The 57671-nt window shown below is 32.0% G+C and carries 59 protein-coding genes, 2 pseudogenes and 1 riboswitch (1 of these 62 running past the window's edge); of the genes and pseudogenes, 18 read left to right on the top strand and 43 right to left on the bottom strand.

Translation table 11 applies throughout. The features are described from left to right. Positions 1–82, bottom strand: the start of a protein-coding gene (locus ACFVR2_RS23450) for a PQQ-dependent sugar dehydrogenase (protein ID WP_387367661.1). It extends 1259 nt beyond the left edge of the window; only the first 82 of its 1341 coding nucleotides appear in the window; its start codon is at positions 80–82; its stop codon lies off the left edge, out of view. Between the two features lie 269 nt (positions 83–351). Between ACFVR2_RS23450 and ACFVR2_RS23445 the strand changes: the two genes are divergently transcribed. Both ACFVR2_RS23445 and ACFVR2_RS23440 read left to right on the top strand, forming a co-directional pair. Continuing rightward, positions 352–678 carry a YnfA family protein gene (locus tag ACFVR2_RS23445; RefSeq protein WP_097978681.1) on the top strand — a complete coding sequence of 109 codons (327 nt, stop codon included), beginning with the start codon at positions 352–354 and terminating at the stop codon, positions 676–678. Between the two features lie 107 nt (positions 679–785). Continuing rightward, on the top strand, positions 786–1121 hold the full coding sequence (locus ACFVR2_RS23440) for a hotdog domain-containing protein (RefSeq protein ID WP_387367658.1): 336 nt from the start codon (positions 786–788) through the stop codon (positions 1119–1121). Positions 1122–2083: 962 nt separating this feature from the next. Here ACFVR2_RS23440 and ACFVR2_RS23435 read toward each other — a convergent pair. The 5 genes from ACFVR2_RS23435 to exaC form a co-directional block, all read right to left on the bottom strand. Then, the gene (locus tag ACFVR2_RS23435) at positions 2084–3478 is read right to left on the bottom strand and encodes a hypothetical protein (RefSeq protein WP_387367558.1); all 1395 of its coding nucleotides are present in this window, start codon (positions 3476–3478) and stop codon (positions 2084–2086) included. Positions 3479–3976: 498 nt separating this feature from the next. Continuing rightward, positions 3977–4219 carry a processed acidic surface protein gene (locus ACFVR2_RS23430; RefSeq protein ID WP_387367555.1) on the bottom strand — a complete coding sequence of 81 codons (243 nt, stop codon included), beginning with the start codon at positions 4217–4219 and terminating at the stop codon, positions 3977–3979. A gap of 40 nt (positions 4220–4259) precedes the next feature. After that, positions 4260–4433: a hypothetical protein gene (locus ACFVR2_RS23425; protein ID WP_387367552.1), complete on the bottom strand. Its 174-nt coding sequence runs from the start codon at positions 4431–4433 to the stop codon at positions 4260–4262. Positions 4434–4884: 451 nt separating this feature from the next. Further along, positions 4885–5157 (bottom strand): hypothetical protein, encoded by a 273-nt coding sequence (locus tag ACFVR2_RS23420; RefSeq protein WP_387367549.1) that lies wholly within the window; start codon positions 5155–5157, stop codon positions 4885–4887. Between the two features lie 147 nt (positions 5158–5304). After that, positions 5305–6822, bottom strand: coding sequence for an acetaldehyde dehydrogenase ExaC (exaC, locus tag ACFVR2_RS23415; RefSeq protein ID WP_387367546.1), 1518 nt, complete (start codon positions 6820–6822; stop codon positions 5305–5307). 166 nt (positions 6823–6988) lie between these two features. Here exaC and ACFVR2_RS23410 point away from each other — a divergent pair, with 166 nt between their 5' ends. Continuing rightward, complete coding sequence (locus ACFVR2_RS23410; protein ID WP_097978678.1) at positions 6989–7807, top strand: YitT family protein; 819 nt, start codon at positions 6989–6991, stop codon at positions 7805–7807. Positions 7808–7915: 108 nt separating this feature from the next. Here ACFVR2_RS23410 and abc-f read toward each other — a convergent pair whose 3' ends face one another. The 6 genes from abc-f to ACFVR2_RS23380 form a co-directional block, all read right to left on the bottom strand. After that, on the bottom strand, positions 7916–9748 hold the full coding sequence (gene abc-f / locus ACFVR2_RS23405; protein WP_387367543.1) for a ribosomal protection-like ABC-F family protein: 1833 nt from the start codon (positions 9746–9748) through the stop codon (positions 7916–7918). A 421-nt stretch (positions 9749–10169) separates the two neighbouring features. After that, positions 10170–10664 carry an acyl-CoA thioesterase gene (locus ACFVR2_RS23400; RefSeq protein ID WP_387367540.1) on the bottom strand — a complete coding sequence of 165 codons (495 nt, stop codon included), beginning with the start codon at positions 10662–10664 and terminating at the stop codon, positions 10170–10172. Positions 10665–10680: 16 nt separating this feature from the next. Continuing rightward, positions 10681–12969, bottom strand: coding sequence for a 5-methyltetrahydropteroyltriglutamate--homocysteine S-methyltransferase (metE, locus tag ACFVR2_RS23395; protein ID WP_387367537.1), 2289 nt, complete (start codon positions 12967–12969; stop codon positions 10681–10683). Between the two features lie 148 nt (positions 12970–13117). Then, positions 13118–13315, bottom strand: a riboswitch (cobalamin riboswitch). Between the two features lie 267 nt (positions 13316–13582). Further along, a complete protein-coding gene (locus ACFVR2_RS23390) occupies positions 13583–14971 on the bottom strand; it encodes an amino acid permease (protein ID WP_387367534.1) in 1389 nt (462 codons plus the stop codon). 128 nt (positions 14972–15099) lie between these two features. Next, positions 15100–16455 carry a branched-chain amino acid transport system II carrier protein gene (gene brnQ / locus ACFVR2_RS23385; protein WP_387367531.1) on the bottom strand — a complete coding sequence of 452 codons (1356 nt, stop codon included), beginning with the start codon at positions 16453–16455 and terminating at the stop codon, positions 15100–15102. Positions 16456–17151: 696 nt separating this feature from the next. Continuing rightward, positions 17152–17913 carry a TSUP family transporter gene (locus tag ACFVR2_RS23380; protein WP_387367528.1) on the bottom strand — a complete coding sequence of 254 codons (762 nt, stop codon included), beginning with the start codon at positions 17911–17913 and terminating at the stop codon, positions 17152–17154. A 110-nt stretch (positions 17914–18023) separates the two neighbouring features. On the opposite strand from ACFVR2_RS23380, the gene ACFVR2_RS23375 reads away from it, so the two are divergent. Next, a complete protein-coding gene (locus ACFVR2_RS23375) occupies positions 18024–18806 on the top strand; it encodes a TrmB family transcriptional regulator (RefSeq protein ID WP_387367525.1) in 783 nt (260 codons plus the stop codon). A gap of 99 nt (positions 18807–18905) precedes the next feature. Here ACFVR2_RS23375 and ACFVR2_RS23370 read toward each other — a convergent pair whose 3' ends face one another. From ACFVR2_RS23370 to ACFVR2_RS23345, 6 genes are all read right to left on the bottom strand, one after another. Next, complete coding sequence (locus ACFVR2_RS23370; RefSeq protein ID WP_387367522.1) at positions 18906–20279, bottom strand: MATE family efflux transporter; 1374 nt, start codon at positions 20277–20279, stop codon at positions 18906–18908. A gap of 135 nt (positions 20280–20414) precedes the next feature. Continuing rightward, complete coding sequence (locus ACFVR2_RS23365) at positions 20415–20843, bottom strand: MarR family winged helix-turn-helix transcriptional regulator (RefSeq protein WP_387367519.1); 429 nt, start codon at positions 20841–20843, stop codon at positions 20415–20417. 516 nt (positions 20844–21359) lie between these two features. Next, positions 21360–22706 (bottom strand): GntP family permease, encoded by a 1347-nt coding sequence (locus ACFVR2_RS23360; protein WP_387367516.1) that lies wholly within the window; start codon positions 22704–22706, stop codon positions 21360–21362. Positions 22707–22725: 19 nt separating this feature from the next. Next, positions 22726–24270: a gluconokinase gene (gene gntK, locus ACFVR2_RS23355; RefSeq protein WP_387367513.1), complete on the bottom strand. Its 1545-nt coding sequence runs from the start codon at positions 24268–24270 to the stop codon at positions 22726–22728. Continuing rightward, positions 24270–24995 carry a GntR family transcriptional regulator gene (locus ACFVR2_RS23350; protein ID WP_387367510.1) on the bottom strand — a complete coding sequence of 242 codons (726 nt, stop codon included), beginning with the start codon at positions 24993–24995 and terminating at the stop codon, positions 24270–24272. Before ACFVR2_RS23350 ends, gntK begins: the two co-directional genes overlap by 1 nt. Before the next feature lie 461 nt (positions 24996–25456). After that, positions 25457–27124, bottom strand: coding sequence for a S53 family peptidase (locus ACFVR2_RS23345; protein WP_387367507.1), 1668 nt, complete (start codon positions 27122–27124; stop codon positions 25457–25459). 759 nt (positions 27125–27883) lie between these two features. On the opposite strand from ACFVR2_RS23345, the gene ACFVR2_RS23340 reads away from it, so the two are divergent. Next, on the top strand, positions 27884–28138 hold the full coding sequence (locus tag ACFVR2_RS23340; protein WP_387367504.1) for a hypothetical protein: 255 nt from the start codon (positions 27884–27886) through the stop codon (positions 28136–28138). A gap of 82 nt (positions 28139–28220) precedes the next feature. Here the strand turns inward: ACFVR2_RS23340 and ACFVR2_RS23335 are convergent, their stop codons facing one another. Next, the gene (locus ACFVR2_RS23335; protein WP_387367501.1) at positions 28221–30974 is read right to left on the bottom strand and encodes a dynamin family protein; all 2754 of its coding nucleotides are present in this window, start codon (positions 30972–30974) and stop codon (positions 28221–28223) included. Between the two features lie 204 nt (positions 30975–31178). Here ACFVR2_RS23335 and ACFVR2_RS23330 point away from each other — a divergent pair, with 204 nt between their 5' ends. Beyond that, positions 31179–31646, top strand: a complete 468-nt coding sequence (locus tag ACFVR2_RS23330; protein ID WP_387367498.1) for a hypothetical protein — start codon at positions 31179–31181, stop codon at positions 31644–31646. Between the two features lie 60 nt (positions 31647–31706). Here the strand turns inward: ACFVR2_RS23330 and ACFVR2_RS23325 are convergent, their stop codons facing one another. Continuing rightward, complete coding sequence (locus ACFVR2_RS23325; protein ID WP_114342097.1) at positions 31707–31850, bottom strand: imidazoleglycerol-phosphate dehydratase; 144 nt, start codon at positions 31848–31850, stop codon at positions 31707–31709. A 102-nt stretch (positions 31851–31952) separates the two neighbouring features. Here ACFVR2_RS23325 and ACFVR2_RS23320 point away from each other — a divergent pair, with 102 nt between their 5' ends. Both ACFVR2_RS23320 and ACFVR2_RS23315 read left to right on the top strand, forming a co-directional pair. Further along, the gene (locus ACFVR2_RS23320; RefSeq protein ID WP_286131686.1) at positions 31953–32087 is read left to right on the top strand and encodes a hypothetical protein; all 135 of its coding nucleotides are present in this window, start codon (positions 31953–31955) and stop codon (positions 32085–32087) included. Between the two features lie 89 nt (positions 32088–32176). After that, positions 32177–32359 carry a hypothetical protein gene (locus tag ACFVR2_RS23315; RefSeq protein WP_387367495.1) on the top strand — a complete coding sequence of 61 codons (183 nt, stop codon included), beginning with the start codon at positions 32177–32179 and terminating at the stop codon, positions 32357–32359. 47 nt (positions 32360–32406) lie between these two features. On the opposite strand, the gene ACFVR2_RS23310 is transcribed toward ACFVR2_RS23315, so the two are convergent. The 14 genes from ACFVR2_RS23310 to ACFVR2_RS23245 all read right to left on the bottom strand — a co-directional run bounded on the left by ACFVR2_RS23310 (position 32407) and on the right by ACFVR2_RS23245 (position 42652). Beyond that, positions 32407–32982: a GNAT family N-acetyltransferase gene (locus tag ACFVR2_RS23310; protein ID WP_387367492.1), complete on the bottom strand. Its 576-nt coding sequence runs from the start codon at positions 32980–32982 to the stop codon at positions 32407–32409. Positions 32983–33191: 209 nt separating this feature from the next. Beyond that, complete coding sequence (locus tag ACFVR2_RS23305) at positions 33192–33743, bottom strand: GNAT family N-acetyltransferase (RefSeq protein ID WP_387367489.1); 552 nt, start codon at positions 33741–33743, stop codon at positions 33192–33194. A gap of 124 nt (positions 33744–33867) precedes the next feature. Further along, positions 33868–34338: a DinB family protein gene (locus tag ACFVR2_RS23300; protein WP_387367486.1), complete on the bottom strand. Its 471-nt coding sequence runs from the start codon at positions 34336–34338 to the stop codon at positions 33868–33870. Positions 34339–34634: 296 nt separating this feature from the next. Then, positions 34635–34826 carry a hypothetical protein gene (locus tag ACFVR2_RS23295; RefSeq protein WP_387367483.1) on the bottom strand — a complete coding sequence of 64 codons (192 nt, stop codon included), beginning with the start codon at positions 34824–34826 and terminating at the stop codon, positions 34635–34637. A gap of 314 nt (positions 34827–35140) precedes the next feature. Next, positions 35141–35971, bottom strand: coding sequence for a histidinol-phosphatase HisJ (gene hisJ / locus ACFVR2_RS23290; protein ID WP_387367480.1), 831 nt, complete (start codon positions 35969–35971; stop codon positions 35141–35143). Continuing rightward, complete coding sequence (gene hisIE, locus ACFVR2_RS23285; RefSeq protein ID WP_387367477.1) at positions 35968–36615, bottom strand: bifunctional phosphoribosyl-AMP cyclohydrolase/phosphoribosyl-ATP diphosphatase HisIE; 648 nt, start codon at positions 36613–36615, stop codon at positions 35968–35970. Before hisIE ends, hisJ begins: the two co-directional genes overlap by 4 nt. Positions 36616–36626: 11 nt before the next feature. Then, complete coding sequence (hisF, locus tag ACFVR2_RS23280; protein ID WP_387367474.1) at positions 36627–37385, bottom strand: imidazole glycerol phosphate synthase subunit HisF; 759 nt, start codon at positions 37383–37385, stop codon at positions 36627–36629. Then, positions 37355–38086, bottom strand: coding sequence for a 1-(5-phosphoribosyl)-5-[(5-phosphoribosylamino)methylideneamino]imidazole-4-carboxamide isomerase (gene hisA / locus ACFVR2_RS23275; protein ID WP_387367471.1), 732 nt, complete (start codon positions 38084–38086; stop codon positions 37355–37357). Before hisA ends, hisF begins: the two co-directional genes overlap by 31 nt. After that, positions 38064–38687, bottom strand: a complete 624-nt coding sequence (gene hisH / locus ACFVR2_RS23270; protein ID WP_387367468.1) for an imidazole glycerol phosphate synthase subunit HisH — start codon at positions 38685–38687, stop codon at positions 38064–38066. Before hisH ends, hisA begins: the two co-directional genes overlap by 23 nt. Next, positions 38688–39266, bottom strand: coding sequence for an imidazoleglycerol-phosphate dehydratase HisB (gene hisB / locus ACFVR2_RS23265; RefSeq protein ID WP_387367465.1), 579 nt, complete (start codon positions 39264–39266; stop codon positions 38688–38690). It lies immediately after the preceding gene. Further along, entirely contained in the window at positions 39263–40549 is a 1287-nt protein-coding gene (gene hisD, locus ACFVR2_RS23260) for a histidinol dehydrogenase (protein WP_387367655.1), read from the bottom strand. Before hisD ends, hisB begins: the two co-directional genes overlap by 4 nt. After that, positions 40530–41177: an ATP phosphoribosyltransferase gene (hisG, locus tag ACFVR2_RS23255; protein WP_387367462.1), complete on the bottom strand. Its 648-nt coding sequence runs from the start codon at positions 41175–41177 to the stop codon at positions 40530–40532. The genes hisD and hisG overlap by 20 nt, the downstream gene beginning before the upstream one ends. Then, positions 41174–42091 carry an ATP phosphoribosyltransferase regulatory subunit gene (locus tag ACFVR2_RS23250; protein WP_387367459.1) on the bottom strand — a complete coding sequence of 306 codons (918 nt, stop codon included), beginning with the start codon at positions 42089–42091 and terminating at the stop codon, positions 41174–41176. The genes hisG and ACFVR2_RS23250 overlap by 4 nt, the downstream gene beginning before the upstream one ends. 384 nt (positions 42092–42475) lie before the next feature. Next, positions 42476–42652, bottom strand: coding sequence for a hypothetical protein (locus ACFVR2_RS23245; protein WP_387367456.1), 177 nt, complete (start codon positions 42650–42652; stop codon positions 42476–42478). Between the two features lie 1107 nt (positions 42653–43759). On the opposite strand from ACFVR2_RS23245, the gene ACFVR2_RS23240 reads away from it, so the two are divergent. The 6 genes and pseudogenes from ACFVR2_RS23240 to ACFVR2_RS25125 all read left to right on the top strand — a co-directional run. Continuing rightward, positions 43760–44143: a hypothetical protein gene (locus tag ACFVR2_RS23240; RefSeq protein ID WP_387367453.1), complete on the top strand. Its 384-nt coding sequence runs from the start codon at positions 43760–43762 to the stop codon at positions 44141–44143. A 168-nt stretch (positions 44144–44311) separates the two neighbouring features. Then, positions 44312–44617, top strand: coding sequence for a hypothetical protein (locus ACFVR2_RS23235; RefSeq protein ID WP_387367451.1), 306 nt, complete (start codon positions 44312–44314; stop codon positions 44615–44617). 106 nt (positions 44618–44723) lie between these two features. Then, a pseudogene (locus ACFVR2_RS23230) lies at positions 44724–45638 on the top strand (tetratricopeptide repeat protein). Positions 45639–45987: 349 nt separating this feature from the next. Then, a complete protein-coding gene (locus ACFVR2_RS23225; protein WP_387367449.1) occupies positions 45988–46599 on the top strand; it encodes a hypothetical protein in 612 nt (203 codons plus the stop codon). A gap of 255 nt (positions 46600–46854) precedes the next feature. Further along, the gene (locus tag ACFVR2_RS23220) at positions 46855–47091 is read left to right on the top strand and encodes a hypothetical protein (protein ID WP_387367652.1); all 237 of its coding nucleotides are present in this window, start codon (positions 46855–46857) and stop codon (positions 47089–47091) included. A gap of 138 nt (positions 47092–47229) precedes the next feature. Then, positions 47230–47475: pseudogene (locus ACFVR2_RS25125) on the top strand (DUF7716 domain-containing protein); the annotation flags it as partial. Positions 47476–47504: 29 nt separating this feature from the next. On the opposite strand, the gene ACFVR2_RS23215 reads toward ACFVR2_RS25125, so the two are convergent. From ACFVR2_RS23215 to ACFVR2_RS23205, 3 genes are all read right to left on the bottom strand, one after another. Further along, positions 47505–47861 carry a hypothetical protein gene (locus tag ACFVR2_RS23215; RefSeq protein WP_387367447.1) on the bottom strand — a complete coding sequence of 119 codons (357 nt, stop codon included), beginning with the start codon at positions 47859–47861 and terminating at the stop codon, positions 47505–47507. Between the two features lie 322 nt (positions 47862–48183). Then, positions 48184–48333: a hypothetical protein gene (locus tag ACFVR2_RS23210; RefSeq protein ID WP_387367444.1), complete on the bottom strand. Its 150-nt coding sequence runs from the start codon at positions 48331–48333 to the stop codon at positions 48184–48186. Between the two features lie 76 nt (positions 48334–48409). After that, entirely contained in the window at positions 48410–49354 is a 945-nt protein-coding gene (locus ACFVR2_RS23205; protein ID WP_387367441.1) for a ketopantoate reductase family protein, read from the bottom strand. 283 nt (positions 49355–49637) lie between these two features. Here ACFVR2_RS23205 and ACFVR2_RS23200 point away from each other — a divergent pair, with 283 nt between their 5' ends. Beyond that, positions 49638–50195, top strand: a complete 558-nt coding sequence (locus ACFVR2_RS23200) for a TetR/AcrR family transcriptional regulator (protein ID WP_387367438.1) — start codon at positions 49638–49640, stop codon at positions 50193–50195. Between the two features lie 146 nt (positions 50196–50341). Here ACFVR2_RS23200 and ACFVR2_RS23195 read toward each other — a convergent pair whose 3' ends face one another. Both ACFVR2_RS23195 and ACFVR2_RS23190 read right to left on the bottom strand, forming a co-directional pair. Continuing rightward, positions 50342–50611 carry a hypothetical protein gene (locus ACFVR2_RS23195; protein ID WP_387367435.1) on the bottom strand — a complete coding sequence of 90 codons (270 nt, stop codon included), beginning with the start codon at positions 50609–50611 and terminating at the stop codon, positions 50342–50344. Between the two features lie 49 nt (positions 50612–50660). Next, a complete protein-coding gene (locus tag ACFVR2_RS23190) occupies positions 50661–50876 on the bottom strand; it encodes a hypothetical protein (protein WP_387367433.1) in 216 nt (71 codons plus the stop codon). A gap of 338 nt (positions 50877–51214) precedes the next feature. Between ACFVR2_RS23190 and ACFVR2_RS23185 the strand changes: the two genes are divergently transcribed. Next, the gene (locus ACFVR2_RS23185) at positions 51215–52231 is read left to right on the top strand and encodes an aldo/keto reductase (RefSeq protein ID WP_387367430.1); all 1017 of its coding nucleotides are present in this window, start codon (positions 51215–51217) and stop codon (positions 52229–52231) included. A gap of 26 nt (positions 52232–52257) precedes the next feature. After that, a complete protein-coding gene (locus ACFVR2_RS23180; protein WP_387367427.1) occupies positions 52258–52686 on the top strand; it encodes an SRPBCC family protein in 429 nt (142 codons plus the stop codon). 299 nt (positions 52687–52985) lie between these two features. On the opposite strand, the gene ACFVR2_RS23175 is transcribed toward ACFVR2_RS23180, so the two are convergent. Together ACFVR2_RS23175 and ACFVR2_RS23170 are read right to left on the bottom strand one after the other, a co-directional pair. Beyond that, a complete protein-coding gene (locus tag ACFVR2_RS23175; protein ID WP_387367424.1) occupies positions 52986–53282 on the bottom strand; it encodes an antibiotic biosynthesis monooxygenase family protein in 297 nt (98 codons plus the stop codon). 144 nt (positions 53283–53426) lie between these two features. Then, positions 53427–53996 (bottom strand): hypothetical protein, encoded by a 570-nt coding sequence (locus tag ACFVR2_RS23170; RefSeq protein ID WP_387367421.1) that lies wholly within the window; start codon positions 53994–53996, stop codon positions 53427–53429. A gap of 131 nt (positions 53997–54127) precedes the next feature. On the opposite strand from ACFVR2_RS23170, the gene ACFVR2_RS23165 reads away from it, so the two are divergent. Beyond that, the gene (locus ACFVR2_RS23165) at positions 54128–55552 is read left to right on the top strand and encodes a DNA recombination protein RmuC (RefSeq protein WP_387367649.1); all 1425 of its coding nucleotides are present in this window, start codon (positions 54128–54130) and stop codon (positions 55550–55552) included. A gap of 889 nt (positions 55553–56441) precedes the next feature. Here the strand turns inward: ACFVR2_RS23165 and ACFVR2_RS23160 are convergent. Both ACFVR2_RS23160 and ACFVR2_RS23155 read right to left on the bottom strand, forming a co-directional pair. After that, on the bottom strand, positions 56442–56960 hold the full coding sequence (locus ACFVR2_RS23160; protein ID WP_387367418.1) for a hypothetical protein: 519 nt from the start codon (positions 56958–56960) through the stop codon (positions 56442–56444). A gap of 355 nt (positions 56961–57315) precedes the next feature. After that, positions 57316–57438, bottom strand: coding sequence for a hypothetical protein (locus ACFVR2_RS23155; protein WP_387367415.1), 123 nt, complete (start codon positions 57436–57438; stop codon positions 57316–57318). Positions 57439–57671 lie beyond the last annotated feature (233 nt).

The following is a 57671-nucleotide window of genomic DNA, read 5'->3' as shown; positions in this document are numbered from 1 at the left end:
TTCCTATGTAAAAGATCTCCCCTACCTGTGTTGCAATAAATAATCTTTCAACTGAATCACCTGGAAGAATAGTTGTTTTCATAACGGTTGGTAAATTAATCTTACTAACAACGGGACGCAAATTAACTTTTAACAACTATTAATACAACTCCTTCATATTATTTTCTTCTATAAAATTATGATGGGAATAGCTCTATTAGTACCCAAATTCATTTCTAAGAGAACGATGAAAAACTTTTAATGATTCAAATAGAATGATAGTTTCTTTTAGTCTTTATTGTTAAAATAAGGGACATATACTTGTACATATTTTTCACTAATTTGTTTTTTTAATTGAAAGGAAGTAGTAACTTGATAACTGCAATATTTATTTTTTTATTAGCTGGTTTAGCTGAAATTGGCGGAGGATACCTTATTTGGTTATGGCTAAGAGAAGGACAATCTGCTTATTTAGGATTAATCGGAGGCATTATTTTGGCAGTTTATGGTGTCATTGCAACGTTCCAAATTTTCCCATCATTTGGTAGAGTTTATGCTGCCTATGGAGGCGTATTTATCGTTCTCTCAATCTTATGGGGCTGGGGTGTTGATAAAAAATCACCTGATTTATATGATTGGATCGGTGCAGCAATCTGTTTAATTGGTGTGTCTGTTATTTTATGGGCGCCTCGTAATTAATACCCTTTTGTAAGGTTATCAATCAACAAATCGGCTATTTAGCCGATTTTTTATTTAGTAATTTTGAAGGATAGTACAATAAGAAATTGAACTAATTAACTAAGAGAATTAATGCTTTTATTACGAAGGTTTCTGGTGATACAGGCGCACACCATATCACGCCTGATGAACATGGAAGACTTGTCATTCAAGGTTTATTGACTGCAACTTTACCAACTAAAATAGGTGGAGATCACAACGTACTAGCACGAACAGTAAATTTCGAATTTTTAAGACCAGTTTATTCAGGAGATACAATAACCTGTGAAGTAACGATCGAGAAATTTGAAAAAAAAGAGAATAGAATATCGATCATGTCATCCTTCTTATGTACAAATCAGAATAAAAAACAAGTATTAAGTAACCTTAGATCTATTTGCTATAAGTTCATCAGCAAATTGTAATAATTGTTCCAAATTTTCTTTATTTATTTTCTTTGCTGCAATCTCCCCTGTTAATTTTTTCTCCAAGGTTACTCCCCCTATTTCACACAATCATAGTAACTCTAGTATTTCATACTTTTTACTACATTAAAAGAAGCATAAAAAGAAATCTAACTTTAAGGAATACTAACGATAAGGAGTTGTATAAAACTTTATCACTCCTCAGTTGAACAATACGACGCAAAACTGATAAGTTATGACGTTTTTTTATTTCTAATTATTTAATAGCATGATGAGCTTCTCCAAATTAAACAAAAAGAAGACTACCTTTAGGCAGCCTTAAATATATTTGTTATCGAGGATCAAAGAAAACTTTTTCCTCTAATAACTACTCTTTATCATTTAGTATTACTTTTCCAATGTTAGTTGTGTCTATCAATTAGAATACATTTCTTAAAAATATCATTTTTTTTGTATTTTTTGGGTATAGAAATAACTAAATAACAAGTTAACCAAAAATACAAAGTAGAAAAAATTGTAATTTGCCAGATATTTAAATGAAGATTGTATTTTATAATTTCATAAAATACTATCATCAATAAAAATATCCATCCCACTAATAAACGTTTTTTAACATTAAAAATTTACCCATCCATTCTTCCCTTTATAGTCAATAGTGTCAAACAAGATGCAGATATATCACATAATAAATGAGGGCACACTGCCCTCATTTATTTTTTCTCAATATAATAATAACAATGAGTGTTACAATTATCGAAAGGCTAAATGGAACTATACCAAATAATTCAAAGTAATTTTTAGGATTTTTTATCAACATTGAAATTTTTTCGAATCCTGTAATTAACCAAAATATATAAAAAGATAATGTTATTACAATAAGAAAAGTACGTTTAATAGTTCTAGGTACTTTAACCCAAATTTCTAATAACTTTGCCATTATAAATTCCCTTCAAACTTATAATTTATATTCCAAAAAATAAAACAATCCATCTAGCAGTTGATGCTGCTACATCTGGTGCTACTCCACCTTGTATTAGTATTGTAGTAATTGCTTTTTCTTCCGCATTTGTTACTTTATCAATATAATCTGCAATTTTATAAAAGGACTTTGAAACTTTTTTTGCATTTTTTGTTCCAATTTTTTTAGCTAATTTACCTTCTAACCAAGTTGCTGAATACCGTAAAGCCTTGGTTGCAAGTTTTTTTGCCATAGCAGTAACCACATTACGAGATTCTGCTTCTATTGGTGCATTATTATTAATCATATTGACTTCAGATGAAGTTAATAAACCTACAGGAGTAACATTACTTAAATCTTGTGATAGATTTTCTAAACTTATTGCATCTATAGGAATAGTTGATGTTGCAATATCAGAAATTGGACTTTCAACATTTTTATAAATAGCAATAATACCAACTTTTAAATTACGTGACTCTCGATTATCACCATTTGCTCCATTTGTTGCATTATAAGCATTTGTGTAAACTGAAGTTGGATCCATATCAATCTCAGAGCCAGTCTCATCTAAATGAAGTAAATAATTTCCTTTTTCAATTTCTTCAGATATTGGCCAAATTCCCTTTTCTTTTGAAGTCCACGTTGTTACATTACCAACATCTATATATTGGTAATTATCACCATTATATATAGCAACTTTATATCCAATTACATCTAATACAGAATTCCATTTAACATCAATATATCCCGTATCATTACCATCATTATAACTATAAGCTTTTACCTCTGGTTGTTCTAATTTAATTGATGCAGTGGTTGCATAGGAAATTGGACGTGCACCATCTTCATGAACTGCTGTAACTCGTACATAGTATTCGTTACTATCTGAATAATTTAACCCAACATTTTTTTCATACGCTTTTTTAAATAATGAGGATGGATCTATTGAGAACTCTGTTCCTTTTCCATCTCTTCTAAAATCAACTTGACCAACTTCAATTTGTCCCTCTGTTGGAAACATTCCCTTATCTTTGGTAGTCCATGATGTTTGGTCTGCCGGAACATTCCAGTAGCTATGTATAGAGCCATTAAATAAAATGACTTGATATTTTGTTACACCATCAACAGGTTCCCACGAAACATTAAAATAACCTTTACCTGTTTCATTTCCATTTGAAAATGCTTCGACAGTTGGTATCGACATTTGAGGATACTTTTCGTTTACTGCTCTACCTTGAATAATAGGTGGTGCAGGTAATATTTGCTTCTGCTCTGCTACACTCGTATTCTCTTGACTTGTTTCCGCAAACGTTTTTGTTGAAAACGTAAGTCCACTAAATGAACTCGCCAATAAAGTCACAGAAAGGAGATAGGTAAATACTCTTTTAATCTTATGCAATAAAATGACCTCTTTTCATTTCAATATACTTAAAATATAACAAGAAATAAGTTGGTTAATTATTCCAATTATATATATATAGAGGTCAAATTTGATTCAAAAACATATTATTTTAATCGAATTTATACTTTATTTATTATTTAAATGATATTAAATAAACCTTTAGAGTAAAGTAATTGCTTTTTTCCTTTTAGTTTTATTTTTTTCTAGCTGTTCTAATGACCATTCTAATGACAATAGCTGTAACTGTAATTAATAATACTACTGTTCCCAAACTTGAAAAATAATCTCTACCATTAATTAGCTCCTTATATTAATAGACGTAAAACATCAGCTAAGAATAATCCAAGGGAGATACCAGGTATAAGAGCTAGAATCATAATAAGCAACTTGGTCTTAAATTGAACTGAACGATTAAATAGAGTAAATAGATAATAGGCAATAAACCAAATAGGTAATCTCAATCCTGTAATTGCAAACTCGTTACTAACAAATTCTTTAGCGTATTCTTCTATCATGGCTAACAAAATAAACACTAATGAATTTTAACTCTGAAATACTTTCAAATTCATCAATTGACCACCCCATATAATCCATTAAATATTTATCTAATTCTTGTTGTGTCATATTAACACTTGTTAAATAGGCATCAAGATCTTTCTGCGGGGGTGCAGCTTGTGCTGTAATTCCTGTAACTAAAAGTGATGTTGCAATAATTGTAGTTGCTACCATTTTTTTCATGTTTGTTTCTCCTCGTAGATTAATTTTAATTAATTATCATTTATATAAATTTCCGTTGATCCATTATGACTAACATAAGGGCATTCATAGTGCTTATATTTTCATCTGATCTATCTTTTAAAAGCATTTGTTTTCTTTCTACTGCTGTACCTTCCAACAACTTTTGTTTACGTTTAACGATCGTTTGTAAGGCTAGCATATTTTGAAATCTCATAAATAAAATCACTCCTTATTTTTCTGATATAATATTTAAAATACACTTTTATTTTAGACGCTTTCACAACATGCTGGTGTTTTATCTTTAAAAAGTTGCTTGGAAATTTTGGGTATGGATTTGGGCAAAAAAAAGAAGAACGTGGTAGTAACGTTCTTCTTTTTTAGGAAATATGGGAAACTCAACTATAAAGATTCCATTTTGACAATAGATTGGGACTATAAAAGGGAACTTAACTAGATATTAACTCAATTCCCATTTTTTGGGTGTTCCTATTTTGAAATCACTAATTCCTATATTGATTTTTTCAGAAAATGTTAAGTATATTATCTTAATCATTGAAGAATACTATTAATGGGTAAGATGCTTTAGCCAACTCGACAATGACCAAAGTCTTCAGTACGCGAACATCCTACAGTTGACACCTTTAGTATAATTCAAAATCACTCTATTAATTTTGATATAAAGACTGTAATGCCAAATGTTCTAAATCTTTTTTTACATATATATCATATTGAGTATTCTCATTAAATCTCCTACCACTAAAATTCATCGGTAATTTCGTCTTATACTCAATTCCATTCTTCTTCAATTTACCAATAATCATAAAATAGTTTTGATAACCATACGTAGTATAAATTAGCTTCCACTTCTGGTTTAAATATAATTGAATGAAACCATACAGTACAATCATGATAATTACATAGATTACTAGAAATAACATATTTAGTCCCTCCAATTTATACTTTTTATTAAACATATTAAATGGCTACTAGTTTTTATGTATGGTTTTTAGAAAATTATTATTTTAATGTATTCTTTCTATTTAAATCAAAACACTCCAGTAAATGAATACTGGAGTGTAAAAGTTTTAAAAGAATCCTAGTTTGCTCGGAGAATAACTAACTAGCAGATTCTTTGTATTTTGATAGTGGTCCAACATCATTTTATGCGTTTCACGACCTACTCCTGAATTTTTATACCCACCAAAAGCTGCATGTGCAGGATAAGCGTGATAACAATTTACCCAAACTCGACCTGCTTCGATATTGCGTCCGAATCGATAAGCAGTATCCATATCACGAGTCCATACCCCCGCTCCTAATCCATATAATGTATCATTAGCGATTTCCAGTGCCTCTTCTTTTGTTTTAAATGTAGTAACCGAAACAACAGGACCAAAAATTTCTTCCTGGAATACTCTCATTTTATTGTTCCCTTTAAAAATTGTAGGGTTTACATAAAAACCATCTTTCAATTCTCCATCAAGAACATTACGACTGCCACCAACTAAAACTTCTGCACCTTCATTCTTTCCAATTTCAAAATAAGATAAAATCTTATTCAATTGCTCGTGGGAAGCTTGAGAACCGATCATTGTTTGAGGATCCAATGGATTTCCTTGTTTAATCGCTTTAACACGATTTACTGCTCGATCCATAAATTCCTCATAGATTGATTCATGAATAAGCGCTCTTGAAGGACATGTACATACTTCTCCTTGATTTAAAGCAAACATCGTAAAGCCTTCAAGTGCTTTATCGAAAAACTCTTCATTGTCTACTACATCTTCAAAGAATATATTAGGAGATTTACCACCTAATTCTAATGTAACAGGAATTAAATTCTTTGAAGCATATTCCATAATTAGTCGCCCAGTTGAAGTTTCACCAGTAAATGCAATTTTCGCAATTCGATCGCTTGAAGCTAATGGTTTACCTGCTTCAAGTCCAAATCCGTTTACAACGTTAACAACTCCAGGTGGCAATAAATCTTGAATTAGTTCCATTAAAACTAACACAGAAGTTGGCGTTTGCTCAGCCGGTTTTAGAACAACACAATTTCCTGCAGCAAGGGCTGGAGCTAGCTTCCATACAGCCATTAAAATCGGGAAGTTCCATGGAATAATCTGACCGACAACCCCTAATGGCTCTTTATAATGATAGGCAACTGTATCACCATCAAGTTCACCGAGTGATCCTTCTTGCGATCTGATACATCCGGCAAAGTAACGGAAATGGTCAATTGCTAATGGAATATCCGCAGCTAATGTTTCACGAACAGGTTTACCATTTTCCCAAGTTTCAGCGACAGCAAGATATTCTTTATTTTCTTCCATACGATCAGCAATCTTATGTAAAATATTTGCCCTCTCAGTTACTGACATTCTTCCCCATTTACCTTTTGCACTGTGTGCTGCATCAAGTGCTTTTTCGATATCTTCTGAAGTCGATCTTGCAACCTCACAAAAGACTTGTCCAGTTACAGGCGATACATTTCCAAAATACTGTTCTCTTACTGGTCTTACCCATTCCCCACCAATAAAATTGTCATAACGATTTTTAAACGTAATTAATGAACCAGATTTTCCAGGTGTTGCAAATACCATAATGATTCCCCCTTAATAGCTTGTCTCTTTATAAACCTATGAAAGTGTGTATATAACTATGACTAATAATAGATATTTTGTTTAATAGAAATTTTTTGATTCGAAACTCATTATTAGGTAGAATGATAGAAGTGAAAAAAAATCTGTTAGAAAATGAGGGGTAACTGTGCGTAAAAACTTCGTAGATATTTTATATCTCCTTGTTGGATCAGCCATATTTGCAGTCGGTGTTAACTTCTTTGCAATACCGAATAAATTAGCTGAGGGTGGCTTTACCGGCATTACGATGATTACTTATTATCTATTTAACTGGTCACCTGATGTCGTATATTTTGTTTTAAATGCTTCCTTGTTAATAATTGGATATAAATATTTAAAGAAACAACTAATAATATATACAGTTATTTCCATAGTAGCGATTTCATTTTTCTTACGTATTACAGACGGTTATGGCGTACCAACAAGCGAAACTTTATTAGGTACTATTTTTGCTGGTGTTTTAATTGGACTAGGGTTAGGAATTGTCTTTCGTGCGGGCGGTACAACAGGTGGTTCCACAGTTCTTGCTCAAATGGTTCATCAATCCTTCGGGTGGAGTATTAGTAAATCTTTACTATTATTTGATCTAATTGTCGTTTTAGGTGGTTATTTTGTTATCGGCTTTGAGAAAACATTATATACTGTCATTTCGATTTATATCGGTATTAAAGTGTTGGATTTTATTATGGAAGGATTAAATCCTAAAAAAGCGATTACGATTATTTCCGATCAGGCGAATGAAATTGCACAAATCGTATCAAATGAAATGAATCGAGGAGTAACAATTTATCCTGCAAAAGGCCACTTCTCTGGCCTAAGAAAAGAGTCCTTATACATTATTCTTAATAATAAAGAACTATTTGAACTTAAAAAAATAATTCACACAATTGATCCGAAAGCATTTGTCGTTATACATGATGTAAATGATGTACTAAAGGCAGGATAAATAGTTAAGTAAAACTCGGATCTATAATAAAAAACAAATCACCATAAGTAATCCAACTTAAGTGATTTGTTTTTTATTTTCTCTTGTATTAAATTCTTATGCTCTTACTTACCCTTTCTTCTCCCTTCTCTCTGTCAAAAACCTCTCATTTATTCCATCGAGTTCCTTTTGTAGCTTAACGATTTTTGAAATTTGAGCCTTCTTTTCTTCATCCGTATCTTTTTCTTCTGCATTCATTGTAGCTATTTCTAGTTGTAGTCTAATTCGTTCATTTAATAAAGTTTGCTGATCGTTTGAGATGTTCTGTCTACCGTTCCATTCTGCAAAAGATCCTTTGAATTCATAAAGATTGCCATTTTCAATATGAATTACACGATTTGAGACCTTTTTTAGTAAATATGGATCATGCGACACGACAACTACTGCTCCAGGATAGGCAGCTAATGCTTCTTCAATTCTTTCTCTCGTATGAATATCTAAATAGTTTGTTGGCTCATCAAGTACTAGTAGATTAGCATCTGAAAAGTATAACTTTACGAAAGCAACTCTACATTTCTCACCCATACTTAATTGAGCAATATTTTTGTAAACATCCTCTCTTCTAAAAAGGAAACAGGCTAAAATTGTTCTGGCTTCTGTTTCAGTCATATTTGGAAGTGATAAAATTTCATTTAGAATTGTTGAATCCTCATTTAACGCTTCTAGCTCCTGCATAAAATAACCTATTTTTAATTGAGGATTATGTTTTACAGATCCACTATTAGGAATCATTAATCCTGTTAATAATTTTAAAAATGTAGATTTTCCAGAACCATTTTTTCCGATTACGGCTAATCGATCTTCTCGATTTAAAATAAAATCAACTTGGTTAAATAACGATTTTTCATCATATGAAAAATCAACTTTTTCGAATGAAATCATTTGTTTAGCTGAAAATGAATCATTTTCAAAGCTCGCTGAAATTATTTTAGCTTCTTTTGGTTTTTCTACTTTTCTTTTCTCTAATCGCTCTAAATCCTTTTCTTTTGATTTAAATCTTAATGCGTTTTTTGCCGCTTGTTTCTTCGCAAAAGGATCACGTTCACTAGCTGCGTTATGCGAGCTTGTAAACCATTGTTTATATTGATTAATTGTTTCAATGAGCTTTTTCTTTTCCGCTTCTTGTTTCTCATATTGTGCTTGCTGCGTTTTTCGCTCATGTTCTTTTTGTATTTTGTATGTTGAATAGCCACCATTATACTTAAATGTACCAAATTCCGTTAATTCAACAGTAACAGACGCAACATCATCAATGAATTGTCGTTCATGGGAAATAAAAAGTACACTACCTTTAAAGTTTTGCAACCAATCCGTTAACCATTGGATAGACTCAGTGTCTAAATGATTTGTTGGTTCATCCAAAATTAACAATTTTGGTTCCTTCATCATGATTTTTGCTAATTTGACTTTTGTTTTTTGGCCACCACTTAACTGACTAAATGGGTTATTCCATAATTCTTTCGGTAATTGAAATTTCTTCAAAACTTGATCTATTTTTGTTTCCCAATCATAGCCATCTAATTCTAAATATTTACTTAAACTCTCATTATATTTAGCAAGATTTTCTTCATTAGACAGATCAAGTACATACTTTTCTAAATTCTTTTTGATGAAATATCTCTCTTGATCAAATGACTCGATCACTTCCCTTGCTGAAAAGTTTTCCTGATTCTCTTCATCAGTTAAAAGCCATCCAATTTCATCTTTAGAATAGTGAATTTGCAGCATTCCTTTTTTCAATGGAATATTACCTAAAAGGGAATTAATAAATGTTGATTTTCCAACTCCATTTTCACCTATTAATGCTACCCTTTCACCTTCTTTAATGTCTAGGTTTCCATTTTTAAAAATTGTTTTTCCATTTAATTCTATTTCTATATTCGATGCTTTTATAATAAACATACACTTCACTCCATCCGATTTTAAAATATCACTCTGCTTAAAATTCAATCTGTTTTCGAAAGTATTTATTAACGAGAGAAAATAAAAAACACACAAGCAGTATCTGCCTGTGTGTAAATTGGATGCGATTTAATAAGCCGTGTATATATGAAAAAATATATACGTTAGATGATCTTTCAAATGAAATATAATCGTAAATAAACCATGTATTTTAGACAATGGATTAATTTAATATTAGTATAGGCTCATAAATAGACATAGTTATCCAATTTCTCTGATTTCAGGCAGAGTACTTTTTTGCTATAAAATTCGTTAGCTTAAAAAGTTATCGGATATTGTACATAGTGTCTAAATTTGATGCCTCCTTAAAAATATTATTTTAATCTTAGCTTACTTTTAGTATGATTTCAATGCTTTCTTTTTATTCTTTCCAAATTAATGCCAATTCCTTACTTAATTTCTTTCTTAATTGGCGACTTTCTAATCGTTTAAATGCTAATTGCTGTAATTTAATTTCTTCCTCAGTTTCTGGTATTACCTCTACTACTTTATGTGGTTTTCCATCTTTAAGTGCAACAAATGTTACAAAACATGTTGCAGCAACTCTTTTTCCACCTGAAAGTAGGTCTTCAGCAGTAGCTCGAACAAATACTTCCATTGAGCTTGAGCCTGTTAAGATCACGAACGATTCATAATATATGCAGTCACTTTCTCGAACTGGACATAAAAATTCTACTGAATCCATCGATGCGGTTACACATTCCATTCTCGAATGCTTTGTAGCTGAAATGGAGGCAATTAAGTCCATTGCGGCAAGCATTTTTCCTCCGAATAATGTACCATGGTTATTTAAGTCAGTTGGAAATATTCTACTACTATCAAATACTCTAGATTCTTTTACATATCTACCACTCATCGATTTCACCCTATCATTAAATAATTGAATAATATTTTTCTCGAACTTTTTTCGCAGATTTTACCATATTTGATAAGGCGTCAATTACCTCAGCTTCATTACGTGTCTTTAAACCACAGTCTGGATTAACCCAAAATCTATTTGCATCACACACTTTTAAAGAACTTAAAATATTTTCTTCCATTTCCTCAACCGATGGTACCCTCGGACTATGAATATCATACACGCCTAAACCAATTCCAAATGGATAAGGGGACTCAGATAAATAAGTAGAAAATTCTTGATGACTTCTTGCATGTTCAATTGAAATAACATCTGCATCTAATTCAATAATTGTGTCCATAATATCGCTAAAGTTGCTATAACACATATGAGTATGGATTTGCGTTTCATTTCGGACGCTTGATGTAGCTAAACGAAATGCTCTCGTTACCCAATGTAAATATTGATCCCAATCTTTTTGCTTCAAAGGTAAACCTTCTCGAATTGCAGGTTCATCAACTTGAATAATTGAAATACCAGCAGCTTCAAGTGCTTTTACTTCTTTACGTAAAGCTAAAGCAATCTCATTTGCTATTTCCTCTCTTGTACGATCCTCGCGAACAAACGACCAATTTAATATTGTAACAGGACCTGTTAACATCCCTTTGACTGGTTTAGTTGTTATACTTTGTGCATACTCAGTTTCATTTACAGTAATTGGCTTAGTAAATTCCACTTTACTGAAAATAATTGGCGGTTTTACACAACGCGATCCATAAGATTGAACCCACGCTTTTTTCGTAAATGCAAATCCTTCTAGTTTCTCACCAAAATATTCAACCATATCCGTACGCTCATACTCACCATGTACTAATACATCCATTTCAATATTTTCTTGAATTTCAATCCATTCTTTAATTTTCAATTTAATTTGATTCATATATTCTGATTCATCGATCGTGTTTTTTCGCCATTGCTGTCTTACTTGTTTAATTTCCTTCGTTTGAGGAAAACTTCCAATAGTAGTCGTTGGTAAAATCGGTAAATTCATTACTTTATTTTGTAAAGGATATCTTAAATGAAATGGTACTGGTCTTCTAAAATCTTCTTCATTAATGGATTCCAATTCATTACGAGTTGAGTGATTTTTTTCACTAAGTTGTTTTAAATTTACTAAACAATTACTTGCATATTTAACTTCATTATCAAACATGCTCGCTTTGTTAATGAATAAACTTTTTAGTATAACTAACTCTTCCAATTTTTCATCGGCAAACGCTAATGCCTCGAATAACGTTTCATTTAATAAATTCTCTTCAATTTTTGTAACTGGTACGTGTAGCAAACTACAAGACGGTTGAATCCACCAATCTTTTGGACTTATTTCTTCTTTGAGGGAATTCAAAAAATCAATGCAATCATTTAAATCATTTCTCCAAATATTACGTCCATTAACGATGCCTACGCCTAGTACTTTGTCATTTGGAAATCCGTGCTCGAGTATTGACTGTAAATTCCCATCTTTACCATGAACAAAATCAAGTCCAATGCCTTCTACTGGGAATGTAATTAGTTCCTTATATTGTTCAACTGCTTCAAAGTAAGTTTGAAGCATTATTGATAATGATGGTACAGCTTTTGCGATTTGATCATAAACTTCTTTCATAAAACGAATATCTTCGCTTGATTCTTCTAACACAAAACATGGTTCATCAATTTGTATCCACTCAACACCTTCATTCTCAAGCTCTTTAAGCATTTGAATATAAAGGCTTACTAGATTATTAATTATTTCTCGTTTTTCTTCTTCTTGGTAACCTTTTGCTAACTGTACAAATGTATAGATTCCTAGAATGACAGGTTTCGTTTTTATACCAAGCTCAAGTAGTGCCTCTTTGTATGCTTCTAATGGCTTATTGAAAAATAATCTTGATTGCTTGTCTTTTTGATATTCAGGAACGATATAGTGATAGTTTGTATTAAACCATTTCGTCATTTCACAAGCTACAATGTTTTTACTACCCCTTGCTAATGCAAAATATGTCTCTAGACTTGGTTTTTCATTTACTTCACCAAATCGACTAGGAATCCAACCAAACATCGTAGCAAAATCTAGCACATGATCATAAAACGTAAAATCATTTACAGGGACTAGCTCCACACCTAATTCATGCTGTTTCTTTATTGAGCTTATTCTCAGTGATTTCATTTCTTTTTCAAATTGTTCTTGATTGATTTTCTTTTGCCAAAAGCTCTCTAACGTTTTTTTCCATTCACGATTTTCACCAATTCTCGGATATCCTAGATTACTTATATGTACCACTTTTTCCCTCTCCTTTTATCTAAAATAAAAAAGCATTTTTATCTCAATAAGAGACAAAAATGCCTTTAAGTTGGAAAACATAAATAATTAGAATACGTTAACTTAAGCTTTCTTTCCATAAGGCACCTCCCTATCTCTCGTAGGTCAAACAGCGTCGATAGAATAGGCAGGTCTCCTGACTTAAGAATCTTTGTAAATAAAAGCCTTCCTAAATTAATAAGTGGCATCTTCTTATTTACTCCTCTATTACAGTGGCGGGACCGTGTTGGAATTAAACCAAACTTCCCTTTTAAGTAAATGAATTCAAACAATGAACTTCATTTACACCTATTCCCTACTATTTAGTTTTCATCATTTTGTCATAAAATGCAACAATAGTCAAAATATTTATTTTTTATTTTCCGTACTTATTTAAAAAAAATTTTATTAGGGTTAAAAAAATACTGTCGATTCTTTATTCGGACAAATAAAAAAATGCGTTCGCATGATAATCTCATCCAGTTTAATTACTGTTTGATTTTATAATACGAACGCCTTGATTGTTAAAAAAATTTATATTTTTATTGTATAACTAAATTCAAATGAACATCTTACGATCAAACTAAGTGATTGATCAATTAGCTACTTTTTCATCTGTTTGAGCATCTAATGGTACACGTTTTCCGATACCGAAAGCATAAAAACAAATGACAAGGATTGCCAAGAAAATAATCCCTACAATAAGTGAGATGCGTGTGTCATCATTAAACCACATACCGATTAATACCAAAACTAAATAGGCTAACGTTAAGTAGTTAGTAAATGGTGCAAAAGGCATTTTAAAAGGATGATTCTTAATTTCATCTCCCTTTACTTTTCTGAAACGAATATGACTAATTAAAATGACAAACCACGGGATCATCCCAGGAAGTACGCTTGCACTGTATACATACACGAATAAGTTTTTTGGTGCAATAAAATTTAAAATAACGCCGACTACTAAACCAATTAGTACACCGATTGTACCGAATAAAGGCACTCCGTTGTTTGAGACTTTTGTAAAATATTTTGGTGCTTGTCCATTTATACCTAATGTATAAAGCATGCGTCCTGCACTATAAATACCACTGTTACAACCAGACATTGCAGCAGTAATTACTACAAAGTTAATAATTCCAGCCGCAGCTGTAATACCAACTTTTGCAAAAGTTACAACAAACGGGCTACCAAGCGAATTTAGTTGATCCCACGGGAAAACTGTTACAATTACAAAAATAGCACCAATATAGAAGATTAAAATACGCCAAATAAGACTTTGAATCGCTTCTTTTAATGTTTTTTTCGGATTTTCAGCTTCTCCAGCTGTAATACCTATTAATTCAACGCCTTGATAAGCTCCAACAACTAGTGAAAGTGCAAAGAAGAAACCTGACCAACCTCCTGTAAAGAAGCCGCCATTTTTCCAAAGGTTAGATATCCCAATCGCATTTCCTCCGTTTCCTAAGCCGAAGAAAATAAGACCAAACCCTGCAACAATCATCAATAAAATTGTAACGACTTTAATCATTGCAAACCAAAATTCAAATTCACCAAATGATTTAACAGAAATTAAATTTGCTGCACCAAGAATCACAATTGCAATAATTCCTGGTATCCAAGCAGGTAGGTCTGGAAACCAGTACTTCATATATGCCCCAACTGCTATAATTTCTGACATTCCAACAATAACCCACTGGAACCAGTTACTCCATGCAGTCATATACCCTGCTAAAGGGTGGATATATTTATGGCCAAATGTTGCAAATGAACCTGTACTTGGCTCTACGTATAGCATTTCCCCCATTGCACGCATAATGAAGAAGATAAAAATCCCCGAAATTGCATAAGCAAGCATTACTGATGGACCTGTCCAATGAATTGTGCTCGTTGAACCCATAAATAAACCTACTCCGATTGTACCGCCTAAAGCAATCATCTGAATATGGCGCGCTTTCAATCCTTTTTTCAATTCCTTTTGTGCCATTCTATTTCCTCCCCTTTTTGATGAAACAAGTGTCACTTTTTGAATCAATCTTAAAAACTTCTCCCCTAAAACCATTACTAACTTATTAAGAATATTTACAGTTAAAAAGCTTCTTTATTTTCCTATAATTAACTGATCTTTCGAACTGAACTAGGAATATTTTTCTTATTTTTCTTACGTAAAATACTAATATAATAACCAATAAAACCACCAATAATAGCTGGAACAATCCAACCTAAACCTAAACTATATAACGGGAGGTACTTAGTGAAAAAATGATGAATGACTTCAATATGTATTCCAGCCGAGTTTAACCCATCAAATAGACTCACGATAAAAGTTAAGATCAAACTGCCTTGATACACCTCTGACCTACCTTGAAATATATAGTGTAAGAATGTTAAGAAAATTAAGGATATAGCGATAGGATATAGTGTCATTAATACAGGAATTGAAACTTTAATTAGTTGTGTTAATCCTATATTTGCTATAAGAGTACTAAACACAGTCATAATGATCGCAATTTTTTTGTAAGAAATTTTTGGAAACAATTCATTAAAAAAAGTAGAACAAGCAGTGATCAGTCCAACACTCGTAGTCAAACATGCCACTGTAATCATTAAACCTAATAATATTGATCCATAGGAACCAAAATAATAGTCTGAAACTTTCGCTAAAACTTCAGCTCCATTATCTAATCGACCAAGTTTCTCAACACTAGAAGCGCCCATATAAGAAAGAGCAGAATAGATTATTGCTAAAAGTGAAGCAGCTATTGCTGTTGACTTTCCACAAACGATCATAAGCTGTTTTTTAGTAGTAACTCCTTTTCCTTTAATTGCGTTTACAATAATAATTCCAAAAACAAAAGCTACAAGAGCATCCATTGTTAAATAGCCTTCTTGAAAACCTTTAAAAAACACATTTGTTGTGTATCCTTTAAATGGCTCTTGAAATCTTCCAATTGGATGAACAATAGCGATAACAACTAGCATTCCGATAAACGTTAATTTAATAGGAGTTAGAAATTTTCCAACTACATCAATAATCTTTGTAGGATTAAGTGATAACAAGCATGTAACTGTGAAAAATAAGATGGTAAATATGATTAATGCACCAGGACTTGCATCATTTGATAAAAAAGGTTTAACGCCAATTTCAAACGATACATTCCCTGATCTAGGGATAGCAAAAAAAGGACCAATTGCTAGATAGAGAACCGTAGTAAATACAATACCAAACAACGGATGTACACGTCTAGCTAAAGATTGCAAATTTTTTTCACCTGAAAAAACAAAAGCTGTAACACCTAACAATGGTAATCCAACTCCAGTAACTAAAAAGCCTGCATTGGCTATCCATACGTTTTTTCCGGCTAACTGTCCAAGTATGGGTGGAAAAATTAGATTTCCTGCTCCAAAAAACAGTGCAAATAACATAAAACCTAAAATGATTATAAAAGTATTAGGTACTCTTGGTGACATAAACAACAACTCCGATTAATAATTTGTATAAAGTTCCCAATTGGACTAATTTTCAGACCAAACAATCTTACCTCACATTTTCATCAAATTCAATAAAATTATATTATAATAAGATGTTGTTTCTTCGGGTGATTATATTTTGTCACAAATTCTTCAAATCTATAGAACTCAATGATAAATAAGTTGTGTCCTATTGATTTCCTCTGCAGGGTGCTCGCTTTCCATGGAGCGAGACCTGAGCCTCTTCGGCTCCGCCTGTGGGGTCTCAGCCTTCCCGCTAATCCCATAGGAGTCGAGCACCCTTCCGTTCCAATCATGATCTTTATAAAAAATAATAATATTGATTGTGAAAAAGAGGATATATTAATTTTCACAAGTTGGTTAAATTATTTATATACCACCAAAATCACTTGTTTATCAATAAGATGACAGATAAAACAATAATAAATAGACTCTTTTTTCATAGAAATTCAAAATTCATTTAATGTTCGTATTGTTCAATATCGACTACTATATATTTCAACACTCTGAAAAAGCACCCCAGTCGATAAACTGGGGTGCTTTAGTATCTGGTCATATTTTTCTATCTTGCATTTTTAAGTTGAATTAGTTATGTAGTTCTCATATATTTGGTTTTGTTTTTTTAAGATTCACTTTCGTTTTAGGGCCTTTTGCAAAGAACAGTATAATAAAAAGTTATTGAATATAATCATAAATATTCTTCACTAATAATAAACAGGTCACTGCAATAAACAAAGCACGAACATAGCCACTTCCTTTTTTTATCGCAAATTTCGATCCACAAATCGCACCAGCAATTTGTGCAATTCCCATTATTATTCCATAAGTGTAGTTTACTTGTCCTAAAAACATAAACATTAACAACCCAGCAATATTACTACTAAAGTTTAAAAATTTAGCATTGCCTGCAGACTTTAAAAAATCAAACCCAATCATCAAAAATGCAAAAATTAAAAATGATCCTGTCCCAGGTCCAATGAACCCATCATAGAAGCCAATCGCAAATATCGTAACTAAAAAAATAATGAATTGATAATTGGGTAAGTTTTTTTGTGTTGACATGCTTCCCCAATCTTTCTTGAAAATAGTAAAAATTGCTACAGCTCCAAGCATAATTAACATCAAGGGCTTAAGCAATTCAGGGTTTAGCAAATGTACAGTGTATGCACCCAATAATGAGCCAACAAATGAGAGTGGAAAAAATCTAACCACTGATTTTAATTCGAGTTTACCAGAACGATAAAACATATATGTACTTGTTAGTGAGCCAATTGTCGCTGCTAATTTATTGGTAGCTACTGCCGCGGCAGGATTAAGCCCAGTGAATAATAATGCAGGTAGTGTAATCAACCCACCACCCCCAACAACAGAATCAATAAATGATGCTAAAAATCCAAAACAAATTAAAATAATTAATAAAGATGAGTCTAAATGCATTTCGATCAACCTCTCTGAATAGTCACTACTGAAATAGTAACTAACAAATTGCTATCTGTAAATAGTTATTGTAAATTTATTACATAAACAAAAAATAGGAGTGCGAAAAAATGGGAGATCTAGTGCAACAGTTCAAAAAATTAGGTTTTAACGAATATGAATCTAAATCTTATGTATCACTCGTTAAACAAGGTCCTGTAACAGCCTACCAAGTTAGCAAGGACTCAGGTATACCAAGAGCACGAATTTATGATGTGTTAGGTAATCTTGTTGAAAAAGGAATTGTCTTGAAAGAGGAAATAAATGACACGGTACGATATTCACCTCTGCCTGTTGAAATCTTTTTACAGAATGCCCAATCAGAGTGGCAATCAACTTATTCTGTTATAAGTGACTCTTTAAAAGATCTAGAATCATTTGGTGAAAAAGTGGACAACCGTGTAATTACTTTAAAAGACTATAAAACGATTATTAACTATTGTGAGACGCTAATAAAAAAAGCTGAAAAACGGATAGTGATTTCAATGTGGGACGAAATGTATGAGGTTTTGAAAAAGGAACTGGTTCATGCGGCTGAAAAAGCAACCATAAAAGGAATTACTCTTCACGTCGAAAATCCAATAGGAAATCTAGAAAGTCATCGCATTACACCATTTACTGAGACTAAGTCTACAGATCATTGGTTTATTTTGTCGATTGATTCTAAAGAAATGATTTATGGACCATCAATTGAGGAGCGTAGTATTGCTTTTTATACAAATGATCCAGTTCATATTTACTTATTAGAAGATTATATATGGCACGATGTACTAGTAAATAGACTTGTTCGACGTAGTCAAGACGATTTAGAGCAATGGATTACTTCTGAGCGAAGAGCCTTTTTCATGGAATAATAATAAGCAAATTCAAAGTACAAATAAATAAAGCATAAGTATCTTAATACTTATGCTTTGTTTCTAGTCTATTGGATGGTATTCACAATTTTGGTGATTTTAATGAACTAGGCTGTTATCTGGCATTTTCTTAAGTTTTCTTAAGTAAGGAATCATTAGAATAGCTCCCATAACGAATGTAATCCCCTCAGTAAGTGTTAAAGACCAAATTATGCCACTTAATCCATAAAAATGATGTAAGATGATGACAACTGGAATGAAAAGAACACCTTGTGTAATTGACATTATTCCTGTTGCAAGCCCTTCACCAGACGATTGGAAGATACTAGTGAATAAACCTGTGAATCCGTTAAAAACAGATGAAATAAGTTGAGCTGTTAAGATTAGTGCTCCAATACTAAGCACGGCTGAATCGTTTGTAAATAAACCGAGTACTTGAATTTTAAATATATATACAATTCCACCAAATACAATTGAGATCCCGCCAATCCATAAAGTTAACTCTTTTAATGTTTCATATAGACGCGGTTTATTTTTCCCACCAAAGTTATAAGCAATTAAAGAAATGGCTCCTATAAATAAGCCCATCGTAATAAATTCTGGAAGTTGAGCAATCCTTACAGCAATACCAAAGCTTGCTACAACATGCTCGCCGTATTCAATTGAATAATTATTTAAGAGTAAAGTTGTAACAATCATAAATGACATTTTAAATAACTCTGGAACACCGACTTTATAGATTTCTAATTGATCGGTTATTGATACTTTCCAATGCTTTAAGAAACCTCTTAAAGTTTCACTTTTTCTGTCTAAAAACCAAATGTAATATATGCTTGCCGCGATATTTGCTAAAACCATCGAAAGGGCAGCCCCCATTACATGAAGGTTTAAAACTAAAATGAATAACACATCAAATAAGATGCTAAAAATTACACTAATAAACATTCCATACATCGATTCTTTTGCAGCACCCTCAGAACGCACAATTTGTTCTAATGCAAAGTTCAAAATAAATGCAAAGCCACCAATAAAAAGTGTGATCGTATATTGTTTTGTATAAAGCAATGTTGAAGGATCTGCTCCTAACAAATGAACAATTGGATTAACAAATAATAAAGCAATTACTGCAATAATCAATCCACATATAATACTCATATAAAAAGCATAGCCTGCTACAGATTTCCCTTTCTGAAGATTTCCTTCACCTAAGAGACGAGTAACAAAAGTTCCTGCACCAACCCCAAATACATTCCCAATCGCCATTAGCACTGTAAAGATTGGTAAACCTAATGTAATGGCGCTTAACATCGCAGTATCATGTACTAAACCGATAAAAAATACATTTATTAAGTTATAGATTGTACCAGCAGAAATCCCAATCATCATTGGAATACATAAACGAGCTAACGCTTTTCGTATCGGTGCTTCTTTTAAATAATAAATATTAGATTGATCCACTTCAAATTCTTCCATAATATTCCATCCCCCCGAATCTTATTCTTTTTTATTTTGGTTTAAGAAAAACTTAGTTTTTGTTTCTATATAATTAGAATTCTAACTTTTAGATTTCTATCAATTTATCAATACGACCGTAATGGCCGTAGTCACTTAAAGGTTCGAATCAATTTTTTTCAAAAGGCGTAAAAATTCATTTTTTTCTTCTTCAGTCAATGATTCTGTTAATCGTGATTCCATTGCCAAAAACATATCATCAATTTGATTAACGATTTCTCTACCTTTTTCTAATACGAAAATTTGTTTCTGGCGTTCGTTATCAGCTTGGACTTTTCTTCCAATATATCCATTCTTTTCAAGCCCTTGAAGCATGCTTGTTATACTTGCACCTCTTCGATTAAATGCATCTGCTAAATCCTTTTGGATAATACCTCGATCCTGATGCTCAGCGATATAACTGATCATCCTACCTTGTTGTGGATTTACTTCAAGTTCTTTTGTACGATACGACAATTGATCTCGTACCTTATGCATAATGGTACTAAGAAGTCTCGTATAAGGTGTATCAATCAAATCGTTCACCCCCGAATAATTAGAATTCTAACTGTCTGAAACCAATATAACTCGGTAGGCGTTCTATGTCAATTAAAAAGATAGAAATCTAACAATTAGATTATAAACTTTAAAATCTTTTTTTAAACCTATTAAAAGATTTTATTGTGTCATTTGCCCTACATTATTACTAGTCCAAATTTAATAACAAAAGAAATAACCAGTACAATTCTCAGCACTAAATTAAGTTCTATTTAACCAAAACATCAATATGAACTAAGACTCAAACATATAATCTTACAGAACTAATAACCTTCATTTAGAAAAGGGTAGCATTACCCAATCGTTTACCAAGTTGAAATTGTCACGTTCTTCCTAGAAGGTCGGTTCGTTCTCAAAGACTGAATAAAACGATCATAAAATAAAGAGCAGTAATCCACTACTATAATACATAGAGGATTCTAAGTATTTTAGTGAGGATACTGCCCTTTTTGATTAATTAACCAACAGTAGGAGAAAATTACAGCTCCCCGCTGGTTTTTTCCATTATACGAATAAACTTAATAAAAGAATGAAGACCAATCCGCAAACGGAAATAATTGATTCTAATAATGTCCATGTTAAGAAAGTTTCTTTCATACTCAATCCAAAATATTCTTTAAACATCCAGAAACCTGCGTCATTAACGTGTGAAGCGATTAAACTACCAGCTCCAGTTGCTAGCACTACTAAAGCTAAGTTAGCGTCAGAATGACCTAACATTGGAATAACTAAACCAGAAGTGGTTAAAGCTGCAACAGTAGCAGAACCTAGTGAAATTCGTAGGATCGCTGCAATAATCCAAGCAAGTAAAATTGGTGACATTGAAGTTCCTTTGAATAACTCAGCTACATAATCACCAACACCGCCATCAATTAACACTTGTTTGAAGGCACCGCCGCCTCCGATGATTAAGAGCATCATCCCAATATGTGTAATTGCAGTTGTACAAGAGTTCATAACTTCTTTAATTGGTATTTTTCTAGCCAATCCCATTGTATAAATCGCAACTAATAATGAAATCACCATTGCAGTACCAGCATTACCAATAAAGCGAATCGCTACTAGTAGGCTATTATCATCAAATCCAATTGTTTTTTGTAGTAAATTAACAATTGTTGCAAATGACATTAAAATAACAGGAAGTAAAGCTGTAAATACACTGATTCCAAAACCAGGAGTTTCTTCAAGTTTAAATGTTTTTTGTTCACCTAAAGATGCAATATTACCCGTTTTTGTGAAGGATGCAGGTACTAGCTTTTTAGCAAGCTTTGTAAATAAAGGACCTGCGATAAATACAGTTGGTAAAGCAATAATAAATCCGTAAAGTAATACTTCACCAATATTTGCATGGTATTCACCAGCGATTACAGTCGGACCTGGATGCGGCGGTAAGAAACCATGTGTAACAGATAAAGCAGCCGCCATTGGAATACCTAGATATAAAATAGAAACTTTTAATTGTTTTGATATGGCAAATACAATCGGAATCAATAATACTAATCCTACTTCGAAGAATAGAGCGACACCGATAATAAATGAAGCAGCAACTACTGCCCATTGAATGTTCTTTTCACCGAATTTGTTAACAAGAGTCATTGCAATACGTTGAGCGCCACCAGAATCTGCGATCAATTTACCAAGCATTGCACCAAGTCCGAAGATTAATGCTAAATGACCAAGTGTTCCACCTAATCCAGTTTCAATTGTTGTGCCAATATTGTCTGGTTTCATTCCAAGTGCTAAAGCAACTCCAAATGAAACAATAATTAATGAAAGGAAAGTATTTAATTTTAACTTCATGATTAAAACAAGTAATGCTATTATTCCGATTGCTACTATAACTAGTGGCATGGAAATCCCCCCCGAAATTCTATTTATTTTTATTAATTAATCCTCTTTGATAATTAGCAATCCGCTTATAATCTTTTTCTAACACTCTCGATAGGCTAATAAAGATTGGCAATAATTCTCGATATTCTTTTACTGCACCTTCATTAGGAGTATGTTTGTAAGTATTACCGACCATTTCAGATACTACTTCAAAGGATTCTATTTTTCCTGTTGCATAAAGACCTAAAATACAAGCACCAAGACAAGAACTTTCATAGCTTTCTGGTACAACTACATCTAAATCAAAAATATCGGACATCATCTGACGCCATACATTTGATCTTGCAAACCCACCAGTTGCTTGGATTTTAGATACTGGACCATCCATACATTCAATTAAAGCTAAAAATACTGTGTATAAGTTGTATATAACACCTTCAAGTGCAGAGCGAATCATATGCTCCTTCTTATGCGCCATCGTTAAGCCGAAAAAGGATCCTCGAACATCAGGGTTCCATAATGGTGCACGTTCACCCGCTAAATAAGGATGGAATAACAAGCCATCTGCCCCAGGTTTTACTCCTTCGGCAATCTTTGTTAATACCTCATATGGATCAATACCTAATCTTTTTGCAGTTTCAACCTCTGAAGCCGCAAATTCATCTCGAATCCAGCGAAATATCATACCGCCATTGTTCACTGGCCCACCAATGACCCAATGTTTTTCCGTTAATGCGTAGCAAAATATTCGTCCTTTTTCGTCAGTTTGTGGTTTATCAATAATGGTTCTAATTGCCCCACTTGTCCCGATTGTGACTGCAATTTCTCCTTTTCGAATCGCATTCACACCAAGATTGGAAAGTACACCATCACTTGCACCAATTACAAAAGGAGTTTGTGGATCAATTCCCATTTGTCTAGCTAAATCAAGATTACAGTTTGTAAAAATCTCCGTAGTAGGTACTAGTCTAGATAGTTGATCAGTTGTAATCCCTGCAATCTGTAAAGCTTCCTCATCCCAATCTAATGTTTTAAGATTCATCATACCCATGGCTGAAGCAAGCGAATGATCTACAACATATTGGTCAAAGAATTTTTTAAATACATATTCTTTAATCCCAATATATTTTTTCGCTTTTTGAGCGATCTCTGGTCGTTCATTTACAATCCATGTAATCTTGCTTAAAGGTGACATTGGATGAATAGGAGTTCCTGTTCGTTTATATATTTCATGACCATTTAATTCATCTTTAATTTTATGAGTCCAAGACTCGCTTCGATTATCTGCCCATGTAATACAAGGCGTTAATGGTTGATCATTTTCATCCATGACAATTAGACTATGCATTGCACTACTAAAAGAAATAAATAATATCTCTTTTTGAGGATGTTGTTTCATTATTTTAGATATTGCTTGTACTAAAGCTGTAAAGATCTCTTCTGGGTCTTGTTCAGCTGTTGAAATATCAGGTGTATAGAGTGGGTATCCGATATTCTCTTGCTGGATGACTTCACCTGTTTCAGTAAATAAAACGGCTTTTGTGCTTGTGGTACCGATGTCTAACCCTAACATATAGTTTGTCATTATTCTTGTTCTACTCCTTTTGAAAACATTTGTTGAGATCTCCAAAGATCTTCTACTTTTCCTTGAACATCATCAAAGTTTTGATGTAAAGATTGAATCATAAGGTCTCTATTCTTCGTACCAATTGCATCTATATATAATTGATGATTTTCGACTATTCGTTGAAAGTCTTCGTATTTTTCCTTAAACCGTACTCGCATTGATAAAAGTATAAACGCTTCCATTACTGGTTTAGCATTATTCCAGATCATCAAAATGTATGAATGATCAATCGCTCGAATAATCGTTTCATGGAATAATACATCTTGAAATGAAAACTCATCGGCATCTTGATATTTAATTGCAATTTTCATCATTTCAAGAATTTTACTCAGTTCCATAACCAATTTTTTCGTGTCTAATTTTACCAACCGTTCAAATACAAATGTTTCGATTAGTAATCGAACATCATATATTTCTTCTATTTCTTTATCAGTTAATCCAATAACAACTGCACCCATTCTTTCTAAACGAATCAGATTTTCAGATGCTAGCGTTTTTAATGCCTCTCTAATAGGAGAACGACTTACATTAAAATCGGCAGCCAATTTATTTTCTGATAACTTGGTACCGCTTTCAATTAGACCAGAAATTATCTGCATCCTTAATTCATATGTTACACGATCACCAGCTGAAGCTTTTGATAGCCATTTTTCCGGATAAAGATACTGCTTTAATTCTGACATTGGTTCACCTTCATTTCCATACGAGTATACTTGTATACAAGTATTATAAAAACATAATTTAAAAAATGCAAGCGCTTTTACTTCAATTCACTCCACTTTGTATAGATTTTGAATATCATAGAAAATTTATTACAAGCAATTTAATTTAATACGACGTTCCCGCCAATTAAGAATTCTAGTAATTATTTCGGACTAATCACAGTTTAGGATTCCTATAACATCAGTAATTTAGAGCAAAAGAAATGGCTTTATAGTGCTTTTAGAGGTAAAAAAGAACATGTGAAATAAATTCATCATGTTCTTTTTTGTTTAAAGATTTAGTTGTCAATTTTTTCCATAATTTTCTAAATCAAAAATTCGTTTTTTGTACAGAAAAAGGTTGAATTTAAGATCAACTCTTAACTTCTCTCTTTAACAAAAACGACAGCCTCCATTAATTGGAAACTGCCGGTTTATTACCTTTAAAATCCATTTATATCGCGAATTAAATTATACGCATCTGGTGTCCCAATACCTGAAGCCATATCATAGCCAGATGTAGCCGGATAGTACAAGTTTGTTCCAGACGTAATATCATGATATGCTGCATATTTTTGAGTTGTATTAAAGACTTGATAAAGAGTTGGATTTGCTTGACCAAGGTTGCCCTTGCCATTTGCTGTTGCAAATTGATTATTGAGTGCAGCGATTCCAGCCCATAATGGTGCGGCAGCTGATGTTCCTCCGACTACGTGCCAGGCACCTCCAGTATAGATTGAATATCCGGTGCTAGGGTCGGCAGCTGCCGATACATCTGGAACCTCCCTTTTACCATTCGAATAACTATTTTGGACACCAGGACCTGACTGGAATGATGGCATAGCATAAACTTTAGATAATCCTCCACCGTCACCTGATTTGTTTGTTTTGTTACTCCAAACGGATTCTGAACTGTAATTAGTACCGCTTAAATTCAGGTGAGTTCCACCAACGCCAGTCACATACGGGTCATTTGCTGGACTATCGACCTCTAAAGTTCTACCTCCAGAATCATAGGCACCATTGTCTCCAGACGCAGCAAAAATACTTTGTCCTTGGGCAGCAAATTGTTGGAATATGGTATGTAAGCTATTCATCGTCGCACTTGCTTCATGCTGCTCACCGATCCCCCAGCTAACAGAAATTGATTTTGCCTTATTATCAGAGGCAATTTTTTGATAAGTATCAATTAGGCCTTGCGCGCTATTTGGCCCTTCGTATACAATCACTTGTGCTTTTGGTGCAATTGCATTAATTACCTCAATGTCAAGTTCAACTTCAATTGCACCTTGACCTGCAGCACCACTATAACCATCAATATATACATTTGTTGGTGCAGGGCTTCCTAGTCCATAGTAACTGTTATAGGTACTAACGTTCGTTGCTTTATATCCGTCCAATTCCATGACTGCTACAGTTTGGCCGGATCCAGTATATCCGGCAGTTGCCAGTGGGTTGATATCGTAAGCACCTTTTAATTCAGCAGGTGTATACCCCCCAGCTGGACCACTGCCCACTTTCGGTGTCACCGCTTTATTCTGTTGAGTGACTTGCATAGGTGAACTACTAATTTTCGAATGTGTGTAATGTGGTTCATTATTCAGACCTTCAACATTCGTAATCACCCCAGAAAATTCAGCGGGAATGGAAGGAGCTTGATCATTGGCATAATAGGTTTCGCCATTTGAATCTTTATAGTTTTTTATGGTTACACCAAAAGTATCTTCCATTTGACCAATGGTGCCACTGACGGTAATAAAGGCGTTATTGGAAGAAACATTTTCGACTTTAAAGCCTTGACTTGTCAAATAGCTTTTAACATTGGCAACAGTTGGATCAGTTGGTCCATATTGATTTTTAAATTCGTCGGGAGTTAAGTATTTCTTGTAGTTGATGGAGTCAGGATTCTTTAAGCTGGCAATATAATTATCCAGTTTATCGCTGTTTCTTAGCTGAAGGGCAATAGTTATAAAAGCTTTGGAGTTGCGGTTTGTGTGACCAATGGAAGTACCGTGATTTGCAGCGTTTGGAGCTGCCTGAATAAGTTGTACATGTTTAGAAGCTGCGGCAAAAGTTGAGCCTCCTGGGAAATACAACGATAATGTTAACAATGAAGCAACAGTCGGTACTATTAATTTTCGTTTTCTTTTTTTCATCCTTACACCTCTCCTTAGTTCCTAAATAAGATCTTACCAACAATCTAGAAATCAAAAGACGATTTGAGGCTACCAACTAGCATGAAATTAAATTTTCCAGTCATTTCTTTTGGCGATCGGCTTCGGGTTATGTATCACCTTCTTTCAATAATACAACTTTCCATTTGGGATCTATTTTTGTTATGGAAATGTTTATGATTTGATTTGACGTAAAAATTAGAATCTCCTGCAAAACACATTTTTTTTAATTGAATTTTAAAGAATCTTAAAGAAGCTTAAAGAAACTAAACTCCCAGATAGTTGAAGAACAAAGAAAAAAAGAGTTAGTTTAGCAACTCTTTTAAACTTTTTCTTATCAAAATGTTTTTTAACTCCTCAGCCCCTGTATCCTAAATTCTCAGAGATATTTTCTTCAAAAAGCGTATTTTTGATTAAGAACTTGTCAGCGTATCTCCTATGAGTTAATAATTCTCATACTTTTGCATTTTTACTTACTCATGAACTCCTCTATCTCAAATTTTTTCATTTTTTTCTCACTCATGAATCCTTTATGAGTAAGAAATATATTTCGAATATTCCTAAATAGTTTTAAGTTACCATTCTTTAGAATAGAATTAATTTAAAGATGGCCTCACCTGTTTTTTCGTACTGTTTTCCCAAAAAGTTTCATTAATTCGTTTTGAAGAAACTAAATGATAGAAGGTGATCTTTTTTATGAGTCATTTGTTATTAAGTAGACTTGGCAACTGGAAAATTCAAATTCATTGCCATCCTGGTATTAGAACTGTTGGAAATGAGCGGGAAGTGCTTTTACTCGATGAAGAACATGAAAAAATTGCACATTTTTCAATTGATACTAAAGGAGCCTTTTTAATACTACAAATCCCTTGGGGTGGTTATGTAAAAATCAAAGAAGGTTACCAAACAATCGTTGTACATATTCCGTTTGAAGAAGATACTGAAGAATAGTTGAATGAAATACTGACTTTATAAATAACTACATTGTTAAATATGTAAAAAAGAGTGTGCCAATTAGCACACTCTTTTCTTATTATTTACGCAATGTTAAAAATTCTAATTGTCTTAATCTTACTGTGAAGAATGTAATCGGATCGAAGTAAACACTTGGATTTGATTTCATATCTTCTAATGTTTGATTATAGTTAACAATTGCTACTCTTGTTTCATCAACTAGTTCATGGATTTGCTCAAATGGAGCATGTAGGAACATTGATAAATCTCTTGGTAAAGTTTTTTCAAACATTTCAAATTGTAGGAAAAACTTCATAGATAATTCTGATGTTACATCATCATAGTTGACATTATCAACGTACTTTTGATATTGAGCAACAAGCTTTGATTTATTTTGTGGCAGTAAACCTAATAAGATTCCTGAGCTCTTTAAGATAAATTGAGATGGTGAAGAATTTAATAAAATATTCATGTCATCTAGCTGAGTCATACTAGTCATTCGATCAGCATCACGGCGCCAGTCATCTAATACTTTAAAATCACACTCAAGATTTAAATATTCATTTCCAATGTAATCATTTAAAGAATCACTCATTTCAGTTAAATAGCTTTGAGTACCCTCTAATAAAATACCTGATTCTTTAATCCAGTTTTGAAGAGCTTCATTTAGTTTTGGTAAAGTATTCTCTCTTACATACTCACCAATTCGAAGATTCATCTCTTCGTTTAACGTTTCAAGAATAGTACCGAAATCACTATCTTCTTTGATTAACTCTTTACATTCTTTTAATAGACCAGGAATACTTAGTTTCAGGTCATATTTTAATTCATCTTTTAATTCACGATACGAGCTTTTAATTGTATTTAAATGTTCCATTTCTTTATCCTTTAAAGAATGTAATAGACCATTTAATTTGTCATCAAGAACTTCATTCCATTCAACATTAGCACGTAATTCGTCTTCATTCTCAACTCGTTTTTCTAATAAGAAATTAATTAATTTGCGAATAGCTAATAATAATTTCTCTGTTTGCTTGGAATTTGCTTCAGTTGATAGAACGTTATTCTCTATAAATAATTCTAAATCTTTAAATTGATCTTGATTACTATAAATTGAAGAATAAGGTAATACTTGAGCACTAGGGAAATCTAAACGAACTTTCGCTTGGATTTCAGCGCGAACTCGATCAATTTCTTCTTTACTATAAATAGAATCCATCTTATTTAAGATAAAGTGAATCGGTAGAGTTGGTAATTCCTTTTGAATTTTAACTAGTAAAGAACGTTCGTTTTCTGTATAAGGTGCAGTAGCATTTAAAACATAAACAAGACGATCTGCAAGTTTTACAGATTGTAATAATGCTTTTGTATTAACCTGGTTTCCATCAATTCCAGGAGTATCAATGATGGATAGGCGGTGCTTTTCTAAAAATGAATTTGGTAATTTATAGTATACTAATTCATCACCTTTTAGCAGATTATTTTCAACTGTTGTTAAATCGTAAAAATCTGCAAATTCAGGCAGCTGTGTATTTCCTTCCTTCGAAAATACGATAATATTTGATTCACTATCTTGTTCAAATAATACTGGCATTGAAGTAGAAGAACCCATCATTTTCTCACCTAAAAGTGAGTTAACAAATGAAGATTTACCGTTACCAGATGTACCTGCAACAAGCATTGTTGTATTTTCAAATTGAGTTAATTTACTTGTCCACCACTCAAAACGGTCCCCAACTTCTATTTCATTTAAAGCAGACCATTGTAAGATGTTTTCAAATAATTCTTTGCCAATTTCAAAGCAATCAGGCGTTTTCATTAACTGTTCAAATGCTCTTTCTGCATCAGCAACAATTTGATAATCGATACGGCCTGGGAATAATCGGTCCCATGCAAGTGTTGCAGTCGTTGCTAAAACTGCACCTTTAATATCGGTAATACGTAACCAATTTGTTAAGAAGCTTGGCATCATTTCTTCAAGCTGAGCTACAAAATAGTCACCTTCAACTAATTCTTCGTAGGTCATCGAATAGATAGATGGCAAACGATTCCACTTCACACCTGTCTCAACGTTAATTTGGAATAACATATCATTGAATGTTTGTAACCAATTTACATAAACTGATTGTACTCTGTAACTATTCCAAAGTGCTTCTACCATTAATTCAAAGTGTTCAAGATCAACTTTAGCCAATGATAGTAACGGTTGCACAAAATAACTTGGTGCCATTTCATTTGTTACACCATTTATAATGTATTCTCTTAATACAATAAACCATTTTAAATCTTCTGTACGAATTGATTCATCTGAAGCTAGAGCTACAGCACTATTCCAATCGTGATGTTTTTCATAAAAATTTCGTGCAATTCTTGTTACGTTTGGATAATCTGGATTATATTTTACTGCTTCTTTAATAATACGATCCGCTTCCTCGTATTTCGAAACATCGATATAAAGTGAGAATAAATTTAAGAATATTTCAGATGTCAAAGTACTACTATCTGTTTTAACTTCTTTATATAGCTTTTCTGCTGTTTCATATGAACCAATTTCATAATAAGAATCAGCAATATTTTTCTTTGCCCAATCACTTAACTGATTTCCGACTTTCTCCCATTTGAAAACTGCAGATTCAAAATCTTTATTTTCAAAATAAACTTCACCTTGTGCAAATCGAATCGATGAAAGATCCATATCATCATTTTGTTCTCTGTAAAGGTCAGCTAAAACTGCAATCGGATGGTTATTGTTTTCATTTTCATTTAAATAAGATTTATAAAATTGTTTTTTAATAAATTGTTCTTTCACTTTTACTTTCACTTCCACTGTCATGTTATCACCTACTATGTATATTAAAAATCAAATTAAGTCCAAAAATATGCCAAAAGGAATATGTTAAATTTATAGAGCATTATTATTTTACCAAATTAGAGTAACCTAAATTGTGACAATTCTATGTCATTTTCAAAAGATTTTTGTTATATTTGTTACGTTACATACAAAACATAGGTAAAAGAATATTTATTTGGAGGCATTATGCTAACTTACGAAGAAAAACTTACAATCATTGAATCATTTCCAGAATTAACTAAAAAGCCAGTCTCACTTGGGCGTACAAACTTTCAATATGAAGAAAGTTTAAAAGAAAAAAAGAATGTTGTTTATCATTTACATCCTAATGGGAACGGATTTGTATTTGCTGAAGGGATTAAAGGTTACAAAACAAACGATAAAGGTATGGTAAATGTAAGAGACTTTACCGAAGACGAACTTCGCACAATCCTAACTAAGTCAATCGAAACCCTATCAATCGAGCCGATTTTTGAAGAAGAAGATGAAGAAGTAGAAGAGATTTGGGTTAATGCGAACGGACAAATCCTTAAACTAGTTTCTGAAATGGACATGTGGAATGTTTACGCAGGAGAAAATCTAGATGGTACATTCAATAGCTACGGTGAAGCTTGTGAATATTTAGATGAAGAAGGATTTGATGTTCAAGACTGAACATCATTAGAAAAAATTTAGAGCTTGGGTAAATCCCAAGCTCTTTTTATTTTGTAAATTTTAGTGTAATTCATTTTTTGATTTACTGCCTTTTTTTGAGCGATAAACGTTTCCTTTTGTGTTGTCACCACTAGTAGGTGCTTGACCATGAAGTTCAGGTGCGTTTTGATTTTTACTTCCTTTGCTGCCGTTTTTACTTGTCATTCTTCTTCCTCCTCATAACATTTATCAAGAATAGATTCCCATATTAAATACGAGTTTATTCAAGGAATTTAAGCACATAATAATAAAAAAGGAGGGATAAACATGGCAAAAGGACATACAAACAAAGGTCCACAGAAAAGTTCTGTAGATCAATTTGGACATTCAGAGGAATCTGCCTATTCGAAGAGTAAAAAAATGGAAGAGTTTCATAAGAAAAATACAGAAAAAGACAGCTAATAGAACTTTTAATTCTTTTAAATGTACTTGCTAAATTTCCTTCAACAAGTCATTATAAAAGTATGATAAAATTGGAGGAAACTAAATTTATGAGCGAAAATAATAATGAACCAAAAAAAGTTAGTCTTCAGGAACTAATGAAACAAAAGTTGGCTAGCAAAAAACAGCAAAATTCTAATCAAAATAGTGGAGTAAATACTGTTAAAGATATGACGAAAAAGAATCAAATTTCTAAAAAGCCGAACAATCAACGCAAACGCATGGGTGTATAATTTTAAAAAAACGACTGAGGTAATCAGTCGTTTTTGATTTTGCATTTTTAAATGTCTTCTAAGAGATTTTGATTGCTATTATTTTCACCAAAGGTTAATACTTCCTCTACTGGCTGATAAGATTCACCGTAAAAATGTGTATCCCTATATGTATGAATCATATTATATGTTTTTTTCATTGCTTTAAAAATCATTTCTTCACCCTCATTATTTGGAGACCAGTATAAAATCTCCATAGGGTTTATTTCTTGAGTTGCTAGTGAGCGTCTGTTATATCCAATCGACTGAGCATGCTCAAAACCTTCTCTTTTATAAAATCGAAGCCGTTTTTCTGTATCTGTATCTTCATAATTAACTGGTTCAACTTCTAAAATAATCGGTTTGCCCTTCTTCTTTAGCTGATCAAGTAGTTTATACCCAAGACCCTGCCCACGAGCATCTTTAGAAACGAACAAGTAATCGATAAATACAAAATCATCCAGTTCCGCATACATTAAAACATGATGTGGACCTTCATCTTTATGGTAAATTTCTGACCGCTCTTTCAATAATGTTTCCATATGTTCCTTAGATTTCATTTCTTCAACTGGAAAATACTGATTTAGTTTTTCATACCAATGCATTGATATTCTCCTTTTCTTACAAGCAGTTTATAGCATCACGCTAGACAACTCATTATCTTAATGACCGCCCACAAGCTCTACTTTCTCTTCATTTAACTAATTAGTCATTAATATCTATACAAAATAATTAGTAAATCCTTTCAAATGAAGTATTTGAAGTATTAATACTTTTCATGCAAGAAAAAAAGTTCATTGATATGAAATTAACATTATTTCTTTAAAGAAACCCAATCTTCCGCTAACATACCATAAATGATGTGATCTACATAATGATCATACAACCATTCAGCTTTCCTGATACGACCTTCTTGTATAAATCCTAACCTCTCAGGTATAGAACGGCTTTTTGAATTTTCAACAGCTGCACGAATCTCAACCCGATTTAGCGATAGATCTGTTAATGCATAATTAACAAATGCATGACAAGCTTTTGTCATTATACCTGATCCTTCAAACCCTTTTCCTAGCCAATAACCGATACTTGTCGACCTATTTGACCAATCAATTTTATGGAATCCGATTACGCCAACAAGTTTAGCATTTGTCCAAATACCAGCTTGAAATCCATTGTTTTCAGCAAAATGTTTCATTGTCGATTTAATAAAATTCTCTGTATCCTCAAGTTTTTTATTGTATGCTATTAATGGTAACCATTCTTTTAAATGTTCCATAGAATTGATTGTTAAATTGTATAACTCTTCTGCATCTTGTAGAGTTAATAACTTTAATTGCAAGTTTTCTTCAATTTTATAACTAAACATGATCATTTCTCCTTCCAAATTTGGTTGTTTTCAACCTAATTGCTGACTCGATTAATTATACGTATTTAAACCCTGATTGTTTTAAACAAAAAAGACAGCTTTAAGCTGCCTCACGTAGGTTATGTCAACGATGTGATGTCCACGATCCTTGCATTTTTCTTATTTGAATAATTTGTCCGGTATGGTAAGCGTCATGTAGTAATAAATCCATTAATTTTACTTCAAAAGAATTTCTTATCAGTTCCTCATCTGTCATATTACTCAATAGCTGTCTTAAATTACAACTAGTATTTTCCAAACGTTCAACTACCTTCTCCCATTCATTTACATCATTCGATGGTTCAGTTAAAAAGAATGTTTGGTCACCGTCTAAGTTTTGTGTCCACTCTCTACCTTCTAGATTTGCTACAATCCTCTCTTTGTAATAAAGAAGATGATTAACGTTTTCCCAGATTGATTTAGTTGCTTCCCCTGATGGTCTCCAACCAGCTTGTTCAGCTGTAATTCCTGCAATTGAATCTTTTAGTGGAGCAAACCAACTTTCCTTATCATATGTTTTGTCTAATACGTTCAAAAACATTTCTATTCGATTCAAAAAAATTCCCTCCTTTTTTAAACTCTAATAATTTTTAGAAATTACATCTGTAAAGTCTCGTCATAACCATTAAACTGTCATTAAAAAAGTAGGACTAAATTTGAACTAAATGATAACGATTGATTCATATTGAGGTCACCACTGTTTACTTATTCAACAAATGGTCATTTTTACCTTTTCTTTTTTTATGCTCTTATAAGATTGGGAACTTTGGTATCAACCTTCTAGAAATTAGCCGAAAATACTTCTTTAAAAACCAAAAAGAGTCACAACCATGACTCTCTTAGTAGCTTTAACTATGAAGTTAATTGAAGTACAAATAAAACTAAAAACACACCAGAAAGTACACTAATTTTTTGAAACTTTGTTCGTTTTTCAAACCAGTCCCATCTTTGATTCTTGTTAATAACAAGTTCAAAATGAAACATCAAATAATCAATCGTACTCATTAATAAAGCCCCTAATACCAACCAAATAATATTTGACATTCAAATTCTCCCTTTATATAAACTATATTCAGAAAAGATTTCTTATTTTTCTTAATTATATATCAACGGTTGATATTTTAATTTGGGGGAATTTCACTATATTAAGGATTAAATGAGTATGTAAAAAAGTAAAAATATGAAAATAACTTACTCATAGAAAGCTCATGAGTAAGTTAAATTGCAAGTTGGTGTATGTTACTTACTCATGAGGGGTACATGAGTTAGTTAAATAGTAAATCGATTGTAAATTACTTACAGATAAAAGGCCCGACAGATCAGTTTCCTCTTTTTAAAGCTGTAATATCAATTGATCCTCAGCTAGATTTTTTACTGTTTGAAAAATAAACATCATACCCTCTTCCAACATCTTTTACACTATGAGAATCCGAGCCATACATTAACTCTATATTTAAGGAATTCGCAATTTCAATGACATGGTTTGGTGGATATGTTTCACCACAATACTCTTTATATAACCCTGCAGTATTATAGTCTAAAATATAATTTTTTTCTTTTACTAGCTTTAATATTTCAATTTGTTTATTTAGTATCTTTTCCGTATCTTCACATTTCAAAAATTGCTTAAATTTATTGCATATAGTCATATGTCCTATTCGTTTTGGTTTAAATGGACCAAAATCATCAATGATTGACTGCTTTACTACATCGTAATAAGCAAGTTGAAACGCTTCAGCACTACCATAGTAATTTACTAGACCGGAAAGAGTATCTTCAGCTTTATAATCTATACAATGCAATCCATTTATTCCTTCTAAGTAATGAACTGACAATAACCCAGTGTCACAATATTTACTGTATTCTTTTAAAAAGTCTTTAAACCATACTGATTCACTCGGTAAATAATCGTATTCAAATCCAATTTTTATACGAATTCGATCCTTATACTGATCTCTTACTTTATACATTTCGTTAATATATTCGTCTACTTCATTTTCAGACATTGCAAGCGAAGCAACTGCTTCATTTGGCTTTAAGCAGTTTTGAAATGATGTTGGTACTGGTGTGTGCTCAGTGATATGGTATTCATCGAACCCAAGTTCAATCGCTTTTTCGATCATTAATTGTACGTCATCACCACTTCCGTGCGGACAATAGTGTGTATGAGTGTGCCCATCAATTTTCAAGATTTTACTTTCTCCTTCCTATTTATTAAGCAATTGTTTATCTCTTCAAGTTTTATTCCTTTTTCCACCATTAAGACAATTGTGTGATAGACTAGATCACTAATCTCATAAATTAATTCTTCAGTTCCTTCATTTTTAGCTCCAATAATTACTTCGCTTGTCTCTTCGCCTACTTTTTTCAATATCTTATCAATACCTTGATTAAATAAATAGGTAGTATAAGATCCTTCAATTGGATTCTCTTTTCGATCTCGTATCGTTTCATAGAGATTAGGCAAATAACTTAATGATTTATTCTGAACAATATTCTTTTCTTGTTTTAAAGTTATTTTTTCGGAAAAACAACTGTAGCTTCCTGTGTGGCAAGCTACACCTACTTGTTCAACCTGAAGTAAAATTGAATCTTGGTCACAATCATAAGAAATCGATTTGACATATTGAAGATTCCCTGAAGTTTCTCCTTTTTTCCAAATTGACCTACGACTTCTACTATAAAATGTCGCAAATCCAGAATCGATTGTGAGTTTAATTGATTCATTATTCATATATGCCAACATTAATACTTCTTTCGTATCAATATCTTGTACAATTGCTGGTACTAACCCTTGTTCATTAAAGCGAATTTTTTCGATATCAAAAAACATGTTTTCTCCTCCTATAGTCGAACTGGAATATTTTTTCCATTTAAATAGTCTTTTAATTCACTAATTTTGATTTCTCCAAAATGGAATACTGATGCAGCTAAAACTCCATCAACGTTTGCATATTCAATCGCATCATAAAAGTGTTCTACTTTGCCAGCGCCACCAGATGCGATAACAGGTACATTAACTGCATTTGTAATTTTTTGCAGCAATCTGATATCAAATCCTCTTTTCATGCCATCTTCATCAATACTATTTAAGACAATCTCACCCGCTCCAAGCTCGACACCTTTCTTAGCCCAATCAATCGCATCCCATTCAGTCTCTTTCCGACCACCATTTATAAACACTTTATATTTGTCATCTTTATTTAACTTTGCATCAATTGAAAGCACAACACATTGCGATCCAAAACGATCAGATGCTTCTTTAATTAAATTCGGATTTAAAATTGCGGCAGAATTAATCGATACTTTATCGGCTCCATTTCTTAATAGTTTTGTAAAATCATCAATCGAACGTACTCCACCTCCAACACTGAAAGGAATACGCAATTCCTTCGCTACTTCTGAAACAAATTTCAATGATATATCTCTTTCTTCATTTGAGGCCGTAATATCATAAAATACTAGCTCGTCAGCACCATTATCACTATAATATTTTCCTAGTTTCGTAGGTGAGTCAACATCTTGAATACTTGAAAACTGTTTTCCTTTCACGACTCGTCCATTACGAACGTCTAAGCACGGTATAATTCTTCTTGCAAGCATTTAAGTGCCTCCTCAACTGTAAATTTCCCTTCATATAATGCTTTACCAGAAATCGCACCATAAATATTTAACCTGCTAAGTGACATCAGGTCATTGATCGAGCTCACTCCACCTGAAGCGATAATATTTAAATTTGTTTCGTCGGCTAATCTTTTATATGCTTCTAGATTAGGACCACTTAACATGCCGTCCTTTGAAATATCAGTGTATACGACTGTTTTCACACCGAGTAGCTCTAGCTGTTTACAAAATTCAAAGCTATCTTGATTTGTCGACTCTTCCCATCCATTTATGGCTACAAAACTGTTTTTTGCATCTACTCCTACAATGATTCGATCACCGTATTTTAAAACAGCTTGTTCTAAAAGTTGTCTATTATTAATTGCAGCTGTACCTAAAATTACTTTTTCAACACCTAATTCTAACCAGAACGAAATCGAATCAAGTGATCTTATTCCTCCACCTAACTGAATGTTTAAATTCGTTTTTTGAACGATTTCTTTTATAATTGAAGCATTTTTCCGTTCTCCAGTTCTTGCTCCATCTAAATCAACAATATGTAATACTTTTGCACCCGCTTTTTCAAAATCTAACGCAACTTCAAGTGGTGAACTCTTATAAATTACTTTCTTATTAAAATCTCCTTGCTCAAGGCGAACGCAATTACCGTCCTTTAAATCAATTGCTGGATATAGAATCATATAAACACATCTCCTTAAATGCTTTTAATAAATTTAGACCTGTTTCTGCACTTTTTTCAGGATGAAATTGCATTCCGTAAATATTATCAGATTTAATAATAGCTGGTATCTTAACTCCATATTCTGAATAAGCTAAAAGTTCATCATTTGTTGAACTAATATAAAATGAGTGTACAAAATAGACATACTCACCTTCATTTACATATTTTAATAATGATTCCTGTTTAGTAAAATTCAATTTGTTCCAGCCCATATGTGGCACTTTAACAATGTCGGGAATACGCTTTACTTGACCTTTAATTAAGCCAAGCCCACTTGCCCCGAAGTTTTCTTCACTGAATTCATATAGTAATTGCATTCCTAAGCAAATTCCTAAAATCGGAGTACCGCTTTTTGACTTAGACTTTATACAATCTACTAAATTAAGGCGATTTAATTCGTTCATCGCTGCTTCATATGCCCCAACACCTGGTAGAATAATAGAAGAAGCTTGCTCAATCACTTCAATTTCATTCGTAATGACTACAGGAAAATCAACTTCTTCACATGCTCTTTTTAATGAATCTAAATTACCTACACCATAATCAATAATAATATTCACTTATAACATTCCTTTCGTGGAAGGTAACTTAGTCGAAGTTACTTCAACTGCTTGCTTTACCGCTCTACCAAATGCTTTAAATAAAGCTTCAATTTTGTGATGATCATTTTCTCCATATAAAACTTCCATATGGCAATTCATTCTAGCTTCAGAGCTTAATGCTTTAAAAAATTCTTTGAAATTTTGTGTATCAATATTTCCTATTCGTTCTCTTACCGTTCGATCATTATAAACAAGATACGGTCTCCCACTAAAATCAACGACAACTCTTGCTAACGTTTCATCCATTGGAATATAGCAAGAACCGTACCGATTAATACCAACTTTTTCGTCTAACGCAATTAATAGCGCTTTACCTAATGCGATACCAACATCTTCTGTAGTGTGATGATCATCTACTTCAAGATCACCCTCACAAAATACTTCTAAGTTTATTCCACTATGAAATGAAAATAAGGTTAACATATGATCTAAAAAACCAATACCAGTTTGAATCGTACTTTCTCCATCTCCATCTAAATTTAATTTCAAACGAATATTTGTTTCATTTGTTTGTCTTGATAACATTGCAGTTCTCACTTGGAATCCTCCTCAAATCGAATACTAATTGCTTTACCGTGACCAAATAGACCTTCTTCTTCTGCGATCACTTCAATATGTTTTCTAGCTTCACTTAGGGCAGCCTTATTGTAATAAACAACAGATGTTTTCTTTTGAAAATCATTTACATTTAATGGTGAGGTAAATCTTGCAGTTCCACTAGTCGGTAATGTATGATTCGTTCCCGCAAAGTAATCGCCAACAGGCTCTGGAGTATAGTCTCCTAAAAAAATAGCACCAGCATTTTTAACTTTATGAACAATCGACTCTGGATTTTTTATCATTAGTTCAAGATGTTCAGGCGCTAGCTTATTAACAAGCTCAATTCCTTCCTCGATTGTTTTAACGACGATCATTGCTCCATAATTTTCGAATGAGCTTTTAATAATTTCTTTTCTTGGTTGTTCTTCTAATAAGTTTGGTATTTCTTCCTGTATTTTTAATGCAAACTCTTCTGAATTCGTAATAACAATACTAGATGCCATTTCATCATGCTCTGCCTGTGCCATTAAGTCAGCAGCAATAAATCTTGGATTGGCTGTTTCATCTGCTAATATGACAACCTCAGTTGGACCTGCAACCATATCAATTCCAACTATTCCTGAAACACTTTTCTTAGCAAGCGCCACATAAATATTGCCAGGACCAACTATTTTATCTACTTTTTCAATTGATTCAGTTCCATAAGCCAGTGCCCCTATTGCTTGTGCTCCACCAATTTTTAATACTTTTGTAACACCAGCTAATTTCGCAGCTACTAAAATTGAGGGCTTAATTTTCCCTTCTTTATTTGGTGGCGTTACAATGACAATTTCCTTCACTCCTGCTATTTTTGCAGGAATCACATTCATTAAAACAGTTGATGGGTATGCTGCTTTTCCACCTGGGATATACACACCAACTCTTTCAATCGGATTAATTAATTGTTGAACATATGAATTTTTATCATTTATTTTATACCCATCTTGCAGTTGCTTTTCATGATATGTCTCTATATTTTTCTTAGCTTCAATCAATGCATTTACTAAACTTTTATCAGATTGTTCTAGAGCCTCATTAAACTCATCTTCACTTACTTCAAAGTTTTTTAGTTTGACTTCATCATAAATTAAAGAATACCTGCGAACAGCTTCATCTCCGTTTTCTTTCACATTTAATAATATTTTTTCTACACTTTTTGTGATCTCAACAGTGGGTAAATTCGTTCGGTTTATAATACTTTCAAGTTTTTCGCTTTTATGATTAATCGATAAAATTTCCAACATATATGTTCCTACCCTTCTTAATTTTTTCTATAAATTCAGTAATACGGAAATAGTTAAATCGATAACTAACCCGATTTGAAATCACTCTAGCACTAATCGGAATCATTTCTTCTAAGATGACTAATCCATTGGCCTTTAAAGTACTTCCTGTTTCTACTAAATCAACAATAATATCTGACATTCCTACAATAGGTGCCAATTCAACAGAACCATTTAAATAAATCAGTTCAATATTTTGCCTATACTGAAAATACTTCGAAGTAATATTTGGATATTTTGTCGCAACTCTTAACGTTTCATCGCCTCGATCAATTATCGTTCCTGGAAAACCCGCTGCTGCAAAAATGCATTTTCCAAGTTCTAAATCCATCAACTCATATACATCTTTCTCTTGTTCTAGCAGAATGTCTTTTCCTACAAAACCAAGATCGCAAACTCCACGTTCAACATAGGTAGCGACATCCACAGGTTTCACTACTAAATATTTAATTTTATGTAATTCATCTTCGAAAATTAGTTTTCTTGTTTTAGAATCAATTACTTTTCGGTAACCAGACTGACTTAATATTTTAATAACCTCATCTTCAAGTCTTCCTTTTGCAACTGCAACTGTTAGCCAACTCACTTTACATCCCTCATTTGACATGTTATCCAAGCATTTGTATCAATCGAAAATCCGATTGCATCAATACTGTTTTCCGAATCTTCAGACACCAAAAGGTAGCGTCCTCCACTTAAAACCTCTTTATTTAACTGATCATAATACCCTTTAAAAACGATTCCGTTATAATAATCAAATTCATTTACGATTGATAAATCGAGAAGAATATTTGGACTAATTTCTTGAAATTTGATTACCTTTTCTACAGCATTTTCCATTTCATTATTTAGTACTAGGCTTCTGAGTAATGAATGAAGCTTTTCTCCTTTACCTTGTAAACTAAATAACTGTTCAAAAACATTTCTAGCTTGAAATGGTAAATTAATTGACTGAATAAATCGTTCTAATTCATCTATGTTTTTTAAATAAATTAGCTTTTTCAATTTATTTTTTTGCGACTCGGTTAAATTACATTCTTTAAATAATCCTTCGATAAACCCTGTATGCCCGATTTCTAAAATAAAAGGAACATTGCTTAACAAATCAATTGCCATAATAACTACTTCTATTTCAGATGCTTCAGTAATTTGCCCTAAATTTTCAATTCCAAATTGATTTATTTCTTCAAGCTCTACCCCATTATTTCGATAGATTGTTGATTGATAAAATACTTTACATTTCTCTTCCTTAAGCGCGATCGGATAAATTTCATTCATCAATGCACTTGTTAAATCAGGTCTTAACAATAAAATTTGTTGTAACCTTGTTAAAACAACTACTAAGTCTTCTCTAGCTAATCTTGGGTTTCGACTCGAAAATGAATCATACTCTTCAAATAGTTGAGGATGAAACGGAATATACCCTCGCTCTAGTGCATAATCTTCCATTTTTCTTTTATATCGATAATTGACTAATGACTGCTTTAATTTCCCATCCAATTGAACATTCCCCCTTCTAGAAAAAACAAAAAGGCCATACAGGTTAAATGCCTGTATGGCCTTCTGGCACGACACAAGCACCTTTTTCGTAACACGAAGAGGGCTTGCATCTACGGTCAATTTTTGTCCATAGATTCAAACCCTGGGTGGATGATGATGTTGTAGCCCATTATTCGTGCGTGCGAAAAACATGTTCATGTCTCCTTTTTCGTTTTATTTTTATTCATCTTAATGAATTTGATATAAGTTGTCAATCCCTTTTGAAAAATAAAAAATTTGAAAGGGTTTACATTAAGGTTTTTTAATTTTTTTGAATCTATTAAACTTAAATGAGTTTTTTACTCTAATAACAAATATCTTATATAGTAAACTATTGCAAAAACCTTACTTAGTAAAGAGATAATAAATAACGTAAAACCAACTAAAAAACCCGTGAATTATTGCCCAGAGGACTGATTTATGAATACTCCAAGATATTGTAATGGCTAAAGCAGAACCGAAAGTAATAACACTTTTTGAGCCAACTGGAACATTATGTTTTTTTTCTGACCTTTCTTTCATAGCTCAGTCCCCATTTCCACTAATCCTATATTTTCTTTTGTATATGTTCATATTTATTCTTCATTATAAAGGTTATTACTTACACCTATTAATATTCGTATGAACACTCTTTTACTACAATCCAAATTTCTTTCATTATAAACCACTTTGTAAATTAGTTTAGCTTCGACTAATGCAGAGCTTTGAATAAATTAATTTGATTTATCCTCAAATAATTCACTTACTCTATCTAACTAACTAAAAACTAGTGAAACTCTCTTGTCATTTAATCAAAAAAAATCGACTTTAAAGTTTTATATGAAAAAATGTGAAATTCCCCCAAATTATCAAAGTCGTCTGAAGTGTATAATTAATTAAGAATTATAAATGGAGGAATTGAAGTGCGTTTGACATTTAATATTTTAAGCGGAATGTTATTATGTGTTTTTCTTATTCAAAGAATAAAGATTGTACGACAAAATAAAGTGGTAATCAAAGTTCTTTATATTTTAAGTATACTTATTCTAATCCTTCTTTTAGTGATTAACTATCAATCATAGTTTAGCCAATAGAATAATAAAACAAATTCGTTATGCAACTAACACATGCGTTTGTTACAATTCGAAGTTCTCGCTATGATAGCATTAAGGAGGAAATTATATGAATACAAAATCTCTTTTCAGTACTATTATAGTTATTTTTACTTGGATGTTTTCAATTAGCTTTTTATATATTCATAGTAAAGGTAGTCTAAATGTAAGCCCATGGACGATGCACAACTTTAAAAATATTTCTCTACAAATTCTACTGATTATATTACCGTTAATAGGACTCTTTTTTTGTTTCTTTATTAATAAAAAAGTTTTAAAGTATTTATTTATTTTTGGAAGTTTGATTAATATTTACTATCTTAGCTTTCCTTATGTTCAAATCTGGCTGACTTACTTTAAGTTGAACAAGTAATTTAATTATCTACATCAATTAACTCATACATTAGGTCAACAAAAAAAGGTGCTGAGGGATCAGCACTTTTTTATTACCTAGGATGTAGCTAAAATAAAGTTTCTTTCGCAAATTTACCAATATTTGGATTATAATTATTACAAATAATAATTGGTGGTGGATTTAATGAAAAAACCTTTAGGTATTTCAGTAATTAGCTATTTTTATATTTTTGGTGCCATAGTTCTAATTATTAGTTCCGTTTTTTATAATACATCTACTAACTCGATTGGCATAGCTGAAAGGTTTGGAGTTTCAAATATATCTGAACCATTATTTAGAGTGATAGTAGCTTTTATAACTTTGATGATGATTTTTGGCTATATTAGGCTAAAGAAATGGGGATTTTGGTTTATGATTTCGTATTCTATACTTTTCGGAAGTATAAGTTTGTACTTATCCATACAACATAATCAACAACCTTACATTGGAAATATGATTTTTACCTTTTTCATTTTGTTTTACACAATTTCTGTGAAAAAATCATTTTTTGCAAAAAAGCATCACTAATATAAATATTGGTTCGAGCTTAGCAAGATGTAATATTATGCAACTAACTGATGCAATAGTTGAATAATATTTGGAGCCGACATAGGCTCCTATTTTCTTTCTAGCAATATAATTCAAAAAGAAATGCTATAATTACTCGAAAGAACTAACCGATGGGAGAAGTTAGAATTGATAGTTAAAATTGAATTTACTTACGAAGAAGATACAGTTTATATTAGATGTCCTGCAAAAGTAGGAAGAAACATTCGACAATTACAAAGAGATTTTGATACATGGCTATATGATCGTAAAAACAATCATCCTTACTGGGTTTCTTATGGTTTAGAAGAAGACGGTACAGAGCGCTGGGGTGTTAGTTTTAATGAAGAAGCATTTATCTATTGGCTTAATAATGTAAGATTTAACAAAGGAAAGAACGTTGCATCTCTAATAAAAGATCCGAAGGGGTTACCGAAAAAAACGATAAATTTTTAAATTCTTATACGAACGCATGCGATAGTTGAAGAAAATGAGCAGCCAGTAGCTGCTCATTTTTATGTTATTATTAAATAAAATTTCCAAAAAGTTGGAGTGAAGATAATTGAACACAAATCAAAAGGCTATTGATTTATTTGAAAAAAATGAATATAAGGAAGCCTTTGAACTTTTTCAGAGAGCAGTAAAGGAGTAAAAAAATATTCAGTCACTTAATAACCTCGCTTGGTTTTACCTTTATGAGGAAGAAGATGATGATAAAGCTCTCGAATTGATAAAAGAGACTATTTCTTTAAACCCCTCCTCGTATTTTCCATATAATATCATAAGCGAAATTTATATTAGTCAAAAGCAATGGAAACTCGCTTCATACATGTTACATAAATCAATCTCAATTCAACCATCTTATGAAGCATTGCGTAATTATGCAATCGCAAATTACCATTTAGGAAACATAGAAAAAGCTGCTGAATTATTCCTTAAAGTTGCTGGTGATTCAGATCATATGATGTACTGCTACGTGAAATGTTTAATTGAGCTTGGAAGAAAATCCGAAGCTAAAGAAAAATTAAATGAATTTGATGAGGAAGCAGTTGAATTTGAAGGAGTAGTTGAACTTGCTGAATTATATCTTGAAATAGAATGTTATGAAGAAGCTGTAATTTGTTTTGAAAAAGGATGGCTAGAATACACAAAAGGTCCATATTGGATAAGTAGATTTATTTACTCACTTTTTAAAACTAATAATATTACCCGCATAAATGAAGTTGTTAATGTAGCTATTAAAGAAAAAGTTGAGGAAATTAAAGATGCCACCGAAGAAGAGATTGAAGAAAATTGGACTGAAAATGATAAAGCAGAATATATTAAACATTTAAATGAAGAGAAAGCAACATTTGAGAATATGGTCGAATTAATTACAAAAGGACATGCACCTTTAATAAATTTTGAACCAGCCTCAACAGGATCCTGCTATTTGTTTGGTTGTAAACAACATAAACATCCAGAATACCAAGAATAAAATAAATTATTCTGGTTTATTAATTACTTTGTTGTTCAACTATTGAACGCTTGAGTTTAATAAGAACGTAAAGGGATTGTCTAAATTGACAGTCCCATTTTCAAGTTAAACATTTGAAAATAGTCTTCACTTCTTTATTCAACATAATGGCAGATTAGTTGCATAAGGAATGAATATGATGAGAATTTTGTTTTGAATTTGAAGGTTATTTTTAATCAAAAGATAAATAGACTTTTAAGTAGAATTTAATAGATAATCAATGTTGGAGCTTCAAAAAATTTGCTTGAGTACCTTGAGTTTCATCATATTAAATATAAAATAGTTAAATAATAAGTGAGGTAAATAATTTATGGAATATCCAATCATGGAACCACCATTTGAAATAAAATCTTTTAGAGAATTAAGTGCTAAAGAATCGAAAGCACTTTTAAATTGGTTTGTGAGTCAAATACCTGTACGTCTAGATTTATTACAAAAAGCAATAAAACATACGACCGATGATTCAAATGAATTTCTTGACTTTAGTCCTTTATCATTGATACCAATGTGGCGTTGGTTCTTAGATCAAATTGAAATTAAGGAAAAGACACAAGAAGAGATCATCATCGAGAAATTGAATATTCCTGAACAACTTCGAAACATAATTGAAATAGAGACTCAAGAATTAAGTGTTGGAACACAAATTCTTGCTATGGATATTGCAATTTATACTGCTGAGGTATTAATAAGAAATAATTCAGAAATAAAATGGGGAAGAATTAGAAAACCCAAGAATTCTATAAATGTAAATCGTCCTGTTCTAATTAGTAATTCGTCTAAGGTGGTCATAAACCCGACTAATCAAATTAGCAATCTGACAGAGCAAATGGTGGAAATTGGAAATACTAACGAAGCAATACTTAAAGAAAAATATGAATCATGGGTTTATTTTTTCAGTAATAACCATTTAAAAGAATATTGAATAACTTTTATTAAATTTTAGAAATGTTGATTATTGCAAAAGAAAAAGGCATTAAATTCAAAATAAAAACAACTATAAATAATCAAAAGTTGTTCAACTAACGCATGCATTAGTTAAACAACATGATCGGCTGAAAAGTCGATTTTTTTATTGAGCTAAATGGCAGGATAGTTGCCTAAGAGAATATAATAAAATGAAGGAAATAATACTAAAATTTAAGCTATATTGATTGGTTAGCAATCAGTCGTGACTATTATGATTGTAGAAATTGATGGATACTTTACACAAGCATTACTTACAGGAAGGAAATGTTCTAAAAAAGAATTGAAACAAAAATATTTACGTGCACTAAGTATAGTAAATGACATTAGAGATCTACCAGATGTATTTTGTCGATTATTCCGTTTTGAACAGTTGCCTTTCAATGATAAAATCGAAGTCGATTTTGTTATTGATACCGATACGGATTATATTTATTCGCCAAATTATTGAACTAAATGGCAAGTGGAATAAGAATGATCTAATTTTATTAAAGGGTCAATGACGTGGTAATAAAACATGAAAAATTTAGTGGAGTTAAGAGATTTATTGATTAATGCAAGTGACTACCAATGAAACGTCTCTCTATTTTTAACAATTGAAGAGAAATGGGATTTAAATTCTTCTTGTTATTTTTTTGATCTAGATGAATTGGATGACAATGAAGAAATTCCTAAATTTGCTGTTCAAAATAATTATTGTTATGTATTAAATATGGCGGATATTCAGGATATTGTAGACAATGTAAAGCTGCAAAGAGCAGAATATTCCGAATTAGATTTATTTGAGGCATTTCTATACTATTTTAAAAATGATGCTTTTATCTCTTTTAATTAAACTTAAGAGTTATTCAACTAGCGCATGCCTTAGTTGAATAGCTTATCATAATGTTCCTTTGGATTAGCTATTTTGTTTTGAATAAAATATTCAGCCTCATCTTTAATAATTTCTATGTAATTATGCTTCTTAAATGGTTTTGTATGTTTATGAATACTTCTAAGCCCTCCCTTTACCACAGTTCTTTCATTAGGAACATCTACAATAACAGTCAAGTATATCTTTTCATTATATTTCACTTCTCCTGTAACTTGACCTTTTTCCAAGTTAACTGTATATTCTGGTACAATTTTCAACGGGGAAAATGATGTCCATCCTGCATTTTTAGACTGAATTCCAAACAACCTATATAACATATCCCAATAAAATTTTTTAAGTTTATTCATAAATGCTCCAATACTGTTTTAGTATATTTTAAAATCACATTCTGCCTAATAAGTGTATAAGCGAATTTTTCGATAATATTCTCATTATACACTCTAAATCCAGCTAAGCGAGTATACAAATGCTTTAAAAATTTCTGTTAGAGATTACAGTTGTATCCAAAATAACGGCTGCTCTATTGATTAAGGAATAGATATCTGATGACTATTTTTTGTCACCGAATCTGAAATTTATGGGAATAATAAACTCTTTTATCAAAAAAAAAAAAGAACTTCGAATAAAAAAACATAGGGAGAATTTAGTCTACCTATGTTTTCATTCATATTATTTATCCGTTTGTTTTTGCTTCTTTTTTAAATACTCCGCACGCATTTTTTCAAGTTGCTGCTTTTTATCAAATTTGGCAGGCGTCTGTTTTTCATGAAACTTTGCAACAGCTTGCTGACCTTTCGTATCCAATTGATATTTTCCCACTTTGTTCACCTACTTTTGTTGTCTTTAAAGAGAATCTATTTAATAAATATAATATACCTTATTACTGAAGTAAACCTTAGTGTATAAATTCATCTCTATACTGATCAATCGATTGCTTTTTAAGGTCATCCCATATTGGTGTTGAAATATTCGCTTCCTTTTGTAACTGATCGAATGTTCTAAAAATGGCTTCAATTTCACTAAAGGAGCCTTCAATCATATTATTCATTGGAAGTTTATGAAATATTTTCAATCCATGGTATGCAATATTTCGATATTTACGTACCAATTTCACTTGAAAAGCTGGATCAATTTTGTATCCCAATTTTTCTAACACCATAAAGCCCTCATCCATTGCAGAAATCATCTGTAGTAATGCATTCTTATTATTTGCTATTTTTTTAAAGTCAAAGTTATTTAGATAGTGGATTGAGTTCATCGCAACAATTGGTATGAGGTGACTTTTAAGCCAGCCATCAATATGATCATGATAAGTTAATTTATACTTTGCTTCCTTAAAAGCCTTCTCTAAAGTTGTTTTAAAAGGTATGTCACCTTCCAAACTACCGATCACCATTTGGCCCCCACCACGAATCGAAATGATACGTCCACTTTCTTCTCGTTTCCCTCCACTAAGTTGAAAACCAAAGGCAATATTCTTTTTGACGTTGCTATTTTCATTTATGAATCTTTGCATATTTGCCGAATCAGCGTTATTCCCAACAAGCACGATATTTTTACTTATATTTTGTGCTAATACCGGTAGGACGGAAGAAAATTGATTATATTTCATTACGACAAATATAAGATCATAGTAGTCATCTGGTTCAAGTATATCAATAATGTTAACTGAGTCAACGGTATTTTTTCGTTGGAAATAATGACGAATAACAATTCCATCTTGTTTCAATTGTTCATATCTTTTACTTCTAGCTAAAACAGTTACATTATTCCCTCCTCTTACTAAAGAGTGAGCAAGATAACTTCCCAAAACGCCAGCACCAAAAATTAATACTTTCATCATAATACTCCTATTCTATCGAATCTTAATTGCTAAAGATTTACGGATATAATAATGGACAATTATTTTTTATTCAACAAACGTCTATTATCTAGAAGTTTAGCAACAGACTATAGCTGTATCAATGGTTAATTAAGCTGATTTTGTTTAATAACGAACAAGTTAAATAGATTTGTTTAACAAAAGTCTAATAAAGTACATTTGTTTCTTTTTGGACAGTTGTTCATTATAATTAATCTACTAAAGCAATTCTTATATGAAATGATAGATAAAGGAGTATTTTATGGATAAGAGAATTAGAAAATCTAAAAAAGCGATTGAGGATGCACTAATTAGTTTAATGGCGGAGAATGATTTTGAAAGTATCACAATTAACTCAATTGCAGAAAAAGCGGACGTCAATAGAGGGACAATTTATTTGCATTACAAAGACAAATTCGATTTATTAGAGCAATGTATTGAAAGAGAAATAAAAGAATTATTAATATCTTGTTTACCTGAAGGCTCAGGAAGTTTCCCATCTAAAACACCTTTACTAAGGACATTTAACTATTTAGAGAAAAACTCTTTCTTTTACCATACTTTATTAACGAATACTGGTGTTCCCACATTTAGAAATCAATTATTAAGTGTAATGAAAGATGGAATGAGGGAACAATTGAATTTAAATGAATTGAATCAAAATATGAACAAAGAGTTCCTTATTCAGTTTTGGTCTTCTGCAACAATTGGTGTGATCGAATGGTGGATCACTCAATCAATGCCAATTACCGCAGAAGAAATCACAGAACAATTATGGATTTTACTAGAACGAAATCAAATTTTACCAAATATTGAATAATGCCAGACTCCATACTGATCTCGTTTAATACAACTTTTACATAATTAATTTGCTTTTATTCGTTACTATCTTCGAAAAATCTAAATTCATGTTTTCAACAAAAACAAAATACAACAACATGTATTCGTTATATGTAGGAAAAGAAATCACATTTTTAAATCATGAACATAATGTTTAGCTTCTAATAATGAAAGTCCTAAAACAGTTCTAACCTCCCTAATTGCTTGAATTTCTTTTCCTTCATTCATAAGTTTACGCAATTCATTATTAATTGGATGTTCGGGTACTTTTATTACCGTAGCAATCTGATCTAAAGTAATCTTTAAATTTTTCATTCGATTCTCTAATTTATTAAGTTTATCAATAACCGTTGTAATCAGTACAAAAACAATGATTAACAATAATCCAAGAAACATATATTCCACCCTAATCACCTACCAATTTATCTATTTATATTAATTAGCATTATTGAATATCATTAAATATCTTTTCTAAGAGTTCTAATGGAATAGTGAACTTGGTTGTTTTTTCATTCCTCCAATATGTAATAATTTCTACTAGATTCCCTTTCTTCTCAACTTCCAGTAAAGCATTTTCCCCTTTATCTCTAACTGAGACAAAACGATTACCATTTTTCTTCTCTTTTTGTTTGTATTCGAAATTTAAATTTTGTAGGTTCATATTTATCCCCTCTCCATTTTTAATCCACATTGAAAAAGTTAATATTACCATATATTGGAATTAGTTGGTTTTTTATTGATTATACCAATTTAAATGTTGATATTGGATCCCAAAAAAACTGCCTATACATATGTAACCAAAATGTGCCTATAGAACATACAAGTTACTATCGCACTTAAAAGTACGTTCTTCTTTTCTTTATAAATTTATTCCATAATAGCAACTGTAGAGAATAGTTTCCTTAGAGGACATCTTTATTCATCTAATTACTACTCTCTAACAACATTATTCAAATTAACTTCATTTTTGCATGAAGATTAATATATAGGAGGATTTATATGAAAGAGAAAAACTTATTTCAAGGAAAACTAGGTTTCGGAACTGCCCCACTCGGAAATATGTTCCGTAACATCCCAGATGAGGAAGCATTCGCAACTGTTGTAGCAGCTTGGGATAATGGCATTCGCTACTTTGATACAGCGCCACTTTATGGTGCAGGTCTAGCTGAGATCCGCCTTGGAGAAGTATTATCAAGATACAATCGTGATGATTATGTTTTAAGTACAAAAGTTGGACGTTTAATTTTGGATGAACTAGAAGACGTTTCTGCACGAGACTTAGGTGAAAAAGGTGGAGTTTTTGAATTTGGACGTAAGAATAAGCTTGTGAACGATTATAGTGCTGACGCAACTTTACGTTCAATCGAACAAAGTTTAAATCGTTTGAAAACAGATCGTTTAGACATTGTCTATGTTCACGATATTGCACAAGACTTTTATGGTGACGAGTGGATAGCACAGTTTGAAATTGCTCGCACTGGTGCTTTCCGCGTACTTTCTCAATTACGAGATGAAGGTGTTATTAAATCTTGGGGACTTGGTGTAAATAAAGTAGAACCAATCGAAATCGCATTAGAATTAGGTGAATACAAACCTGATGTTAGTTTATTAGCTGGTCGTTATACACTATTGGATCACGACCGTGCGCTTCAACGATTAATGCCTGAGGCTGCTAAACAAAATGTTGATATTATCGTTGGTGGTCCATATAGCTCAGGTATTCTAGCTGGTGGTACTCATTTCGAATATCAAAAAGCTTCACCTGAAATTATCTCGAAAGTTGAGAAAATCAAAGGAATTGCAAAGCAACATGGGATCAGTGTGAAAGCTGCGGCTCTACAATTTTCATTATCAAATCCAGCAGTTGCAACAGTTATTCCAGGTGCAAGTAAACCAGAGCGAATTGCCGAAGACCAAGCTGCATTAAATGAAGAAATTCCAGCTACATTCTGGCATGTAATGAGAGAACAAAAACTAGTATCAGAAAATGCACCACTACCAATAGACATTAAATAATAACTATGTAAAAGGAGCGATATAAAATGGCTAACACAATCGTTACAATGGAAATCCCTGCAAATCCTGAAAAAGTGTGGCAATTAATTGGCGGTTTCAATTCGCTACCAGATTGGTTACCATATATCCCAAGTAGTGAATTATTAGAAGGCGGACGCGTTCGTAGTTTAGCAAACCCGGATGGAGATGCAATTGTAGAACGACTAGTAGTATTCAATGATCAAGAGCGTTTATATACGTACTCAATAATGAGAGCACCATTCCCAGTTTCAAACTATCAATCGACAATACATGTTCAGGAACATTCTGACCGAAATAAATCAATTGTTGAGTGGTCTGGTAGTTTTACTCCTGTGGATGTAACTGATGAAGAAGTAATCGAACTATTCCATGGGATTTATAAAGATGGATTAGAAGCATTAAGACAAGCATTTCAAGTTTTAACAGTATTATAGTAAATAGAAAAATCAAGGGGAATACCCATTCCCTTTGATTTTTTCTTTTTTAAGTTTTTCAAATTTATAAGAATGTTTCTTAAAATAATTTACTCTAAGGCTTTTTTATGCATCCACGTAATTCGCGACTTACAGTAACTTCCACAAAATTTATTATATATCGTATATCCACTACTGTAATTTGGGGGAATTTCGTCTTTTTTTCACGAAATTAAATCTTTTTTATTAAACTTAACCATTCAATGTAGTGAATTATTGATTCATGGCTGGATAACGCACTGCTTTAGTTGAAGAAATCTCTATAAAAGTTTCACCATTTCAAAATGTTCCACAGTTGGAAAAGGGTCGTAAAAATGATGAAGTTGCTTTTTCCAATCTTGGTATTCACTAGATTGTCTAAAACCAATTGTATGGTCCTCCAATTTCTCCCACTGCACTAGTAATAAATATTTCCCTTTTACTTCCATGCATCGTTGTAATTCATGTGATACATACCCTTTCATGGAAGAAATAATTTTTGATGCTTCTCGAAAAGCTTCTTCATATTGTTCTTCCATTCCATCTTTAACATATAGCATAACAGCTTCCAATATCATTAATATCACCCCAATTATTTTGTTTCAAATTTATATTATTCGTCAAATTTTACTCTTCACCTTTAAGTATGCTTATTCCACTAAACTGCCTTTAGTTGCAAAAGAAAATCAACAAAGTATTATAAGGACATAATGGAATATAATTTATTTATGGCAGCAGATAATTATAAGGTCAAAAAAGACAGCATTCAAAAGAATGCTGCTTTTTTTGAGGATGAGTTGCGACAACCACGGTATGTGTCGAGTGTATGTGGCAACACAAGAGATGTTGGTGGGTTTATCAACATTATTGTGTCGTTTTATAGATATCCCATTTACCTTTTTCCATTTCTGATTCTTCGACTTCGTAAAAGATATCTTTGAACTAATCGTGAAGTCATCAAAATAGATTAAAATTTCATCTGCAATAGGCTGTCGCAAAGCTGTAAATATCCAACGATCCTTTAATTTAATTGGTGCACCATTTATAAGCTCATAAACAGTATTAAAAAGATGAATATTACCATTGGCTGTAATGACAAACTCTTTTTTTCCTAAAGTGGATTCTTTAATATATTCGAATCCTAAATGTTGGCTAAATTTTTCGAGATACTTATGAATCTTATAAAATGATTTATTGTAGTTGTTTTCGTTCATATTTAAAAACTCTTCTTCGTGTTTAGAAAACCATTTCCAAAATTTGTGCTGATTTCTTTTCTCAAATTTTTGTAACATACAAATACCTCTTTTCTATTTATCTGGTAATTATTAGTTCGAATAAAATTGAGATGTCTTAATCTTCTTAAAGAGACTATAATTAATTAATAGAGATGATTTCATTTAAGGAGGGCTTAATTTTGAGCTATATGTTAGCGGGGAGCGTACTAGTTAATTTGATATTAACTATAATAATTCTATTTGTATCTTTAAAACTGAAGCAAGGTTCTATGAATCAAGATACGTCAGTTTTAAAAGAAATCGTATTTAAGCAGATAGCAGAAGCTAATGAGAAGACAGAAAAGAAAATTAACGAAGAGTTAAAGGAAAGTCGAAAAGAAAATTACGAAATTTCCAGTAAGAATCGAGAAGAATTAAGTAAAAGTCTTTTAAGCTTTTCTGAAAATATTCAAAGTCAAATTACACAGAGTATTCAATTACAACAAACGTTCAATAAGGATACGAATGATAATATTAAACAAATGATCAATAAAAATGAAAAGCAAATGGATAATATCAGGAACACATTAGAATCTAGTATTACAAAACTTCAAGAGAATAATATTCGTAAACTAGATGAAAACAAAGAAAAAACAAGCAAAACGATCAGCGAGGGCTTAAATGAAGTTAGAAGTATCTTAGAGGTAAATATATCAAAGTTGCAAGAAGATAACTCTAAAAAATTAGAAGAAATGCGTATGACAGTAGATGAAAAATTGAATAATACGCTTGAACAAAGACTGGGTGAAAAGTTCAAATTGGTAAGCGAACGTTTAGAGCAAGTTCATACTGGTCTTGGTGAAATGAAGACGCTAGCGACTGGTGTTGGTGATTTGAAAAAAGTTCTTTCTAATGTGAAAACCAGAGGTATTTGGGGAGAAATACAACTCGGGAATATCTTAGAACAAACAATGACACCAGACCAATATGTTGAAAACTTTGCTACTAAGAAGAATAGTGCTGAACGAGTAGAATTTGCAATTAAGTTCCCGTCTAAGCAAGATTCCAAGAAATACGTTTACTTACCTATCGATTCGAAGTTCCCAAGTGACATCTATGAAAGGCTAGTAGATGCACAAGAAAGTGGTAATGTAGAATTAGTTAGAGAGGCAGTAAAACAACTCGAATCTAGAATTAAAGCTGAGGCAAAAACAATAAATGAAAAATATATTAGCCCGCCAGTTACAACTGATTTTGGAGTATTGTTCTTACCGACTGAAAGTTTATATGCGGAAGTTCTAAAAATTAATGGATTATTAGAATTCCTTCAAAACACTTATCGTATTACTGTTGCTGGCCCAACCACAATGGCTGCACTTTTGAATAGTTTCCAAATGGGATTCAGGACATTGGCTATTGAAAAGCGTTCAAGTGAAGTTTGGGATACTCTTGGTAAAGTGAAAACTGAGTTTGGTAAATTTGGTGATATCTTAGAGAAAACACAGAAAAAACTTCAAGCAGCTACTAATGAGATAGAAGTTGCGACACGTAAAACTAGAACAATTGAAAGAAGCCTTAGAGATGTTCAGGAGTTACCGACTAATGAAAATGAATTTATCGCTTTAGCTGATTAATTAAATAGATCGTTATAGTTTAACGTAAAAGCCGGCAATACATAAATGTTTTGTCGGCTTTTATTCGGGAAAAACGATGTTGATTGCTTTTGAGATCAGTTAGATTAATATCAAAGCATCCTGTAAACGCGAGATTCAAATGCAGTAAGTTTAGTTGGACTGGCTTGTTCAACATTACTAGGAAGTAGATATGCAATTCGGGGTAATCTATATTCAAATGGTGTTTCTTCTTCTGTTAAATTTACAAATATCCAATATATTGCATCTTTCCATATCCTTTTGTATACCTAAGTTTCAGAAATTAGAAAGGGACAACTAAAATTATGTCACTTTCTTAATATCGAAGTTCTCTTCCTTATGCAACTATCCTACCAGTGTACAATAAAAACGACCGCCGAATGGAGTCGTTCATTGTTCAACTAAAGCATGCGTTAGTTGTATAAGAAGTGTTTATTACCGAATAAAAAAACTCCCCACAGAACTACACCTATTATAGAAATAATATTTAAAATTATAATTAACTTCGTTTTCCGACAAATAACACTAAAATAAATTAATAGAAATGTAAGAGTAATAAACCACGCTTTTTCCATTATCCCCTCTCGGAAAGGGCTTAAGTTATGGACGTTCAATACCATTAAAATAAAAAAATAAACTACAAGAGGATTATTTTTTTTGTCCTTAATATTCTGTTTCATCGAATTTTTCTCCTAGATAAAGTCATTGATACAATTTAAATATCACTCTTTAATATTCAACATAGTATTGAAAAAGTCCTATCTTTATTCAACTAATCTGCCATTTACTTCAATAAAAAAACGAGCTGCAAGCAACTCGTTTTCTTCAACTAATGCATGCGTTAGTTACATAGTGTTTAATCCTAAAATTGTTATGCTTTCTTTTTTTCTTTTTCCCAACGCTTTACTTTTTTCTGTATTTTATCTTCTAATTTTTGTGCGTTTCCCTCATCTTTAGATTCTTGTTTGACATACTTAGACGGGAACATCTTTTTTAAATCTTCTCCATAGAACGATCCGTCACGCGGTTCTTTGTAATCAACAACTTCATATGAATCCCCTTTTTCCTTTAGGGTAATCGTTGCTGGTATTCTGCTACCAGTTTCCAATTCTGCTTTTGTAGAATAAGAATAACCTTCGTAAAGATACTCAAGATAGACAGTTGTTGCATCATTCTCTTTTTTCGATCCGTAAATTTTGTGTACCTCAAATCCTTTATCAGTTGGATTTTGTAATTGACCTTTGTACTTATCTACAACATAATTTGAGATAAAAGCATCCATTTCCTTTGTGACACCTTTTGGACCATCAGCTGCCGATGTTTGACTGCAACCTGCTGCGCTTACGACTACTAAACAACCTAACATTAAACTCACAACTTGTTTTTTCAAGAAAATCTCACTCCATTTATAATTAATCTTCATGATTTAGTCACTTTTATTAGAAATTGATTCTAGCTTATTTCTGTGTTTCCAGTAACTCCCATAAAGTCATTATACATTGTGCATACTTATTTTAATTTGGGGGAATTTCGTCTTTTTTTATGAAAAAACAAATTATTTTTATGTAACTAAACTGCCATTTACTTTAATAAAAAAAGCCGCATATTAGCAGCTTGTGTTATTCAACTATTGCATCAGTTAGTTGCATAAGCAAATTATTTATAAAGTTATAAACACGAAATTTTATCTACTTTAGAATATTGAAATTTTTATTTCTCTTATTCATCTCTTTGATAATACTGTTCTATTTATTTGCAATTTTACGTAACAAATAAAGTGCATAAACTATTGCAGGTATAGCCCCTATCATCAGTATTATTGCTATTACACCTGAAATTAAATACCAAGGTGATACAGATACACTCATTTTAGCCCCCCTTTTGGAGAAATATTTTTGTAATGTTTTTGTGTTTACACCTCTTTAAAAAGAGTTCTACAATAAATATTCTCATACCTTTAATTTAAAGTCGGGTTATTTTATTCTTGATTTAATAACGTTTATACGATTTCTTATTGATACAGATAGGTAAGGGTTTGAAGTTATCGCTCCCTTTTCCCCCTGTTCACACCGTACGTGCGACTTTCACCGCATACGGCGTT

Source organism: Gottfriedia sp. NPDC057991, from assembly GCF_042886615.1.
Taxonomy (GTDB): domain Bacteria; phylum Bacillota; class Bacilli; order Bacillales; family Bacillaceae_G; genus Gottfriedia.
This window is presented reverse-complemented; position numbering and strand designations above follow the sequence as displayed.

What these genes read in the sequence shown, in the direction of transcription:
- ACFVR2_RS23430 (WP_387367555.1), bottom strand. Translation starts at nt 4,219, where the DNA reads ATGAAAAAAATGGTAGCAACTACAATTATTGCAACATCACTTTTAGTT.
- ACFVR2_RS23425 (WP_387367552.1), bottom strand. Translation starts at nt 4,433, where the DNA reads ATGAGATTTCAAAATATGCTAGCCTTACAAACGATCGTTAAACGTAAA.
- ACFVR2_RS23420 (WP_387367549.1), bottom strand. Translation starts at nt 5,157, where the DNA reads ATGTTATTTCTAGTAATCTATGTAATTATCATGATTGTACTGTATGGT.
- exaC (WP_387367546.1), bottom strand. Translation starts at nt 6,822, where the DNA reads ATGGTATTTGCAACACCTGGAAAATCTGGTTCATTAATTACGTTTAAA.
- abc-f (WP_387367543.1), bottom strand. Translation starts at nt 9,748, where the DNA reads ATGTTTATTATAAAAGCATCGAATATAGAAATAGAATTAAATGGAAAA.
- ACFVR2_RS23400 (WP_387367540.1), bottom strand. Translation starts at nt 10,664, where the DNA reads ATGAGTGGTAGATATGTAAAAGAATCTAGAGTATTTGATAGTAGTAGA.
- ACFVR2_RS23390 (WP_387367534.1), bottom strand. Translation starts at nt 14,971, where the DNA reads ATGGCACAAAAGGAATTGAAAAAAGGATTGAAAGCGCGCCATATTCAG.
- brnQ (WP_387367531.1), bottom strand. Translation starts at nt 16,455, where the DNA reads ATGTCACCAAGAGTACCTAATACTTTTATAATCATTTTAGGTTTTATG.
- ACFVR2_RS23380 (WP_387367528.1), bottom strand. Translation starts at nt 17,913, where the DNA reads ATGCATTTAGACTCATCTTTATTAATTATTTTAATTTGTTTTGGATTT.
- ACFVR2_RS23375 (WP_387367525.1), top strand. Translation starts at nt 18,024, where the DNA reads ATGGGAGATCTAGTGCAACAGTTCAAAAAATTAGGTTTTAACGAATAT.
- ACFVR2_RS23370 (WP_387367522.1), bottom strand. Translation starts at nt 20,279, where the DNA reads ATGGAAGAATTTGAAGTGGATCAATCTAATATTTATTATTTAAAAGAA.
- ACFVR2_RS23360 (WP_387367516.1), bottom strand. Translation starts at nt 22,706, where the DNA reads ATGCCACTAGTTATAGTAGCAATCGGAATAATAGCATTACTTGTTTTA.
- gntK (WP_387367513.1), bottom strand. Translation starts at nt 24,270, where the DNA reads ATGACAAACTATATGTTAGGGTTAGACATCGGTACCACAAGCACAAAA.
- ACFVR2_RS23350 (WP_387367510.1), bottom strand. Translation starts at nt 24,995, where the DNA reads ATGTCAGAATTAAAGCAGTATCTTTATCCGGAAAAATGGCTATCAAAA.
- ACFVR2_RS23340 (WP_387367504.1), top strand. Translation starts at nt 27,884, where the DNA reads ATGAGTCATTTGTTATTAAGTAGACTTGGCAACTGGAAAATTCAAATT.
- ACFVR2_RS23335 (WP_387367501.1), bottom strand. Translation starts at nt 30,974, where the DNA reads ATGACAGTGGAAGTGAAAGTAAAAGTGAAAGAACAATTTATTAAAAAA.
- ACFVR2_RS23330 (WP_387367498.1), top strand. Translation starts at nt 31,179, where the DNA reads ATGCTAACTTACGAAGAAAAACTTACAATCATTGAATCATTTCCAGAA.
- ACFVR2_RS23325 (WP_114342097.1), bottom strand. Translation starts at nt 31,850, where the DNA reads ATGACAAGTAAAAACGGCAGCAAAGGAAGTAAAAATCAAAACGCACCT.
- ACFVR2_RS23320 (WP_286131686.1), top strand. Translation starts at nt 31,953, where the DNA reads ATGGCAAAAGGACATACAAACAAAGGTCCACAGAAAAGTTCTGTAGAT.
- ACFVR2_RS23315 (WP_387367495.1), top strand. Translation starts at nt 32,177, where the DNA reads ATGAGCGAAAATAATAATGAACCAAAAAAAGTTAGTCTTCAGGAACTA.
- ACFVR2_RS23310 (WP_387367492.1), bottom strand. Translation starts at nt 32,982, where the DNA reads ATGCATTGGTATGAAAAACTAAATCAGTATTTTCCAGTTGAAGAAATG.
- ACFVR2_RS23305 (WP_387367489.1), bottom strand. Translation starts at nt 33,743, where the DNA reads ATGTTTAGTTATAAAATTGAAGAAAACTTGCAATTAAAGTTATTAACT.
- ACFVR2_RS23295 (WP_387367483.1), bottom strand. Translation starts at nt 34,826, where the DNA reads ATGTCAAATATTATTTGGTTGGTATTAGGGGCTTTATTAATGAGTACG.
- hisIE (WP_387367477.1), bottom strand. Translation starts at nt 36,615, where the DNA reads ATGTTTTTTGATATCGAAAAAATTCGCTTTAATGAACAAGGGTTAGTA.
- hisF (WP_387367474.1), bottom strand. Translation starts at nt 37,385, where the DNA reads ATGCTTGCAAGAAGAATTATACCGTGCTTAGACGTTCGTAATGGACGA.
- hisA (WP_387367471.1), bottom strand. Translation starts at nt 38,086, where the DNA reads ATGATTCTATATCCAGCAATTGATTTAAAGGACGGTAATTGCGTTCGC.
- ACFVR2_RS23245 (WP_387367456.1), bottom strand. Translation starts at nt 42,652, where the DNA reads ATGAAAGAAAGGTCAGAAAAAAAACATAATGTTCCAGTTGGCTCAAAA.
- ACFVR2_RS23240 (WP_387367453.1), top strand. Translation starts at nt 43,760, where the DNA reads ATGAAAAAACCTTTAGGTATTTCAGTAATTAGCTATTTTTATATTTTT.
- ACFVR2_RS23225 (WP_387367449.1), top strand. Translation starts at nt 45,988, where the DNA reads ATGGAATATCCAATCATGGAACCACCATTTGAAATAAAATCTTTTAGA.
- ACFVR2_RS23220 (WP_387367652.1), top strand. Translation starts at nt 46,855, where the DNA reads ATGATTGTAGAAATTGATGGATACTTTACACAAGCATTACTTACAGGA.
- ACFVR2_RS23215 (WP_387367447.1), bottom strand. Translation starts at nt 47,861, where the DNA reads ATGAATAAACTTAAAAAATTTTATTGGGATATGTTATATAGGTTGTTT.
- ACFVR2_RS23205 (WP_387367441.1), bottom strand. Translation starts at nt 49,354, where the DNA reads ATGAAAGTATTAATTTTTGGTGCTGGCGTTTTGGGAAGTTATCTTGCT.
- ACFVR2_RS23200 (WP_387367438.1), top strand. Translation starts at nt 49,638, where the DNA reads ATGGATAAGAGAATTAGAAAATCTAAAAAAGCGATTGAGGATGCACTA.
- ACFVR2_RS23195 (WP_387367435.1), bottom strand. Translation starts at nt 50,611, where the DNA reads ATGTTTCTTGGATTATTGTTAATCATTGTTTTTGTACTGATTACAACG.
- ACFVR2_RS23190 (WP_387367433.1), bottom strand. Translation starts at nt 50,876, where the DNA reads ATGAACCTACAAAATTTAAATTTCGAATACAAACAAAAAGAGAAGAAA.
- ACFVR2_RS23185 (WP_387367430.1), top strand. Translation starts at nt 51,215, where the DNA reads ATGAAAGAGAAAAACTTATTTCAAGGAAAACTAGGTTTCGGAACTGCC.
- ACFVR2_RS23180 (WP_387367427.1), top strand. Translation starts at nt 52,258, where the DNA reads ATGGCTAACACAATCGTTACAATGGAAATCCCTGCAAATCCTGAAAAA.
- ACFVR2_RS23175 (WP_387367424.1), bottom strand. Translation starts at nt 53,282, where the DNA reads ATGATATTGGAAGCTGTTATGCTATATGTTAAAGATGGAATGGAAGAA.
- ACFVR2_RS23170 (WP_387367421.1), bottom strand. Translation starts at nt 53,996, where the DNA reads ATGTTACAAAAATTTGAGAAAAGAAATCAGCACAAATTTTGGAAATGG.
- ACFVR2_RS23165 (WP_387367649.1), top strand. Translation starts at nt 54,128, where the DNA reads ATGTTAGCGGGGAGCGTACTAGTTAATTTGATATTAACTATAATAATT.
- ACFVR2_RS23155 (WP_387367415.1), bottom strand. Translation starts at nt 57,438, where the DNA reads ATGAGTGTATCTGTATCACCTTGGTATTTAATTTCAGGTGTAATAGCA.